General features: G+C 50.5%; 34 protein-coding genes and 2 tRNA genes. 13 read left to right on the plus strand and 23 right to left on the minus strand.

Annotated elements, in window-relative coordinates; all coding sequences use genetic code 11:
• The first annotated feature begins 629 nt into the window (after window positions 1-629).
• A complete protein-coding gene (cpdA, locus tag H6F86_RS02745; RefSeq protein WP_242033333.1) occupies window positions 630-1,421 on the plus strand; it encodes a 3',5'-cyclic-AMP phosphodiesterase in 792 nt (263 codons plus the stop codon).
• Between the two features lie 79 nt (window positions 1,422-1,500).
• Here cpdA and H6F86_RS02750 read toward each other — a convergent pair whose 3' ends face one another.
• Window positions 1,501-6,189: a CHAT domain-containing protein gene (locus tag H6F86_RS02750; protein WP_190446585.1), complete on the minus strand. Its 4,689-nt coding sequence runs from the start codon at window positions 6,187-6,189 to the stop codon at window positions 1,501-1,503.
• 263 nt (window positions 6,190-6,452) lie between these two features.
• Window positions 6,453-6,953 (minus strand): N-acetyltransferase family protein, encoded by a 501-nt coding sequence (locus tag H6F86_RS02755; RefSeq protein ID WP_347240072.1) that lies wholly within the window; start codon window positions 6,951-6,953, stop codon window positions 6,453-6,455.
• A gap of 141 nt (window positions 6,954-7,094) precedes the next feature.
• On the opposite strand from H6F86_RS02755, the gene H6F86_RS02760 reads away from it, so the two are divergent.
• The 3 genes from H6F86_RS02760 (at window position 7,095) to H6F86_RS02770 (ending at window position 7,996) form a co-directional block, all read left to right on the plus strand.
• Window positions 7,095-7,168 (plus strand) — tRNA-Asp (locus H6F86_RS02760).
• Window positions 7,169-7,486: 318 nt separating this feature from the next.
• Window positions 7,487-7,560, plus strand: a tRNA-Asp gene (locus tag H6F86_RS02765).
• Window positions 7,561-7,777: 217 nt separating this feature from the next.
• On the plus strand, window positions 7,778-7,996 hold the full coding sequence (locus tag H6F86_RS02770) for a hypothetical protein (RefSeq protein ID WP_190446586.1): 219 nt from the start codon (window positions 7,778-7,780) through the stop codon (window positions 7,994-7,996).
• A gap of 169 nt (window positions 7,997-8,165) precedes the next feature.
• Here the strand turns inward: H6F86_RS02770 and H6F86_RS02775 are convergent, their stop codons facing one another.
• Window positions 8,166-8,468 carry a hypothetical protein gene (locus tag H6F86_RS02775; protein WP_190446587.1) on the minus strand — a complete coding sequence of 101 codons (303 nt, stop codon included), beginning with the start codon at window positions 8,466-8,468 and terminating at the stop codon, window positions 8,166-8,168.
• Window positions 8,469-8,504: 36 nt separating this feature from the next.
• Window positions 8,505-9,443: a DMT family transporter gene (locus H6F86_RS02780; RefSeq protein WP_190446588.1), complete on the minus strand. Its 939-nt coding sequence runs from the start codon at window positions 9,441-9,443 to the stop codon at window positions 8,505-8,507.
• A 192-nt stretch (window positions 9,444-9,635) separates the two neighbouring features.
• Here H6F86_RS02780 and H6F86_RS02785 point away from each other — a divergent pair, with 192 nt between their 5' ends.
• The gene (locus H6F86_RS02785; RefSeq protein ID WP_190446589.1) at window positions 9,636-10,553 is read left to right on the plus strand and encodes a LysR family transcriptional regulator; all 918 of its coding nucleotides are present in this window, start codon (window positions 9,636-9,638) and stop codon (window positions 10,551-10,553) included.
• Window positions 10,554-10,636: 83 nt separating this feature from the next.
• Here H6F86_RS02785 and H6F86_RS02790 read toward each other — a convergent pair whose 3' ends face one another.
• Window positions 10,637-10,996: a hypothetical protein gene (locus tag H6F86_RS02790; protein ID WP_190446590.1), complete on the minus strand. Its 360-nt coding sequence runs from the start codon at window positions 10,994-10,996 to the stop codon at window positions 10,637-10,639.
• Window positions 10,997-11,160: 164 nt separating this feature from the next.
• Here H6F86_RS02790 and H6F86_RS02795 point away from each other — a divergent pair, with 164 nt between their 5' ends.
• Both H6F86_RS02795 and H6F86_RS02800 read left to right on the plus strand, forming a co-directional pair.
• The gene (locus H6F86_RS02795; RefSeq protein WP_190446591.1) at window positions 11,161-12,162 is read left to right on the plus strand and encodes a zinc-binding dehydrogenase; all 1,002 of its coding nucleotides are present in this window, start codon (window positions 11,161-11,163) and stop codon (window positions 12,160-12,162) included.
• A 181-nt stretch (window positions 12,163-12,343) separates the two neighbouring features.
• Window positions 12,344-13,483: an S-layer homology domain-containing protein gene (locus tag H6F86_RS02800; RefSeq protein ID WP_190446592.1), complete on the plus strand. Its 1,140-nt coding sequence runs from the start codon at window positions 12,344-12,346 to the stop codon at window positions 13,481-13,483.
• Between the two features lie 174 nt (window positions 13,484-13,657).
• On the opposite strand, the gene H6F86_RS02805 is transcribed toward H6F86_RS02800, so the two are convergent.
• Window positions 13,658-14,548 (minus strand): EI24 domain-containing protein, encoded by an 891-nt coding sequence (locus H6F86_RS02805; protein WP_242033334.1) that lies wholly within the window; start codon window positions 14,546-14,548, stop codon window positions 13,658-13,660.
• A gap of 137 nt (window positions 14,549-14,685) precedes the next feature.
• On the opposite strand from H6F86_RS02805, the gene H6F86_RS02810 reads away from it, so the two are divergent.
• On the plus strand, window positions 14,686-14,940 hold the full coding sequence (locus H6F86_RS02810; protein ID WP_199304973.1) for a hypothetical protein: 255 nt from the start codon (window positions 14,686-14,688) through the stop codon (window positions 14,938-14,940).
• A 77-nt stretch (window positions 14,941-15,017) separates the two neighbouring features.
• Here H6F86_RS02810 and H6F86_RS02815 read toward each other — a convergent pair whose 3' ends face one another.
• From H6F86_RS02815 to H6F86_RS02870, 12 genes are all read right to left on the minus strand, one after another.
• The gene (locus H6F86_RS02815) at window positions 15,018-16,010 is read right to left on the minus strand and encodes an ABC transporter permease (protein ID WP_190446594.1); all 993 of its coding nucleotides are present in this window, start codon (window positions 16,008-16,010) and stop codon (window positions 15,018-15,020) included.
• Between the two features lie 113 nt (window positions 16,011-16,123).
• A complete protein-coding gene (locus H6F86_RS02820; protein WP_199304975.1) occupies window positions 16,124-17,647 on the minus strand; it encodes a GAF domain-containing protein in 1,524 nt (507 codons plus the stop codon).
• A gap of 150 nt (window positions 17,648-17,797) precedes the next feature.
• Window positions 17,798-18,469: an ABC transporter ATP-binding protein gene (locus tag H6F86_RS02825; RefSeq protein ID WP_277881634.1), complete on the minus strand. Its 672-nt coding sequence runs from the start codon at window positions 18,467-18,469 to the stop codon at window positions 17,798-17,800.
• A gap of 136 nt (window positions 18,470-18,605) precedes the next feature.
• Window positions 18,606-19,871 (minus strand): ABC transporter permease, encoded by a 1,266-nt coding sequence (locus H6F86_RS02830; RefSeq protein WP_190446596.1) that lies wholly within the window; start codon window positions 19,869-19,871, stop codon window positions 18,606-18,608.
• Between the two features lie 9 nt (window positions 19,872-19,880).
• Entirely contained in the window at window positions 19,881-21,233 is a 1,353-nt protein-coding gene (locus tag H6F86_RS02835) for an efflux RND transporter periplasmic adaptor subunit (protein ID WP_347240073.1), read from the minus strand.
• A gap of 482 nt (window positions 21,234-21,715) precedes the next feature.
• Complete coding sequence (locus H6F86_RS02840; protein WP_190446597.1) at window positions 21,716-23,956, minus strand: adenylate/guanylate cyclase domain-containing protein; 2,241 nt, start codon at window positions 23,954-23,956, stop codon at window positions 21,716-21,718.
• A gap of 95 nt (window positions 23,957-24,051) precedes the next feature.
• A complete protein-coding gene (locus H6F86_RS02845; protein ID WP_190446598.1) occupies window positions 24,052-24,837 on the minus strand; it encodes a DUF928 domain-containing protein in 786 nt (261 codons plus the stop codon).
• A gap of 189 nt (window positions 24,838-25,026) precedes the next feature.
• Window positions 25,027-26,787, minus strand: coding sequence for an ABC transporter ATP-binding protein (locus H6F86_RS02850; RefSeq protein ID WP_190446599.1), 1,761 nt, complete (start codon window positions 26,785-26,787; stop codon window positions 25,027-25,029).
• A 51-nt stretch (window positions 26,788-26,838) separates the two neighbouring features.
• Window positions 26,839-28,116 (minus strand): YdcF family protein, encoded by a 1,278-nt coding sequence (locus H6F86_RS02855; RefSeq protein WP_190446600.1) that lies wholly within the window; start codon window positions 28,114-28,116, stop codon window positions 26,839-26,841.
• A 595-nt stretch (window positions 28,117-28,711) separates the two neighbouring features.
• On the minus strand, window positions 28,712-29,386 hold the full coding sequence (locus H6F86_RS02860; RefSeq protein WP_190446601.1) for a sugar transferase: 675 nt from the start codon (window positions 29,384-29,386) through the stop codon (window positions 28,712-28,714).
• Window positions 29,387-29,748: 362 nt separating this feature from the next.
• Entirely contained in the window at window positions 29,749-30,318 is a 570-nt protein-coding gene (gene rdgB / locus H6F86_RS02865) for an RdgB/HAM1 family non-canonical purine NTP pyrophosphatase (RefSeq protein ID WP_190446602.1), read from the minus strand.
• A gap of 86 nt (window positions 30,319-30,404) precedes the next feature.
• Window positions 30,405-31,115: a GDSL-type esterase/lipase family protein gene (locus H6F86_RS02870; RefSeq protein WP_190446616.1), complete on the minus strand. Its 711-nt coding sequence runs from the start codon at window positions 31,113-31,115 to the stop codon at window positions 30,405-30,407.
• 340 nt (window positions 31,116-31,455) lie between these two features.
• Between H6F86_RS02870 and H6F86_RS02875 the strand changes: the two genes are divergently transcribed.
• On the plus strand, window positions 31,456-31,683 hold the full coding sequence (locus H6F86_RS02875; protein ID WP_190446603.1) for a DNA-directed RNA polymerase subunit omega: 228 nt from the start codon (window positions 31,456-31,458) through the stop codon (window positions 31,681-31,683).
• 44 nt (window positions 31,684-31,727) lie between these two features.
• Window positions 31,728-32,279, plus strand: a complete 552-nt coding sequence (locus H6F86_RS02880) for a hypothetical protein (protein ID WP_199304977.1) — start codon at window positions 31,728-31,730, stop codon at window positions 32,277-32,279.
• A 164-nt stretch (window positions 32,280-32,443) separates the two neighbouring features.
• Here the strand turns inward: H6F86_RS02880 and H6F86_RS02885 are convergent, their stop codons facing one another.
• The 3 genes from H6F86_RS02885 to H6F86_RS02895 all read right to left on the minus strand — a co-directional run bounded on the left by H6F86_RS02885 (window position 32,444) and on the right by H6F86_RS02895 (window position 37,457).
• On the minus strand, window positions 32,444-33,244 hold the full coding sequence (locus H6F86_RS02885) for an MlaE family lipid ABC transporter permease subunit (protein ID WP_190446604.1): 801 nt from the start codon (window positions 33,242-33,244) through the stop codon (window positions 32,444-32,446).
• A gap of 215 nt (window positions 33,245-33,459) precedes the next feature.
• Window positions 33,460-35,301, minus strand: coding sequence for a hypothetical protein (locus H6F86_RS02890; protein ID WP_190446605.1), 1,842 nt, complete (start codon window positions 35,299-35,301; stop codon window positions 33,460-33,462).
• A gap of 350 nt (window positions 35,302-35,651) precedes the next feature.
• Window positions 35,652-37,457, minus strand: a complete 1,806-nt coding sequence (locus H6F86_RS02895; RefSeq protein ID WP_190446606.1) for an iron uptake porin — start codon at window positions 37,455-37,457, stop codon at window positions 35,652-35,654.
• Between the two features lie 48 nt (window positions 37,458-37,505).
• Between H6F86_RS02895 and H6F86_RS02900 the strand changes: the two genes are divergently transcribed.
• Window positions 37,506-37,655 (plus strand): hypothetical protein, encoded by a 150-nt coding sequence (locus H6F86_RS02900; RefSeq protein WP_190446607.1) that lies wholly within the window; start codon window positions 37,506-37,508, stop codon window positions 37,653-37,655.
• 318 nt (window positions 37,656-37,973) lie between these two features.
• Entirely contained in the window at window positions 37,974-38,261 is a 288-nt protein-coding gene (locus H6F86_RS02905; protein ID WP_347240074.1) for a hypothetical protein, read from the plus strand.
• Between the two features lie 167 nt (window positions 38,262-38,428).
• Here the strand turns inward: H6F86_RS02905 and leuC are convergent, their stop codons facing one another.
• Together leuC and H6F86_RS02915 are read right to left on the minus strand one after the other, a co-directional pair.
• Window positions 38,429-39,832, minus strand: coding sequence for a 3-isopropylmalate dehydratase large subunit (leuC, locus tag H6F86_RS02910; RefSeq protein ID WP_190446608.1), 1,404 nt, complete (start codon window positions 39,830-39,832; stop codon window positions 38,429-38,431).
• Window positions 39,833-39,958: 126 nt separating this feature from the next.
• Window positions 39,959-40,435 carry a CRR6 family NdhI maturation factor gene (locus H6F86_RS02915; RefSeq protein ID WP_190446609.1) on the minus strand — a complete coding sequence of 159 codons (477 nt, stop codon included), beginning with the start codon at window positions 40,433-40,435 and terminating at the stop codon, window positions 39,959-39,961.
• A gap of 214 nt (window positions 40,436-40,649) precedes the next feature.
• Here H6F86_RS02915 and H6F86_RS02920 point away from each other — a divergent pair, with 214 nt between their 5' ends.
• On the plus strand, window positions 40,650-42,833 hold the full coding sequence (locus tag H6F86_RS02920; protein WP_190446610.1) for a transglycosylase SLT domain-containing protein: 2,184 nt from the start codon (window positions 40,650-40,652) through the stop codon (window positions 42,831-42,833).
• Window positions 42,834-43,132 lie beyond the last annotated feature (299 nt).

Here is a 43,132-nt window from a genome sequence, read left to right on the forward strand (position 1 = left end):
CTCATCGGTCAGGTCACTGTCGTAGTAAGGCTGACTCATATCCTCAAGCCATGTAGATGTCACTCTTCTGGTATCGCGCCTTTGTGACCGTAGTTGTCTTCTACTTCACATACATTTACAAACAGTTTCTGAGGAGGATCGATCGAGAAAAGCTGTAGCTAATACTTTGTTGAATTGGTGTAACAGAGTAAACGTAAACACAGCTCAAGGGGTATTAGCTTCTTTAACAGGTTTATCTCTGCGCCATCAAAGGGTTCTGGGAAAGCGGACGGAATGCCAAATTTAGGGCGCTAGAATTGGGCGATGCTTTTAAAGCTAATTCAAAGACCTCAGTAGGCGATCGATGGTCTGCTTCGCATCATCTGGGTGACACTTCTTTTTAGTGATGGTAGAGCGTCTAAGGATGGTTGTAGGCAAGGCATCCTAGTACAAGGCGATCGCCAGAGGTGACAAAGATCACTGAACGTACTGCGACTGATCGCATGACAGAGCGTTGATCCTAGTTATTCTAAATACTACCAGTGCAGAATATCTAGCTTTCTTGTTGCCTTAGCTCCCTTTCAAATCAAGATGCATAGGGTTTAGCCCCAGTCGTGTCTGATTCTCCGTAGATTTGCCTTACATAACTTATGATGTCTCCTCTCCATGTTGTTCAGCTTACTGATATGCATCTGTTTGCAGACGAGCGTCGTCAACTGTTAGGGCTGCCAACGCAAGAGTCATTTCAGACCATTGTGCGGCAAGTAGCGCAGCTGCAACCACAGCCCGATCTACTTTTGCTAACAGGGGATTTGTCGCAAGATGGCAAGCCAGAGTCGTATGCCTTGCTACAGTCGATGTTGGCTCCGTTGGGGATTCCAACCTACTGGCTACCGGGCAATCACGATCGCCTACCAGAGATGGAGCAGGTTTTGACCAAGGGCTTGATGTCTGCCCAAAAGTCGTTTCGAGCTGGTGGTTGGCATTTCTTGCTGCTAAATTCTCAGGTAACAGGCTGTGTTCATGGTCATCTGTCAGCCACCAGCTTAGAGTGGTTAGATGAGCAGCTAGAGACTGTTGGAGCTGTGCCAACGCTCATTGGGTTACACCATCCACCGTTTGTGGTCGGGTCTGATTGGCTAGATAGCAGCACGCTGCGAAACCCTGAGGCGTTGTTTGCGGTGCTCGACCGCCATCCGCAGGTAAAGCTAGTGCTCTTTGGGCACATTCATCAAGACTATAGCCAGGCCCGGCATGGTGTGCAATATCTTGGTACGCCCTCAACTTGCATTCAATTTGAGCCAGGTAGCGCCGACTTTGCTCTGGATGAAGAAAAACCAGGCTTTAGAATTTTGCATCTGTATGACGATGCAGACTGGTGGACGACTGTAAAGCGATCGAGTTATGTACCGCAGCTTGATCTGGCAGCAACGGGATACTAAGTAGAAAGGATAAGGGCTAAAGAAAGGATAAGGGCTAAAGGCTAAAAAGTAGTAGCGCTCTTTAGCCTTTAGCCTTTCTCTACCATGGACTACCAATCATGGTAAAGGCTGCCCAGTAGTAGGGATGAGAGAGCTGACGATCGCGGATAGCAAGGCTAGCAGGTGGGAGTGCAATGCCTTCGCCTGTTTCGATGCCCTGCAAGCGCCCGTTTTGCAGAAAGACTTTGCCAGTCGCCATTGCTAGCTGTGCCTGTCGGAGTGCGTCCGCTTTGATGCGAGCCGTGCGTAAGTCTTTGTAAAAGCCAGCCATGAGAGCAGTAGTAGCGGCATCACTGACGTACCATAGGCTGGCAACAGCCGTTTTAACACCTGTTTGCACAGCTAACCCGCCAAAGCCAAGTTCGGCTTCGCGATCGCCCAAGGCGGTAGCACAGGCACTCAGCACGAGTAGTTCGATTTGCGGATCGTTCCAGCCCAGTTCACGGACTTGATCGAGCCGTAGTTTGGCATTCCAAAGCTGGATATAAGAGTTGTCGATCGTGCCAGGGTAAAAGTCTGCATGGGTTGCCAGGTGAAGGATGCCAAAGGGTTGCTCTTGGCGAAAGGCTTTGAGATTTTCGAGGGTAACATTCTTGTTAAAAGCCAGTCGCCCTGACCAGAGTTGATTCACCAGAATAGAGACCTCGACAGGAACGGCTGGCAACGGGGTTTGCTCTTGAGTGCTTTCTGAAATGCCTAGCCCTAGAACCTTCACGTCTCGAATGTTACGGTAGCGAGTGTCAGTGAGGCTCACGCTAGGCATGACGCCGATGCTGTATTTTTCGATGAGAAAGCCCTTCCCGTCGTGGAGGGCTGCTATAGGGAGCGATCGCAGCCCGGTATCCATCAAAAACACCAGGTTGTTGATCCCTCTGACTTCTAAATCGGCGGCGATCGGTGCAATCAGCCACTGGTAAAGCTGTCGGCTGGTGCTGAGGTATGTCGTAGCGCGTGTCTTGCGCGGATCTGAGATTTCATTACGGAACTGCTGTGCCAGAGGCAGTACGTTAGCGCGGGTTGCATCTGGGAGCCGTTTACGAATGGCATCGCCCTTTGCTGTAATGAGGACTAGTTCCAGTTGGTCGGTACTGCGTTGAGCTGTCTCGGGGTTGGTTTCACCCACTCCAGGTTTGGGCTGGGTCACATCAGCCGTCTGAAGCGAGGTCGGTACAAAGCTGACATAAATAAAAGCCGGTTTAGCACCTGTATCTTTCTCAATGCGCTGGACGATCTCTCTTGGCTCTTCGCGAGACCTAGCAGTGGTTTCGCCAAGACCGAGATACGATTCAAATGTACGGGTGAAGCGATCGTCTGGGGTATCTGGAGCCAGCCTGAATTCGGGAAGAGGATTAGCAACTTCTGGTTTAATACTTGTTTGCCCACAGGCTGCCAGCGTGCAGAGATCGGGTGTTGGCAGTGGTGGATCAAGTGGTGGTTCGGGTGGTGGATCAAGTGGCGGTTCGGGTGGTGGATCAACCACAACCTCCTGAACATTTACCTGTACAGGTACAGGGTTAGAAGTTGATACACCATCGCTGGCTTCAAGGGTAAAGGCATTGAGTAGCCCTGTTGCGTCGGTTGGCGGCGTGTAGACTAGCACATCACCCGGAGCAAGGGTAACGCTGCCAGGAGTAACTGGATTGCCATTGAGGGTCAGTGTGGCTCCGGGGGCGATCGATGCGATCGTGAGCGTTGTCACATCCTGGTTAACATCTGCCACACCAGGAGCAAGGTCAGCGTAACTGATCGAAAAAGGGACATTTTTTGTTGCCCCAGACAGCGATGAGGTGGCGCTTAGAACTGGCGGTGTATTAAGAGCGGTGATAGTTATGCCTGTCGCTGGGGCGACCGAAGTGGTGTTTGCCTGTACTGGGAAGCTATCGGCAGCGACGACATTAGGACCACCCCGGTCAATTGTACCTGCAGTGCCATTGGGGCTGGCACTACCGACGATAAACGGGATATTGGTAGGTCCACCATCATGCTGTATGGCAATTGAACCACCAGCCGTTGAACCCCGGGTGTCGATCGTGGTGCCTGCTAACGTTCCTTGAACTAGCCCGTTAGCAATTACCTGTACGTTGCCTCCGGTACCCGTAGCATTAACAAGATTCTCGTTACCACGTGTATCAATGCTGGTAAACGTAATGTTGCTACCCGGTGTTGTGCCGGAAGTGAGGCTAACAGTTCCGCCTTGATACGTGCCTGCGCCAAAGGTTGTGGTAGCAATGGCAGAGGTGGCAATGGCACCAGTGACAATGCTGCCCCCGGCTAGCAGCGTGACAGTGCCGCCTTGAGCGCCATAACCATTACCACCGATGTAAGACGAATTGATGCTATTTGTGGTGATAGTACTGCCAGCTGTAAGGTCGATCGCTCCTCCATTGAGACTTCCGAAGCTGAAGCCTGTAGAGGATGAGTCGATCGTGCCTGTCGTGATTCTTCCAGGGGCTGAAAGAATGACGGGACCACCATCGCCACCCTCACCACTAGTAGTGATGTCGCCAGTCGTGATGTTGCCTGCGCTCGTACGCAAAATGAGGGCGTTGCTAGTCGTCAACAAGCCAGAATCTGGATCACCAGTTGCAGTAGTATCCGGTCCCGTAATGACGATCGGTCCTGTGAAGGTAATATCTCCACCAGCCTGAACCTTGAGCGCCACACCTTCGTAAGCACCGAACGTAAAGGCACCCGCAACAGTAAAAATCGGGTCGTAAAAGCTGACAAAAGTACCTGCACCACCAGAGAGGTTTTGCACAAAAAGATTGCCGCCGCTAGTGAAATGCGAATCGCCAGAAATCACACCATCACTAATCAGGCTCAAATCACCACCACTTTGGAAGGGTGCCGTTTGAAGATGATTGAGTGCCAGGATATCAATACCCCGATCGCCCTGAATAGTTAGTTTCCCGCCCGCTTTTGCTGCAAACGGAGTGGCAACACTATCACGAATAAACACCGTATCTCGTGCCAGCAGGCTCAAATCACCTGTTGTTTGCAGTTGGCTTTCGACTAACGTCAGGTTGCGATTTGCAGAGAAGGTTGCTGTTTGAGCGGTGGCTGTACGAACGACGACATCACCTGTAGCGATCAGCGTTGCTGATCCACTTAATACCACTGCGCCATTCGGGTTGACGCTGACTTCAGTGGCATTGCCAAAATTTCCTCCAGTCAGCAATTGAGGCAGGGAGGCGATCGGCAAACTCCAGCTCTGCGGCAAAGTGGTTGATTGTACTGGAACGATCGACTGAATCTCTAGACTCAGCAGGCTTCCCGGTTGGTTGAGTTTGACCAGGCTTTGACCCGGAACAGCCGCGGCGATGATCTGCCCGCCTGGAGCCGTAAGGGTGCCTGTACTGACGATCGTTCCGCCCAATAGTCCTAGTGTTTGACCAAACGTAACGGCAAGATTGCCAAAATTGACGATACTGCCTGGTTGGGTAGTCGTAAAGGCGAAGGCTCCCGGTGCTCCTATCAGCACCCCATAGTCATTCGTACCAGAGGCGCTAAACCAACCGTTGCCAAAGCTAATGCCATTTGCCGTTGTGGCTGTAAAGGAACCGGGGACATTCAGGCTAGCGTTAGCACCAAAGATAATGCCCGCTGGGTTCAGTAAAAACAGGTTAGCGTTACTGCCTGTCACCTGAATTTGTCCATTAATGACCGATGCCTCGCCGCCCACCACTCGTCCTAGAATGTTTTGAATCTGAGGATTAGCGAGGAAATTAGCGGTTTCGCTGGCGCTGAGTCCAAACCGTTGGAAGCTCTGAAACAGGTTACTGCCTGCCTGTGTGCCGCCACTAATGTCATAACGATCGCCGTTGAGAATAACGTTGGTGTTGGTGTTGTCGGGTGCAGCAGTAATCGACTGAGCATAGGCAGGCACTCCTGTAATTGCTCCTAGTAAGGGCAAGGATGCCAGCAGTGAACTCATTTTTGCCACAAAAGATGGCGTGGCTGGAGTCGGTGCAGCCTTGCGACGTAGAAAAAAGTGTCCTTCAGGAAGCTGAACCTCAATGGCAAGCTGATCAGCCAGTCCTCGGCGTTTGAGTGCTTGAGCGATCGCCGCCTTTGATCGCAACACCTGCTCAAGCCGGTACTGCTGAGAGGCACTACCCGCATGGTTGCGGTAGTAGTAGAGCGGTTCTCTGACCCGATGAATCTCCGTGACTTCTGACAGCCGCAGGCACAGGTCATAGTCTTCCGCATAGTCTGAAGCACCATTGATACCGCCCACCTGATCAAAGATCGATCGCCGCATCAAGCGAAACTGGAAGGTCATAAAATCCAGCAGCAGCCGATTTTTGGAGTAAGGAATGCCGCAGCGCTGCCCATACCGGAACACTACGCCCTGCTCGTCCATATCCAGATAATCGGTGTAAACGACCCCCGCTTGCGGCTGCTCGTTCAGTATTCGTACCGTCTGCTCAAGCGCCGTTGGAGCTAGCAGATCATCGCTATCAACCCAACCAAGATATCCGCCGGTGGTATGGGCAATCGCCGCCTGTAGGGCTGCCACTCGTCCGCGATGCGATGCGGCAACGACACGCACTCGTCGATCGCGTTGAGCAAAACTATCGGCAATAGCGGCTGAGCGATCGTCAGAACCGTCATCCCACAGCAGCAGCTCAAAATCGGTAAACGTCTGTTGCAGTACACTCTCGATCGCGGCACCCACATACCGTTCCCGGTTATATGTTGTCATCACAAGCGAAATCAGAGGTGCCATATGTGTGCCTTAACGCCTAAAGATTGGTTGCTTACCGTAGTGCTTTCTTGCCTAATCCCTCGAAATTTAGCGTGGAATTAAGTCCTCAAAGATTAAATCTAAGCGGCAAGACGCTCATCCTGAAGGACAGAATAAATCTTGACAAAAGTATTTTGCTTTAACGATTGTAGCGATCGCGAGTGCAGTACTCGATCGTGCGCTTAAAGCAGCAGGGCTACCGCTGAAAGCATTGCTATAGTACACTCCCACCAGCGAAGCTCATTTTAAGGCAACTGCAAACCCACGATGACTAAATCGTGAGGAATCTTGTTAAACTCTGCGACTCCCGGCAAATAGCCCCAGCGTTGAAAGCCAAACCGTTCAAATAAGTATAGGCTCGGCTGATTATGAGCAAAGATAAAGCCCAGCAACGTTTTGATGCCAAAGGACGGGCTTTGGGCGATAGATCGCTTGAGTAACGCCTGCCCAATACCTTGCTGACGATAAGCCAGCGAAACATAGATGCTTAACTCTGCGGCACTGGCATACGCTGCCCGTCCGTAATAAAACGATTGAAACCCTAGCCAACCAGCCACCGTTCCTTCCACATCCATTACCCATAACGGTCGTTTGTCGGGGTGATGCTCTCGAAACCAATTCAGGCGGCTCTCAACCGTAACAGGCTGTAGATCTGCTGTCACTAGATGGGATTCGATCGTTGTATTGTAAATCGCTACGATCGCAGCCAAATCCCCTTCTACTGCATCCCGAATGTACATTGCCATTCCCCACCCTCCACGTTGGCTGGAACTTATCACAAAGTTAGTTTTGCAACCGCTCCTCAAAATCGTTTGAGAAAAGCTTAAAAACGTTTGACAAAAGTGTGCTCAATCATCACAATAGAGATTGCCTCTTAAAGGGCATAAGGGACTGTAGTTCAATTGGTTAGAGCACCGCCCTGTCACGGCGGAAGTTGCGGGTTCGAGCCCCGTCAGTCCCGTAGAGAGTTTTAATATCTAGTGCAGTGCTTGTTGTTAGACACAAGCTGCATCATTATGACCACTTTCAACTGGTTCGAGCAAATTGAATGTTCGTCTAAGTTCCGTGAGAATGCTGAGTTGCTTGTACGTAAATGTGCTTTCGGTAGAAGAGCAATTGTGAAAACGATGGCGTGATTGGTCGCACTAACGCTTGAATTTAAAAGATTGTGAGTAGCAGCCGCGAAGAATCGCTACTAAGTAATGTAAGATTCTAAAGGTTATGTTTCAGCCCTACCAGCATTACGTCTGGCTGAATGGGGTTGGTTTTTGGGCAATAGGGGACTGTAGTTCAATTGGTTAGAGCACCGCCCTGTCACGGCGGAAGTTGCGGGTTCGAGCCCCGTCAGTCCCGTAAATCATCGAACGCTTATAGTTGATGCTTCCAGGTAGGTGCTGTTTTACATCACACCTGCCTTTTCTAGACACAAAAGCAGCACCAGCAGGCTTACTTACGATCGTTCAGTTCGCAAGCTAATGCATCATTTCACCCTTAAATAAGCTAGTGTATTTACCTCAAGCCCTTTCTCGCTAGCACTTGGGCTCATCCATTACCAAAAAAAACAACCAATATGGCGTTTATCTACTTCCCGTTTGCCCAAGCAACATTGAATACAGAGCACATTACCCGAATCGTGTGGTCACCCGCTGACACGCTCAAAGGGTTTGTCCATCTAGCAGCAACAGATGCATCGAATAAAAACAGCGTTGTGACTTTATCAGACGAGGACGCTGAGAAACTTTGGAATGCCATGCACCCTGACGAGCCACAGCCAGCAAACAGTTTGTAGACTTTAGTTTCAGTTTGCCAACCGTTTGTAGTGTGAGCATCTCACGCTTTTGACAGTTCTCTACCGTAAGCATCCAGGTTGCATTAGGGCGATCGCTTCTTGAGCGATCGCTCTAAAAAATTGGCACTCTTAGACTAACGCTGGGAGTGCCAGAGATTGGTTACAAGCTTTAAGCCCTTGAAGCATTAGCCTTAACAGGATAGTAACGTTGCTCAAGCCAGGCACGCATTTCAGCTTCAGGTACGTTGTAGAGCGATCGACTAGTTGCAGGATCATGAGCATTCCACCAGCGCTTACCATTTGCATCAGTGGTCTGCCAAACTTGCGGTTCTGCATCTGCCATCAAGCGCTGCACGAACCTTTGTGCCGCTTGCTCTAACCAAGTTAAAATTGACTGCTTTAAGTGAGCCGCTGCGCCTTGTGTAGGTTTTATTTCCCACTGTTCTTCAAACCAACGTAATGTCAGTCTCATTTCGATACCTCTGCTGTTAAATAAATTTTTTGCTGGTTAGAGCGGTGCTTCGCTATGTTGCTTTGCGTCTTCCGTTACTTCTTCCAGAGCTTCAGAGCGTGCTGCTCCACCCAGCCATTGGGTAATAAACGGTTGACTTTGGCTTAGCACCATTGCCGCTAAGATCAGTCCGGCTCCTGCCAGTCCGCGTCCACTTAATTGTTCTCCTAAGAGCCAGAACGAAAAGACAGCGGCAAAAACGGGTTCAAGCGTGTAGATCAGAGCCGTTTCGTGAGCTGAAACCCAGCGTTGAGCAATCGCCTGGGCAATTGTTGTCGTCGCAGTAACAACAAGACCCAAGTACATAAGTTGCCCCCAGTGAGCCGCGATTGCAGGCAATTGCGCCATGATTTCGGGAGCTGCCCACAGAACGCTAGCTTCAGCCACAACAGCAAGCTGTATGGCAGTCAAGGCAAGTGGGGGATGCTTCGGCGTGGCTGTTTCTAACAGCAGAATGTAAACGGCATAGCTCACTGCACTGCCCAACACCCACAGATCGCCAAGGCTTAACCCACCGCCTTCCCAAGACATAATGCCAATGCCTGCGATCGCCACTACTGCTGCCACTACTGCGATCGCCTGCAAGCGTTGTCCCAGAAACAGCCCAAACAGTGGCACTAAAATAATGTTGAGGCTCAGGACAAAGGCTGCCCGATCCGCTGAAATCGTCCCCATGCCAACGGTGAGAGTAACAAAGGATGCCAAGTAGGCTATGCCTAGCAGCACCCCATCACGCAACAGTGGCAGATTGACCTGGCGCAACCAGGGCGTAAAGACAAGCGCTGCTAGCAAAAAGCGAACTGCAACCAGCGCCATCGGCGAAACGCTGACCATGATTTGCTTGATCACTGGAAACGTAGTGCCCCAAATCAATGTGATGACAAGGAGCAGTAAGATGCCTCTAGTATGAAGATTCTTGGTATTTGTTAGAGACATAGCAGAAAGCAAACTTTTGTTAGAGACATAGCAGAAAGCAAACTCGGACTGTGTTCACTTTAGTCAATCGCCTTTACATAAATCAAAAGACAGCTCTCATCACATCTATGAATAGAATTGATGGAACGAGCAGTGAGAAGTAAGAGGTAAAGAGTTGACCTTGACTTAGATCGAAAAAGTAATGCATCGACCATGAATTCTACTCGTCAGGGTCAGATTAAACTTTCGCAGCTGCGTGCTTTGATTGCGGTGGCGGAACGGGGCAATTTTGGTGAAGCGGCGTTGCAGTTGGGGCTTTCGCAGTCGGCAGTTAGCCACGCGATCGCCACTTTAGAAGCAATGCTGGGTGTGGTGCTCATCTCACGCGGTCGTCATGGGGCGTACCTGACTCCTGTTGGCGATCGGGTCTTGACCTATGCTCGTCAGATGATGCAGTCGCTTGATGGCATGCTTAAAGAAGCAAACTTAGCCAAAGGTTTGCAGGGTGGGCAGGTGCGAATTGCATCGTTTCGTAGTGTAGCAACGCATATTTTGCCAGAGGCGATCGCGCAGTTTCGGCAACGGTTTCCTGACATTACTGTACAATTGACCGATCACGAAGACCTCCCAGAAGTGGAACAAACGCTGCGAGAAGGGCGAGCGGATATTGGCTTTACCTATCTACCAACCAGCGAAGACTTCGAGGTGTGGGAATTGCTGCAAGATGAGTTTGTTGCACTTTTTCCACCTACATTCAAGCCCAAAGGTGTGCGCTTAAGCTGGGATGACTTGGCACACCATCCAATTATTATGCCACCCGAAACAGATGCAACCATGCTGCAATTTTACGAGCACTGTCTTGCCTTTCATTGCACCTTAAATGTTGCTTATCGGGTGAATACGGATTCGACGATCGTCAGCATGGTTGCGCGTGGGCTAGGGGCAGCAGTGCTGCCTCGACTGGCGGCTGAACCTATCCCCGCAGGTGTTCAAGTCCTTAGCTTGCCAGTGCCAATCTATCGAGTAATTGGTATTGCTGTACTGGCAGATGCTCTACAGGTGCCAGCCGTTTTTGCGTTTCTAGATATCTTAAAGTGTAAGGATTTGTTGATGCCAAAACTGCTTACGTAAGTCGCACTAATTGATTGAATTTTCACTTTTCTCACATCTCTCACCATTAGAGAATGGCGATATGCACCCTTAATTAACCCGAATTAACCAATCCCAATTTGCTTGAGTGCAGTTACACGCGCTCGTTCAGAAAGCTTATCCAAGATGATGTATTCTGAGTCATCAATCAGTGACTCTTTTTGCATCAGCTCGATCATTGTTTGGTGGAGCAACATTTCTGCTTGCTCTGCACGCTCTGCTAGCCAAAGGTGAGTTTCAGCGTCTTCAGGAAACTGTTCAATACAGTTAGTGGTGTAGTTACGAAAAGTCCTGACTTGGCGCAAAATTCGAGCCAGATAGCCGGGGCATTCACACGCAACAACTTCTGCGGCTCGACAAATTTCGATCAGCGCTTCGTCAGATATATCGGAGACTTTAATCGTGTGCTTCGTGTCTGACATCATTGAGCTTTGTACTTCGTAAAGGGTTATTGTTTATTCAACCTGTAGCAGTGTTTTAATTACGACTACCGTGCGGAGGATCTTTAATACAGATACAACGTAAGAAGGGCGACAACAGGATGATTGCTCAACATGCAGAAGACGATCGGTAAAAGGAGAGAGAACCTGTGAAAGCTGTCCTGATGACTACCCCTGGAGCACCAGATGTTTTGCAGCTTCGTGACGTGCCAGCGCCAACCCTACAGCAAGATACGGAATTGTTAGTGCGTCTGAAAGCAGCGGGCGTGAATCCAATTGACACCAAGCTACGCAAACGTGGCACCTTTTTTCCTGATCGCCTGCCTGCCATTTTGGGGTGCGATGGTGCTGGGATCGTAGAAGCAGTGGGTGCAGGGGTGCAGCAGTTTCAACCTGGCGACGAGGTATATTTCTGTAATGGTGGGCTGGGCGGACATCCCGGCAACTATGCAGAGTGGGCGATCGTCGATGCCCGGTTTGCAGCCCGCAAGCCCACTACCATCAGTTTTGCTGAGGCTGCCGCTGCGCCGTTGGTCTTGATTACCGCCTGGGAAGCACTCTATGACCGCGCGAGGCTTCAGGCAGGGCAGCGCGTTTTGATTCATGCTGGCACGGGTGGCGTTGGGCACATTGCCATCCAGCTAGCGAACTTACGCGGTGCCGAGGTTTGCACTACAGTCAGCACGGAAGCCAAAGCGGTTTTTGCTAGAGATTTAGGTGCGAGTCAAGTCCTGTTTTACAAGGATGTAGACGTGGCGCAGGCGGTAGTGAATTGGACGCACGGACAGGGTGTCGATGTTACCTTTGATACGGTGGGTGGTGCTGTGCTGGGTCAATCGTTTGCTGCTACAAAATTCTATGGCGATGTTGTGACGATTCTAGAAGCTGACCCAACAACCGATTGGAAGACAGCCCGGACTCGCAACCAGCGCGTGAGCTTTGAACTCATGTTGCTGCCCATGTTGAAAGGCTTAGTGGTACAGCAGCAGGCACAGGCAAACATTTTGCAGCAATGTGCACAGTTGATTGATGCAGGACAACTTCGGCTTCACATTAGTCAAACCTTTGCGCTGGCTGAAGCGGCGGCGGCACACCGATCGCTCGAAGCAGGCTCTACAATAGGCAAGCTTGTGTTGCTTATTGACCCGTAGTGATCGTTAAAACAGAATGCGTTAGGGCGATCGTCAAAACAGAACGTGTCAGGCTCAATGCAACCGTTCGTCCTGATAGGTGGGCAAAGTGCTGTATTCGGTAGTAGCGCGTCTAGATTCAACTTCTTGGTGAAAAAAGACGGAACATCAGCGCTTCCCGACCCATTCGCGATCGAACTTTATGCGTATCACTGTGCCGAAAGTGCTTATTTACAGCACCTTGACGACATTAGCGTGCTATCAGGGCTACGTTACCTTTTTTACTAATGCTGATAAACCGGATGATGAGTCAGCTTCTAAGGCAGCAAAAGATGGGGCAAAGTCAGAACAGCCCAATACGAACATACCTGACACGATCGCCGCTCCTGAAACTATTACGGCAGACGGGTTGAAGCTTCGCCTTAACGTGCCTGCTACATCACCGCGACAACTAGCAGCTAACCGCAGCGCTGCCGCTAGAGGTGGCTTACCCACAGTGAATGTGCCACCGAAGATGCGATCACTGCCGACTCGATCAGCGGCTCGTCCAGTAGTTGACAGCACCGCGATGCAAAATGTTCCTGAGATGGCGTTACCAGAGACGATCGCCACTGAGCAAAGTAAACCAGACGCCATTGATCAAAGTAGACCGAACGCTGGTGTCACTCAGTCTCTACCGTTCACCTCTGTAAACACATTGCTCTCGGATGTCCAAGGGCATTGGGCAGAAAGTTATATTGAGTCACTAGCGGCAAAGGGCATTGTACGGGGCTTTCGCGATGGCAGCTTTCGTCCAAATGAGCGTGTCACAGCACGTCAGTTTGACTTGATGGCGCAGAAGGCATTCACAGCATCGCCTGTTTCCTATGGTGATTTACAGCAACTTCACTCCGATCGTCTGCCCACTCGCGCCGACGCTGCCGCCTTGATTTATCAAACGCTGGCTAAGGAAACCTCAGCACCCCTTACAATGGCAGTGCAAGTGAAAGGTGCAGTGCCTCGTCCTGGCATTTATGCCATTGCTAACGGCAGCAGAATTGATGCGCCTTCTGATGCTGGATTACCCACTGTGTCACGGGCAATCCAACGCGCAGGCGGTGCATTAGACGGTGCTGATCTACGTCAAGTCGAGATCCATCGCATTGATGAGTCATCGGCAAGACAGGTCATCAATGTCGATGTGCAGCAATTGCTTCAGTCGGGCGATCGCAGCCGCGATATTGTTCTGCAACAAGGCGACAAGCTCGTTATTCCAACTGCGGCTACCGCTGCTAGCAATCAAGCTCCTAGTCTGTTAGCGCCTCCAGAGCGTTCAGCCAGGATCATGGAAAGCACAAAGTAACAGGTTTAGCGATCAGCATTCGGCTGACAGCTGATCGCTAAGAGCTGACCGCTTAGAAGATTTCTGAGAAAGAATGTACTGCTTGTAGGGGTCAGGTTTTGCCAGAAGCTTTGAGAATAGCCAATCACGTTGGTAGCAAACCTGCCCCTACGGGTCTTTTGCTTGCTAAAAATCTCATGATTGTATCGAACTTTCAGGATCTTGACTTTCAGGTAAGTACGGCAAGACGCGATCGCAGCAAAACAGCGTTCCGGCGGCAACACAGATGGGTACTGCCAGCAAACTCACAAACGGAATGCTGACTAGCACCAGGCAACTCCAGCTAAAGGTGGCACTGGCAGGCAGCGATCGCCCAAACACCCCCAACTTACGACGAAAACTTAAGCGACGACGTTCTAACGGCGCATCTAGAAAATCCAAACCCACTAACAACGCTGCCAGTGCTACACCACCAACGCTAGCGATCGCCGTTCCTACAGGAGGCAGAAAGTTGAGCACCAGTAGCGGTAGCCCCAGCACGAGCGTCAGCAGCAGCTTTTTAAGCTGAAACGTAATGGCACGCCAAATATCTTGCACAGCACGGCTTAGACTGGGCGACCCGATCGGCAACTGTCCCATACGTAACCGTTCTGTTTGTTCTGCTAGGTTGCCATACCAGGGAGCACCCAGAATGGCTCCGAACTGTACGAGCAGTAGCCCCGTGAGCACGAAGAGCGCGATCGCAAGTAAAAAGCGCAGCACATCATCTAGAAACGTAGCCCCTGTTGGCACCCAGGTTAAAAGCCGGGATGCCCAGGACGGCAATCCAGCGACCCATTGCGCCAGCCAAAGTGGAATACCAGAAGCCCATTGACCAATCCCTCGCCAGGCGGGAAGCAGTAACCCAGCATAAAGCGCTGCCCCGATCGCAACATTCACCATAATCGGGATTGCCACACAACCCCATAGCTGAGGCGTTTTCTGAAGCAGCAACAGCGCTTGTAACGGGTAGGTTGGTCCCGCAACGAAGCCAACAGGCAACGACCCGACACGATGAAGGAGCTTAAAATCGGACTCTTCAGTCATGGTGTTTTTTGCAAAAGGCATGAAAAGGTTACCAGAATATGGCAATAAAAAAGAAATGTTTCTACTATATCTATAAGACCTGCACAAGTAGGTTGACTCGTCAATAACTTTTAACCGTTGTTTATATTCTTGGGTAGATGAAAACTAAACCGATCGACGATCAGCAAGCGACGCAACCTTACCCTCTGGGAGGAGATCTCAAGCAGAGAATTTGGCTGCTTGGTGTTTCTTTCTGGGTATTTGGCATTATCGATCGCAGCATCGCTATCTTCTCTGATGGCTACTTGTCTACCCTCGACCTGACCCAATTGCTTACAGCCTCCTTCTTTTTCGTTTGCTGGCTCTTTCTCAAACCGGCTCGCAAATTGGAACCCAGCGAAAGCAACGAGTAATCGGTGTCTTCTCCCATGCGGTTTCAGGTGTAGAACGTCTCTCGTGCGTCCCTACTATCTCAATCCTGCTCAAAGACTTAATCTTGCTCAAAGACTCGACCCAGTGCGGCGGGTGGCGTACTGTGAATCGTTTGAGCCGCTGCACGTCCTAAGGTTGGGGGCAACAGCTTTAAGGCGCGTTCTAACCACTCGCTGGATGTCAGTACTAGAAACAAGATCATCAATACAAAGGGCGCAACGGTAAAGACCTGCGTAGGAATAGCGGGGATCACGCTCTGGGCTACGCTTGCCATTGATTGCAAAATGCCAAAAAAGTAGCAACTCAACGCGACTCGAAGCGGATTCCAGCCGCCAAAGATGACGATCGCCAGCGCAATCCAACCATAGCCGCCCGTATGACGATGGCTCCAGCCTGCCTTGAAATCTAGCGCAAACGCAGCGCCCGCAATGCCCATCAAAGCGCCACCAAACAGGGTGTAAACGTAGCGCATCAGAATAACATTTGTACCTCTAGCAAACGCGGCAGCGGGTTGTTCGCCGATCGCTCGCAGCATGAGTCCAGCGCGAGTGCGGTAGAAGTAAACCCAAACCAGCGCAATGAGTCCGTAACTGGCGTATACCAGCAGATCACTTTGAAACAGCAACTTGCCGACCAGCGGTAGATCTTGCAAAAACGGCACATTGAAGCTGGGAACCGTTGGTCCAGGGATACGGACGAAAGCATTGCCCAAAAAGGATGATAGATCGGCACATAGCAACGCCAGCACAAAACCGATCGCCACCTGAGACTGTTTTAAGGTCAGCGCACCAAAGGCAACGATGAGGGCGATCGCGGCTCCTACCAGTGCTGCACTGCCAAAGCCTAACAGCAGACTCGGCGTGTTGCCCAAGCCCTCTGTCGTTTTTGCCACTGCAAACCCAGCCATTGCCGCTAGCATAATCGTCCCCTCAGCAGAAAGGTTAATGACACCGGCTCGTTCTGTAATGGTTTCGCCAATGCAGGCAAAAACAAGGGGTGTAGCCGTGGCGATCGCGGTAGCGAGAATGGCAATAATCTGATCCGTATCCATAAGAGTGGAGAAAGGGAAAGTAATGAGGTTTGAGTTTTGAATGCTAAGTGCTAGGTGTCGCTGCTAGAACGCTTCACTGGCTTTAGTCTGAATACATGCAGCAGGCGTTGTCACTATGATCCCTCTAACGGCTCTGGAATGCGTGATCGCTCCAAAATTTCTCGGTCAAGCCAACCATTGCAAGTCACCTGATACAGTGCCTGAAAGCGGGTCTTGGCTTTGAGCTTTGCCAGAATATTGTTGATGTGGAATTTGACCGTGCGATCGCTGATATAGAGAGAGTTGGCAATGTCGCGATCGCGCAAACCTTGAGCCAACAGTGCCATAATTTCCTGTTCGCGTTCAGAAAGGCGCTGTGCGTCTAGCTTTGGTTTAGATACCAAGCCCCAGCTATAGCCATTGGCTAACGTTTCTACAGCCGCCCGTAGTTGAATCGGGGTAATTGTCAAATCCAACCTGCCTTTTGCTTGTTTTGGCGTTGCTTGCTCGCGCGTTGCTACCCACAGTAGCGGATTCAGTGCATCCACCTGAGCTGGATCGTCGGTAAGCAGGGGGACTGTGCGATCGTCTGCTGTCGTGCAGACAGTCAAACCAGCCAGATACGCCAGATGCGTAAATGCCATTTGTAAGACAGGTAACCGACATTGAATGCACACACGCGAACCCAACACACAGCCAGGATAGGGCACAGCCAGCAGCACCTGCACTGCATGCTGATTAGCACCCGTGTAGCTTTGTAAACTACCGCCCAGACAGGAGACGGCAAATAAAAGTTCATCAAACGGTGACGTTCTCTCTTGGGTTTTGACTGGTTGCGTTTTGGCTGGTTGTGTTTTGACGGGCAGAGACGAAGCCATGACTTCTAGAGAAATTTGGGTCGTGCCGTAGGTCAGGCGGCAGTACAAGCATTGCATTGCACTCAGGATTTCTGCCGTTCGTAAAAATAGGTACGTCAGTGGTGCCGAAAGGGGTACTTCGGTGCCGACTAGCGTTGGACGCACGCTAGCTAAAATATTTGCCAGTTGCTCAGAGAGAGGGCTGTGATTTGTAGCGTCAAGTTTAGGCGCGTTCCAGGCTTGTTTTTCCTGCTGCCAGGTTTGTTTCTCTTGCTGATGGTGCAGTGCCAGTTCAAGAGCGATCGCCACCGTTGCACAGAGACTCTGCAAAACTTCCAGAAATTCGGGTGCCATTGCCTGTTGGCTAAAGACTGCCAGCACCCCAACCACATCACCACCAGCCGTTAAGGGATAGCCTGCAAAACCACGAATACCCTTAGCGATCGCCCATTCGCGATCGCGTACCCAAGTCTCATCCGCTAACGCATTGCTTAAAAAGGGGATGCCGTTCTGAGCAATTTTGCCAACCTTAAAAGCACCCATCGGCACTCTGGCAAAGGAGCCATCCCTTTGTGTATACATCCCAGAGGATGCTACCAGCTTTAGTTCTGTACGGTCTGGCTCCACCAACCAAATGCGGGCAAAGGCACAACCAAAGCCTGCCACCATACCCTCTGTGACACGGTGTGCAATTGTCTCTGGGTCGAGGCAACCGCTCAGGCTACGCGCAATTTCATTGCCTCGCTGTAGGTCAAAGAGCAGTTGCGTTGAATCGAGGAATCTAGGAGTTGGCTCAGACACAAGCGCCATCCACCAACGGTAGCCCTCTTATTGAGCCGCAATTAGGCAATTGGCTCTGTATCTGTAAATACCGTTCATACCGCTGTCGCCACAAAGACGCTACAAAGAGCGGCTATCGAGAACCGCCCTGCAATCGTTCTGCATAGGTTGTTAGGCAACAATCAACCCATCCTTCACATGAATGATGCGGTTTGTTTGTGCGGCAATATCTGGTTCATGCGTCACGATGACGATCGTAATGCCCTGCCGGTTTAAATCCGTCATTAAATCCATCACTTCCTGGGAAGTTGTGCTGTCGAGCGCTCCCGTTGGTTCGTCTGCCAGTACCAACGCGGGACGGTTCACTAGAGCACGGGCGATCGCTACACGCTGCTGTTGTCCACCCGATAGCTGGTTTGGACGATTTGACAACCGTTCTGCCAACCCCACTCTAGTCAGCGCTTCCCTGGCTCGTTTTTGACGCTGCGGCTTTGAGACGCTGGCATAGATCATCGGTAACATCACATTATCAAGCGCCGTCGATCGCGCTAGCAAATTGAATTGCTGAAACACAAAGCCAATCCGCTGGTTGCGAATAAACGCCAGTTCATCATTATTTAGCGTCGTCAGGTTTCTACCTTCCAGGATGTAATCGCCTCCGCTAGGGCGATCGAGGCACCCGATGATATTCATCAGCGTTGATTTACCCGAACCAGAAACTCCCATGATGGCGACATATTCCCCCTCTTCGATCGCCAAATCAATGCCTTTTAGCACAGGTACATCCACTTCACCTAAACGGTAAGTCTTGGTGATATTTTCCATCCAAATCATGTTTGCCATAGGGGAGAAGCGGGGCGAGGGTAAGAGTAATGAGTCGGTAAAAGGCAAAGCGAATCACACAGATTCCCAACTTCTTTGTTTCGCCTTGATTGTTAGCTGAAACTGATACAGAAGTTGGGGATCTAGTAGATGTTGCTTACTCGCTTCTCAACGCCGCGATCGGGTCAAGCTGTGCTGCATTCCGAGCAGGGATTACGCCTGCGATCAGTCCAATGACGAACGATAGACCGAAGCCTGCGACGATCGACCAGATAGAGAGGACGAAGGGAAATTTGAAAAGGGTTGCGGCACCAAACGCAATGCCAACACCCAAGCCGATTCCCAATGCGCCGCCTGCGATCGAGACTATGACAGCTTCAGTCAAAAATTGGCTTAAGACAGCGCTGTTGGTAGCTCCGACTGCCTTGCGAACACCGATTTCCCGTGTGCGCTCCACCACAGAAACCAGCATGATATTAGCAATGCCGATGCCACCGACAACGAGAGAAATGCCCGCGATCGCGCTTACCATTACGGTAAACAGCCCCACAATATTGCTGAACGCATTAATGATATCTGCCTGATTGGTAATCCGAAAATCATCGGGTTGCGGCGGGTAAATGTTGTGCCGAATCCGCAGTAGGTTTGTCACCTGAAACTGTGCCGCATCAAGCTCTGCCGCATCTTTTGCCTGCACCCAAAAGCCACTGACGGCAATACCATTAATGGCATTGTTGCCGACAATACGAGCAGACATATTGGTCAGGGGAACGTAAATGCGATCGTCTTGGTCTTGTCCTCCAACGGAACCTTTCGTCTCCATGACCCCAATCACGCTATAAAGCTCGCTCTGAACACGAATCTGAGCACCGATCGCGGTTCCATTGGTGCCAAAAAGTTCATCGCGGATGCTACTGCCCAGCACCGCCACAGGTCTAGCAGCATCCAGATCTTCCTGGCTAAAGAATTGTCCTTCTTGAGGATGGATATTCTTGACATCGGGATAGCTTAAATCGGTGCCTAGCAGTAATGTCGAAGCGTTTTCGCCTTCATAAACAACCTGTACACCACGTTGCAAGTAAGCAGTGACACCTTGAGCGGCTGGAGCTTGTCTAGCGATCGCCTGAGCATCTTCCCAAGTGACGGTCGAAGCAGTTCCAGATCCCTGGCTGATTCCACCCGTGCGGGCAGCCCCTGTTAACACCAAAATGACGTTCGTTCCCAGCGCCTGAATTTGCTGCTCGGTTGCTTTTTGCACGCCTTGTCCCACCGACGTAACGGTAATCACCGAAGCAATGCCAATAATCACGCCCAGCATCGTCAGCCCAGTGCGGAGTCGGTTGCTCCACAGCGCCTCGATCGACATAGAGAGGACTTCTAGCAGCGAAACACGGGTTGGACGAATGCGAGTAAACTGTCCCATAAGATGATCCTAACGCTGCCGTGAGCCACCGCCATCACGACCGCCACCACCCATACCTGGTAGAAGGGAAGGTGTTCTTCCAGCAGGACGACCGCCTTGTGGGAAGCTAATTAGTACCCGGTCTTTTTCTTGAAGCCCAGAAAGCACAACTGTTTTACCGTCATCGGTTGATACGCCTGTAGTAATAGGACGAAACGTCGGACGACGACCCTCGCCTCTTTGTCCACCCATAACTTGTACGCCGCTGACCCCATCCTGACGAACGATCGCCACCGTAGGCACCACCAGCACATTGTTCAACGTACCCACGTTGAATTCCACATTGGCACTCATGCCAGACCGCAGCAGATTGCCGGGATCGGAAACAGACGTTTTCACTTCAAAGCTAGTGACGTTTTGCGTCAGGGTTGACTGTGCAGCGACCTGGATCACCCGTCCCTCAAACGTTTTGCCTGGAAACGCGTCCACTGTAATCTTGACCGACTGCCCCACTTTGATTTGAGCGATGTTTGCTTCAGCCACATTTGCCGAAATTTGATTGGTGGAAGCTAGCGCCAATATCGAAGCCGATGCCGAAGAAGCCGAGCTACCCGCTGTTGATGGTGTGACGAACGCGCCCGGATCAGCAAACTTTTTGGTGACGATGCCGCTAAACGGAGCGCGAATCACCGTATCGTCCAGATCGGCTTGAATCGTTTCCAAAGCTCCTTGCGCTGTCACAACTTGAGCACGGGCGGTTGCGATATCTTCTGGACGAGAACCCATCTGCTGCAAACTTAAAGCCTGCTGCGATTTCCGTACCTGAGCGGCGGCTTGATCGCGGGTTGCACGAGCAGTGATGAGGTCTCGTTGGGCAAGTGCTCCAGCACTAAACAGTTGTTGGTTTTGCTGAAACGTGGACTCGGCAGAACCTAATGCTGCTCTATCATTCGCTAGCTGGGCAGCTGCTTGAGAAATCTCTTGAGGGCGGTTACCAGCAACGACCTTAGCCAGATTTGCTTGTGCCTGGGCTAACTGTCCTTTTGCCTGGGTGTACTGCCCCTGAAGGTTAGACGCATCCATATACGCCAGAATCTGTCCTTCCTTAACCCGATCGCCCTCCTTCACCAGCAGTTGTTTGAGAATGCCCGACGATTTTGGACTCACATTAGCCGATCGCTCAGGTAGCACAGAGCCATTGGCTGAAATCTTCACTGGCAAGCTTTGACGTTCCACTGTGGCACTTTGAATCTGCCGTCGCGCTTCTTGCCGTCGTGCTGTCATTACCTGACTGTAGGCAACGTACCCCGCGCCTAAGACCAGCGCTAGAACCAGCAGCCCTATCGCCCATTTTGGTATCCCACGTTTAACAAGGTCTTTCACTTTGCTCTCCGCCTAGCCATTGTGCGTATGGCTCAAATTGATTACACCAGTCTCTCGTCAGCCAAAAGATTAAAAAACCTTGCTGGAAAAGCGATCCTTATGTTTGCGTTTTCCATGTTTAAGCAATTGGGCGATCGTCTTACTAAGAGGCTATAGCAACGAAGCGACGTTCTGGCTTTCAAACAATCAACTGTTCTCTTAGACTCTACGATTGAACTCAAGGTTCAAACGGTAACTTCATCCCGAATTGTAATTCTCGCTAACGTACTCTAAATCTGGGACGCGATCCCGACTTAAGGGGACTGTTCAAAAAGAAAGCTAGGAGCCTGAGTTCTCCAACGTTTAACCTGCCGCTGTGGGAAGGTCGAGCGCAGCCACAAACAGGTTGCCTGATGCATTCTTGAGCCGCAGCGTTAACCGTAGATGCTTAAAAACTGCTCTAAAAGCGTTCTGGGACGGTTAGTTTTAATGGCTGTAACGCTCTAGGAATGACGCGGAGCATCGATCGTCGCAGAGCCATCAGGCAATAACTCAGCCAAGCGAATGGGCATACCTGTAAATCTCACTCTTACACAGTTCGGATGGGTTGCCGGTCTGTCTAAAACCTTGGCGTAGAGATCATCTACTGCAACAGCATCCTGAGAGGGCTCAAGCAAATTGAGTTTGAGGTTACTAAGGGGGGTGAGAAAGTGATCCGATCGTAGTTCGGCGCTCTTCTCTGACAGGCTGACTAACGTGCCCTCAAAGATTGTGCCAACTGCATGTTTGCCTTCCAGAACGGTGTATTGCACGGGTATTTCGGGCGTGAGCGCGATGAATAACTCTTTGTCTGCGGGCAAAGAGAGATTATGCTTGCCGCCAATGCCATTCACGTTGTAGAGGGTAATTGGCTCTTTGATACCTTTAGGCTCTACCCGGATCTGTCTATCAACTTTGATGATGTCTCCAACATCGCGAAATGTGTCGTCCGATATCAGAATTTGCCCACCGACTGTATAAGATTCGATCCGTGCTGCCAGGTTGACGTGGTTGCCAATAACGGTATATTTAGCGCGACGCTGGGAGCCAATATTACCAACTACCACTTCGCCCGTATGGATGCCGATGCCCATTTCGATCGTCGGTAGCCCAAGCTGTTGATTTTGCCGATTCACGTCTACCATTGCCGTTTGCATGGCGATCGCGCAGGCAACTGCTCGCTCCGAATCATCCTCTTGATAAATCGGTGCACCAAACATAACAAAAACGCCATCGCCAATGAAATCATTAATAGTGCCGCTATAACGGGTCACAGTGTCAGACATCACGCCTAGATAGAGGTTGAGAATCATAACGACCTGTTCGGGCGGCAAGCGTTCCGAAATTGCCGAAAAGCCGCGCAAGTCAGAAATTAAGATTGTCACCTTACGGCGTTCGCCCCCTAGCGTCAAGCCTCCGGGTGTTTCGAGCAAACTCGCAACCACTTCGTCAGTGAGATAACGCCCAAACGTACGGCGCATCTCCGCAGCCGATTGCGCGAGGTAACCCGTAATGACGATCGAGGCACCAAATAACGACAGGATCGGTGGCACGACCGGAATCCACCAGCCCTGCAAAAACGTGATGTAGCTGCCGCCAACTAGACAACTAGCTGCAAATATAATGCTGACTATATTCCAGGGACGAAACCCCGGTTTGCCGCTATAGCGCTGCCGCCAGCTTAAGATAGCTCCGGTCGTTGCCCAGGCAAGAATCCACAGCCCTTCCAGTGGTTCATTCCATGTCTTCAGCGTTGGCATTCGTCCATCCAACGTCGCGCTAAGAATCTGGCTGATAAAGTTGGCATGGATAGTGACACCTGCCATACGTGTAGGAGCCGTTAAACTACTGCTATACGGCACATAAAACAGATCTTTTAAGCTTTCAGCCGTGGTACCAATGAGGACAATGCGATCGCGCATCACATCTGACGGCAGCCTGCGTTCCAGCACATCCGTGAGCGTTACTGTTTGAAAGCGTTGCAGGGTGCCACGATAGGTCAGCATCACCTGATAGCCACCAGCTTGAGCGCCCACATAGCTGCCCGCATGAGCGTCCAGCGCTGGAAAGACTGCCGTGCCTAGCTTGATGGTTTGGTCAGCAGTTAACTCTGGCTCAATGCCTTGGTTTTTCAAATAATGGGCTGCCAGCAGAAACCCAAAGTTGAAGACGTTCTCGCCTTTACTGTCTTCTAGATAGAACAAGCCACGACGCACTTTGCCATCAGCATCCAGCACGAAGTCGTTTGCGCCGACCTGATCGCGCTGCTTCAGAATGGGGGGTGGATTGACTGGAGAACTATCGCTGCTGCTGCCAACCTTCTGAACACCAATAAGGTTCGGAGTTGTTTCAAAGAGCTTCGTCAAGGTCTGATTACCCGGCTCTACAGGCAAGTCGCGGTACAAGTCAAGCCCGATCGCAGTTGGTTTCTGTTGCTTGATTGTTTGCAGTACATTAGCAAGTTCGGCATCCGTCAATGGCCAATGCCCTACCTTTTGTAAATCGGCTTCGTTGGCTTCAACAATGACAATGCGAGGGTCAATCGCTTCCTGTGGGCGCATGAGAAAAAACTGATCCAGCACCGGAAACTCTAGTGCTTGCAGCAAGCCCAACGATCGCAGACCCAAAACGGCGATCGTCACGCTCGGCACAGCGATGATGACACCGCGCCATTGCCAGACCTTTTGTTTGAGCGCTTTCCACATAGGGCAGTTCCGGGGCATTTGTGAATCTTGCGTTATTAGCTTTTAGCCTTTAGCCAATCCTATAGGTAGCAAGCTACAGACCCCACTGACCGCTACTATGGCTTCATAGTGTTAGCAGTAATCAACGGTGCTGCTGCCACAGCATCTAACCCGACTGATTGCAGTACCTCGCGCCAGTCTTGAAGAAGCCTGGTGTTTTGTGGGTATTGCTGCTGAAGATCTGCCAGGGTCGTCAGGGTTTCGTGCCAGATGCCCGCTTCTGCGTAAAGATTGGGGCGATTGCCTGGTAGCGTTTTCTGAAGCGCTTTTGTTAGTGTCACATCGGGAACTATGCGCTCGACCCACCCTTCAACAGTAGGGCTGCCACTCAAGCCAGCCGTCGTATTGCAGACGGTTGTGATGTACCAGTGGTATTGCTTACCCACTTGCAGGCTTGGAGCATTGTTTGGTAGGTCAAAGCGCACGACACCTGCTGTTGAGGGCAGTGCGAAAGTAGCTTCGTACACAACTTCAGTATCATCATCACTTAAGAGCAAAAAGACTGCTGTCCGTGCGGGCGACTGAGGCACGTAAACAAAAAAGCTGGGACGCTCGGCAACCGTCAAGCCTAACCGAGTACTGGGCTTGAGTGCCGTTAGTGCTGGCTTACTAGGCGGCTTGTTTGCTGTCACACAAGAGCCACGGCTTGCTCCACCGGCTGTAGAAGTCGGTGCGCCACGCTTTGGTACTTTAAATTTAAGGCTAATTTTAGAGGGAGGCGCGATCGTCGCCTGGTTGGCTGCTGGTGTTGCTTGAGCAGATAGCCCAAACAGCGTCAGGCATGGCATGAGCAGCGTCAGGGAAAGGATGGTTTGATAGCGCGAACTCTTTTTGCAGGTCATTGTGACCGTTCCTCAATACTTTCGGTAAGTGATTAATAAAACTAGCTGTGTTTGAATTCACCGTTCAGCGCAGGACTTTGAGACGTTTTCCGATAAAACGTTCTGACAGCAGACTTTTGCATTTAAGAAAGTGGCACTGCTGACCAATACTCTAAAATTACCATTGCGCTGTAGAAAATCTCGCTAGATCTATTGCAAGACTTCTTCGAGCTTGTGTTGGTTCCACAAGGTTTGATATAGCCCTGGTTGTCCGATCAAACCACTATGAGTACCAGACTGGACGATCGTGCCCTGCTCCATCACAAAGATGCGATCGGCACTCGCTGCCGCCGACAACTGGTGTGAGATAAAGAGGACGGTTTTGCGATGGGTGCCTTCCGAGAGGTTTCGCAAAATCTGGGTAGCGGTCTGGTTATCCACACTAGAAAGGGCATCGTCCAGAATAAGAATCGGTGCATCGACTAGAAGTGCCCGTGCAAGGGCTGTTCGTTGGCGTTGACCACCAGACAGGGTAATGCCGCGTTCGCCAACGATCGTCTCATACTGATGTGGAAAATTGAGAATTTCACTGTGAATTTGTGCCTGTTTCGCAGCATCAATCACCCTGGCTTCGTCTGCGCCCGGCTCACCATAGCGAATGTTGTTTTTAATTGTTGTGCTGAACAGAAAGCTGTCTTGAGGAACGTAGGCGATCGCGCCACGGAGATCTGCAAGGCGCACCTGGGTAATGTCGAAGCCGTCTAAAAACAGTTGACCGGGAGCAATATCTAGTAGCCGGGGCAGTGCATTCGCCAGCGTCGATTTGCCAGAGCCGATCGATCCCACAATGGCAACGGTTTCCTGCGGTTGAATGGTAAAACTTACGGCTTGCAAAGCAGGTTTGCTGTTGCTACCACTTGCTGTTGGAAACGCAAACGTGAGATGGTCGGCAGTCAACTCGCCCCGAACCTGCGATCGTGACAGGGCGATCGCGTTGGGCTGATCGCGAATGCGGGGTTGCACCGTAAGAATGGCTTCGATGCGATCGACACTCACCTCGCCTCTCTGGTATGCCGTAATGGTAAAACCCAGTAAGGCTGCCGGAAACGCTAGTTGCCCCACGTACAGCAAGAGTGCCACAAAGTCTCCGACGGTAATGGCACCTTCGTTGATGGCGCTGACTCCAAACCGCAACACGACCAGCAGCCCAACGCTTGCTAAACCGGGCAGCAGCGGCAGTAGCGTACTCCGCGTTAATGCAAGCGACAGATTTGCCTCCAAAAGCTCCTGGTTGCGACGCTGAAACGCCTCTCGCTCGTTTTCTTCCTGGGCGTAGATCTTCACCAGGGAAATGCCGCTCATGTCTTCTTGGATCAACTCGCTGAGGTCAGACAACTGCTCCTGCACGACAATCTGCTCGCTTCGAAGCCGTGTGCTAAAGACCTGCACCAAGATCAGCATGACGGGATAGACTGCCAGCGACAGCAACGTCACCTTGACGTTGATCCTTAGCATGGCAGGTAAGGTTAGCCCATAGGCAAACAGCGTGTTTGCCAGACTCAGCACCGCAAACCCCAGCAGACGGCGGATATTATCCACGTCACTCGTCGATCGATTGATGAGATCACCTACGGTATTCGCTGCAAAGTAAGACGGCTCCAGCGTCAGCAAATGAGCAAACACTTTCTGTTTCAGGTCAAACTCGACCTGGCGACCAACCCCAAAGAGCAGCGTGCGCGATGCCATGCGCACAATCCACATTACCGATGCCATACCAAGCACCAGGACGACATAGTAGAAAACTTGACTGAAGCTAAACGTAATCTGAAGTCGATCGATCGCATCCCGAATCAGTAATGGAATGCGAACGCCCAAAAGATTGACCACTAAAAGCGCTAAAACGCCTGAGCCTGCTGCTTTCCAATGGGGAAGAAGGTACTGCCCCAGTTTACGCAGTCGAGATTGAGCCATGATTTGGTGTAGTACGAGATATCAATGCGTTGGATCGACGCAGAAGCTTTCTCATCCTAAACGAATCAGAGTGGCGATCGGGGTCAGAGCAGGACGACTCGGTGACGGAAGCATAGCCGCAGGTGGCGCTAGCACTCGTGGCGATGCACCGCCAAACCTGATCCAGCCACGCAGAAAATAGTAAATAGCATTGAGGTACTCTTCGATCGCCTGGCTGCTTAACCAGAGTGCATCCACATTAGGCAGCACATCAGTTGCGAGAAGCTGACGCTCAATCAAGTCACGCCCCTGTACACGCCGCGCAAGGTGAGTACCAGGCGGTATCGTAAAAAAGTCAGTTGGGCGGATGACAATAGTACTCTCGTTAAACACACGGACAAAGGTGAGTGCCGCCCGATTCATATTGAGTGCAGTGCCAACCAACGTCAGTTGATTGCCAAAATTAACCCGTTGAGCCTCTGTAAGCAGCCTGTATACGTTTTCAGCACTGCGACGTACACTGGTACCCTCGTGATCCAGACGAATATCTGCTTCCGGCACACCTAATGTCCGGGTTAGCAAAATCTGGACATCGCGTGCTTCCGAAATTTGCTCTCTCGATTCGCCTTCCTTTTGTGCGCGATCCGGGCGTGATCCAGCACTGACGACGATCAAGGGGCGTGTCCCTGCACGAGCTTCTTCCTGATACAGTTGAGCGGCATAAATGATGCGATCGCCATGCTCAGTCATTTGAATCGGTTGCGTAGAAATGGCTTGAAACGCTTCAGGGCTGACAGGGCGTTCCACTCGGGGCGCGTTTGCAGGTGTAGTGGCTGGCGGCGTGGGTACATTCCCTAGTCGTGGTTTAAGCTGTAGGCGCGTCGTATTCTGACCCAGCAACACAATAACTCGACGGGCATCGCCTGCAAGCGGTGGTTGTGCACCAATTAGCTCGATCGCCTCCATCTCTAGTTCTTGCGCTAGGTAATAAGCCACAAGCGGGAAACAGCCCAGCGCCAGCAAGATCAGTGCGGCAGTAATCACATTTTTAATGACCTTGCCGAGTTTAACGCCAGACAGCAGGATCAAAACCAGTATTAGTCCCAGCCCTAACGGACTAAACGGAAACGAAATAATCCGCCACAGCACTTCCAGGACGCCTGTATTTGGGGCAGGGGGTCCTCCAAAAAAAGATACCGCCAGGATAAGCAAAATCAGCAGCAGCACCAACATTCCTAAAAAGGCTTTGGGCAATGCTTTGAGCAGCACAAACCAGGTGACTAGCCCAATCACAATCCACAGCAAAACCTGGGTAAGCAACAGAAAGACATCTGTAAGCAGTAAAACCATGCCGAGCGTTCCTACCTGCTTGCTACAACTGAATTTGCTTGATAACCATGCCAACGCGATCGCATACTCATATTGACTGCTGCCCAGACCCTTTTACAGACATCCTTTTACAGACACCATGATGCAACCAAATTGTGAATTGGCAACAATTCATCGGCGATCGACTGTAAGGGTTGAATCGATCGCCAGCGTCAAGTAGCAAGCACAGCAACAATCTACCTGAATCATACGCCGTTTTAGTACAAACGTTTTTTAGAAACAGCCGTTTATTCAGTACGTTTGCGTTAAGCCAATTTAGGCGATCGCACGTTGCGCCCGAACGATTTAAGCATGGCAAACTCAGCTGATGTTGCTTGCTCAATCAGTGTTTTCGATTGGAGTCTGTTCAAGAGGTTCTAGCAGTGCCAGTAAGGCTTCAGTGATGCTTGCCTTGATTGTCTTTAACTCACCCTTTTTTGCTTTTGCTAACGGGATAGTGAGATAGTCGTTAGTCTAGTCTTAGCACTGATGCAACAAAGCAAAAAGGGCGCATCCAGCGCCCTTCAGTTATTTAACATATAGTTTTCGTGCAAACGCTTACAGCCAGCAAAGCGGCTTAAAAAGCACCAACCTTAGCCACAATGACATAGACAGTCCGCGCAATCAATGTCAAATCATAAAGCGGATGCCATTGCTCTTGATAGCGTAGATCAAGCTTAACAATGTCCTCGAAATCTTTGACCATCGATCGACCGTTGACCTGCCATTCTCCAGTCATACCGGGCTTGACATTTAGCCGCTGCCAGTGGTGGCTGTCGTACCGCGAAACTTCATCAGCCGTAGGTGGGCGCGTTCCAACCAGGCTCATTTCCCCCAGCAACACATTCCAAAACTGGGGAAACTCATCTAGGCTGCTACGACGCAGAAACCGACCAATTCTTGTCACGCGAGGATCATCCTGATTTTTAAAGATCAGCCCACTCGCTTCATTCTTTACCTGCGACTTTAGAGCATCCGCATTTTGCACCATCGAGCGAAACTTGTAGATGCGAAATGTCTGCCCTAGTAGACCGTAACGTTCTTGAGCATAAAAAATTGGACCAGGGCTGTCTAGTTTGATGGCAAGCGCTAGCGGAATAAAGAGTATTGCTAGTAGGAGCAAGCCCACTAGACTACCCACTATATCGATAGCGCGCTTGAAGAGGGAGCGAGCCGATCGATGGGGTGTTTGGCTCTCTGTAAGAGTCGATAGCGATGGGTCAACCATTGCAGTAAAAAATATGGATTGCATAGTCGCTCCAGCTTTCAAGAATAAAACCGTATAAATACGTATAAAGCCTAGCTAAACTATAAGCCCTACTTCATAGCACCTGATTGTCTACGCTGATCTACTGACCTAATCTTTTCGGCAACTTCACAAACAAACTTTTTTATAAAGTTATTGTAAATTTTGGTTAGAATCTCCGTTTAGAAAAGGCGTGCCTAGACCTGCTAAACCATTTTGGGTAGTGGTGCTTCTAACACAATGCGGCACCACCACTTGCCTGAGACATGAGAATTCAAGCACAGGAAATTGGGAAGCATAGCGTTGTCTTCCCGCTACGGCTGCACACTCGTTCAAGTACTTTAACCGACAGTCTTAAAACAATAGCCTTACAACGATCGCAGTTGTGGCAGTAAGGCTTGGAGCGCTTTACCACGATGGCTCAGTGATTGCTTTTGTTCGCGCGACATTTCGGCAAATGTGAGCCGTTGTTCGGCAACGTAAAAGATCGGATCATAGCCAAAGCCACCGCTACCACGTGGGGCGTGAAGAATACTGCCAGCGCAGATACCCTCCGCTTGCCGAACGATCGTGCCATCGGGTTGGGCGATTGCAATCACGCATACAAAGCGGGCTTCACGATTCAGCTCATTGCCTAGCTCACTCAGCAGTCGCTCAATGCGTTCTGCATCTGTCTTGCCATAACGGGCGGAATAAACACCTGGCGCACCATCCAGCGCATCCACCTCCAAGCCAGAATCATCCGCGATCGCCCATTCTCCCGTCGTTAGCGCTACCTGAGAGGCTTTAAGGCAAGCATTCTCGGCAAATGTTTCTCCTGTCTCCTCAATCTCTATGGCTTCAGGCTTGAGCAGCAGCTCCCAATCTAATCCCGTTAGAAAAGCCTGCATTTCTTTTAGCTTACCTGGGTTTCCCGTAGCCACTACCAGCGCTGTCATGTGCGTCTAAATCCCACGATCTCAATGCTCAACTTTATACCAGGCATCCGACAACAGTCACAAATGCTAACGGACATCGGTCTGCTCTAGACCAAGCACTCCAGGTTCGTTGTCGTTCCCCAGACATAATCAGTAAAGGGCTGCCAGTGCAGCACATCTTCTAATAAGGACTGATAGCCAGAGACATTTGGGTGTAGCCCGTCGTCACTTAGCTGCGATCGATACCAGTCTGTACCCCGTTCTAACCACTGAGAAAAAACATCAAGGTAGGGAATCTGGTAATGCTGACAGGCTAAGCGTGTGACCTCTTTATAGCGAAACTGATCTGCATGGTTGTAATAGAAGCATTTCTGAAAGGGCATCTTGGCTTCATCAACAGGCACCATCCCGACAAAGAGAGTCGGGCATAACCGCTGTGCTTGCTCCAACAAGGCAATCATTTCAGCCTCGAACATTGCAAGATCTGTGAAATTCCGTCCTTGCGATCGCCCTAAACGAGCCGAATCATTCACACCAACCGACAGAATCATCAAATCTGGTACACGATTGCGTAGCTCACCACGCTGGCGAAATTCGCTCTCTAAGCGCTGAGCAACTTGCTTCACCCCATCACCCCGAATGCCCAGGTTATAAAGCGCATAATCGGGACCACTCGACTGCATCCAATTCCGGCGCAGACGCTCAATCCACCCACCCCCAACCGGGTCGCCAAAGCCATAAATCAGGCTATCTCCCAGTGCGACCACTTTTAGAGAGGTCACTGCTACAGCAGAGCGGGCATAGGTTGGCTGGTACATTGAAGTGAGCGTCACTGGTTCCATGAGATCCTGCTTTTGGTAAGCAACACGTTGAAAGGGGGTTTCTACCATTCTGTTAAATGCTTTGCAAAGCTTAATACTGTCTAATCAGGCTTAATCATTACTTTATATAGCGTTACCAATATAAACTGCCGTGTGACCAAGTACGAGCGATCGAGTGCAGTAGGCAGTATTACTGGTTGTTCAGTGCGTCTTTTCCGGAGCATCAGGGCATTGTCAAGGTCTAAGCAATTTAGGAAAACTGCAACAGAAGTCTGTAACTCTTGATAGACTGGGGGCTACAGTTCTCCTTTGTTATTCGCAATTACAGGCAACCTTTATGCAGAAGCGTACCGCGTTCGATAGCACTCAGTTGATGCGTCGAGCTGATGAATTGATTTCAGCCGCATCCAATCGTTATCGGATTACGGTTCAGGTCGCAAATCGGGCGAAGCGTCGTCGGTTTGAAGATTTTGACAGTGTGGATGATCCAACCATGAAGCCGGTCATGCGGGCAATCATTGAAATGTCAGATGAGCTAACTCAGCCAGAAATCATTGGTGAGTAGGTTGCTCAACTAGCTGACTCTCTGCAATTGGATGGGCGATCGTAATGCCAAAGAAAAAGACAGCACTTCGACTGACTGTAAAAACCCTGATCACTTTTATGAGCGGGTGGTTTTTTCTAACGACTCTGGCAATCGTTTGCCCTGAGCCGTTCGGTCCGTTGCCTGCGATCGCCCAACGAGTGCGCCCAGAAACAGCATGGCAATCTGTCTACGAACGGTTGCCTGACTTTCCCAAAGAAAACCAGTATGTAAATAAAGAAACTGGTAAAGTTGAGACAGACAATACCCTGGTCGGTCGCTTCATCCGCTATCACCTCTACGTTGCAGGGCGATCGCCGTCCTATCGTTTTGACTGGAAGCTGACACTGGCAGATTACTTGGGCTTGGGCTTGGATGGAGGGTTTGATGAAACTAGCTATCCTAGCCGCGCCACGTTGCGAACCAGTCCAGCCGAAGGTGACCGAGCAGCAATTAATCGTCTGAATCGCTCACAGCGCGAAGCATTGGTACAAGCGTTGGTAGATACCTTTGTACCCCAGTCCACCCGTTCCTCCAAGCCAAAACCTGCGCCCGCTTCACCACAACTTCCGAAGTAGGAACTTTCGCAGTAGAACCCTAGGTAAGACCGCTAGAACCAACGTCAGCAGCACGTTTTTTTGTTGATTGACTGCTGTAGACCCGATTGCCCATGGCATTACTGGCGATCGTATGTTTATCGCTGTCACTAGTCCCTAAAGACTTACAACGCCTCTTGCTGCGTTCAGCTTAAACCTTTCCCTAAGCTACTTCCCAAGCCCTGGAACATAAACCACGAAAGAAAGAAATTAGAAATAAAAATGGCAAGCAGGGAGGTGACAACAGCAGTCGTTGTCGATTGCCCTACACCTTTCGCGCCCCCAGTTGTCGTCAGCCCCCAACTTGTTCCAATAATGGCAATCACGGCACCAAAGAAACTGCCTTTAATTGGCGCACTACATAAATCCCATAGGCTAACAAAGTTGCGGGCAGAATCGAAAAAAACGCTCTGTGGAATGCCGTAAAGAGTCTTGGCGATCACCATGCCGCCGATCATGCCAGTTAGCAGCGAGAGAATAGTCAGAATCGGTAGCATTAGGCAGCAGGCAATCACTCTGGGAATGACCAGGTAGTCGATCGGGTCAGTTTTGAGCATATAAAGCGCGTCAATTTGCTCTGTTACACGCATCGTCCCAAGCTCGGCTGCAAACGCTGAACCGACACGACCTGCCAAAACCACCGCCGTTAAGACAGGAGCCATTTCGCGCGTGAGAGAGACTGCCAGCACACCCCCCACAGCATTACTCGCCCCAAAGTTGATAAATTCGCGCGATACCTGAATCGTAAACACCATACCAATAAAGGTAGATGTCAGCAGGGCAATCATTAGCGATGCTGGACCCACGATCGCCATTTGATCAAGGGTGTTGCGGCGGTGAATTTTGCCTGCTAGCAGATGCACCATCACCTGTCCCCCTAAAAGGACGGCTGCCAGCAAACGCTGGCTCCATAAACTCAAGCCAGTAGAAAGCGGCTGTTCACTCACAATCACACAACTCAAACGCTAACTTAGCCACAATAGCGGATACGCTTAAAAATTGGAAACCGCTGCCCTTCCTTGTTGTCGATCGCATAATGGGTCGAGCGATGATTTGCGCATCATTCACCCTTCCATTCCTTTACTGATTAATGAAAAGAAAGAGGCAATGGAACACATCTGCTCCATTGCCTCTTTGTGTCCTTTAAAGGTGGCTCCTGTCTCTACGGAGTGGTAGTTGTTCCACTGGGAGTCGTCGATTCGATCGGAGTTGTGGTGCCTGCGGGAGCACTACTGGGGGTAGTCGTAGTTGCCGGGGCTGTAGTTGCCGGAGCCGTTGTTGCTGGAGTAGTAGTTGCTGGAGCTGTCGGAGTGGTAGTTGCCGGAGCTGTTGTTGTCGGAGTAGCTGCCGGAGTGGTAGTTGCTGGAGTTGTTGTTGTCGGAGTGGGAGTAGATTGCGCTTGTGTGGCTGAAATTTGCCGCAATCCAACTAACCCTGGGAAGACACGGCTGGATAACCCAATGACCTGGTAAGCGGAAACAACTCGCCCACGTTTTGCTTGACCGGGGGGCAGTTGACGGTCAGAACGATCGCGCTCCACCAGCAAAATACGATCTTCCGAATCACGTTCTACAACCACTTCAACGGAACCACGCTGCCGATAAATGGTGTAGGTCGTATTGCTATTGTCATCGTTGTCATCGTCATCGTTATCACTACGTCTATCATCATCATCACGGCTGTCATCATCGTCATCGCCGTCAGTGCTATTTACTACAAAGAGCGATGGGTTAAACAGTCTGATGTAGGTGGTATTTGCGACAAAGTTGGTGAAGACGATCGTATTTGTACTAGTCGTGCTGGTATTCGTACTGGTGTCCGTGCTGGTGTTTGTGCTGGTATTCGTGCTGGTGTTTGTGCTGGTATTCGTGCTGCTGTTGAACGCCGTACCGTTGTTGTTTACACCCACTGCTGGAGAAAAGCTTGTGAAATTACCACTGCCAGTCTTCAACGCAAACGAAACATCACCGTTACTTCTACCGTCTAGCTTGCCACTGGATTGCTCAAACTTGAACTGGGTATCGTTACGAGCAGAACCCGCAAACGTCGCAGTACTATTACCAAAAGCAACATAGCCTGGGCCTTCGCCCTTGACTTCATAGTTTGTTCTGGCGGCTGAAGACAGTGTACCGTTCAGCGTTCCACTGAATGGAGCCGTGAGTTTCAGATCCAAGTTGGCAACAGTGCCTTCGAGCTTAAACTCACTGGTGCCCGGAGTTTCGACACTTTGAACCTGAAACTTGGTTGTCGGTCCATTAAAAGTGATGACACCGTCGCTCGGATTAAGATCGGTTCCCGCTGCCGGTAAAACATCCTTGCCTTCAAACTCAAACTTGATGCGTCGTCCTAATACCGTTGACACATCATTGCTGACGTTGGTAGACCGTAATTGCAAATCAGACGGCAGTTTGATCGAATCACCAGTCAGAGCAGCATTAAAGGCACCTACGCTTAACAAACCCTCTTTCGAGGTAAATGAGGTGCTGGAATCGCCTGACAGAGTAACATTTTGCACAGGCAAGAAGACAAGCGGAGCAGTACCAACCTGCTGGGGACTAATCAGTGTGCCACCTTGAATGAAGCTAGGTGAAAAAGCACTGAGTGTAAAGTTGATTGCAGTCGGTACGCCTTGAAAGAAGACTGGATTACCGCTAGCCGAAAAAGCTACACCTGACAGAGTGCCTTCTAGCCTGCCTTTGTCTCCACTATCGGGTACGTTATTGCCGTTGGTGTCTGTAAATTGACTGGCATTGGGAAGAAAGCGTGATGTCGTTGTCGTGCCATTTGGCGTGACGAGCCTCAAGGTTTGAATTGCCGTGTCAAAGAGAACCGGAGTGCCCGCAGGAGTAGTGGCAGTCGGTGCGGTACCTGGCAAGAAGAAGGCAGCATCACCAGTTGCTTGACCGCTAGTAATGGGAATATCAGCATGGGCGGCGGTAGCGATCGCCAAACTGCCTGCTAATAGTCCTAGACAAACGGCGAAACGAGTGGATTGATCAATCACAGTAATAATCCTCTAAATGTTTGGTGAATGAAAAGTCAACCAAGTGTTAAGTAAATGACACGCAACTAACGGGGCTTGTTAGTAGTAGAGACAACGAGATTACTGAAACCAATTGCTACTAGTAACTTGCCAGAACTTTAGTTTGGACGGAAAGTTCCTGATTACAGCCAGGTTCTTGAAAACCTCATAAAACCCTTTGAAATTAGGAGTTTTCACGATCGACTTCGGTCATTGAGGTACTTAGGCAAGGGCGATAGCTTGTCGTTCTCAATATGTCTTGTCTGGGTTTATACCGAGACAAGACAAAACAACAAGCAACTCACTTTCTGTTTTATGTTGTCTCCAAGCGCTTAAAACGTGAACGTTGTCCGAAGTACGCCGATCGTGATGGTGTCGTTCGCTGAATTTTGCCGAGGGTTGAAAACAAAGATGACACCGGGCGTAATACTGATGTTGTCAGAGACTCTGAAGCGGTAGAACGCTTCAACATGAGTCGTTGTCCCTGGTTGGTCACCCTCACCAGCAAGTAAATTTCCTTCACTAATAAAGCTGGGGACATTGCGACCAGCAGGCAGATCGCTACTGATAATGCGTGGTGGCTGACCTACGTAAATTGCACCCAGATTACCGCGTGCACCTAAATCAGGGAAGTTGAGAAACGCCATCCAGTTAATCGTTTCTACATTGCCAGAGAAACCTTTCAGGTCAGAGGTTGTAAAGCCAGCCCAACCGCCGAGTGTAATCCTGGGTGTAATGCGCCAAGCCGCAGTACCACCGATCGCGTTAGTCTTGATAGGGGCACGAAAGGAGAACGGGTTAGGCAGGGCAAGTTGGTCATCGCCTACGCTCGTACCCAAAAAGCCACTAGGCGAATAGGCATTTACATAATGAAGAGCAATATCAATGTTGCGAGTTGGTGCAAAAGTTAACTGTGCGCCCGCTGTCGTTGCGCCGTTACTGCCGCCAAAAAGCCCACCATTGATTGGGTCTTCCGGTCGGTTGGACGAGTAAACCCCTTGCAACGAGAGGCTAGGCGTAATTTGCCAGTCGAAGCCTGCACCACCACCATCACCACCAATGTTAAGAATCGGGTTGCGCTGTGCAAAACGAGAGAGCGGTCCTTGTCCGGCGCTTTCAATCCTATTAGCACCCCGAAAGACGTTCACCATGTTGACACCAACAGGTCCCGCAATGACAGCAAAGTTGTTGCCAAACAGTTGACGGAAGGTTAGGTCGCTAAGTCTTACAGAGTTACGAGAATCGCCTTCATAGCCCAACAGCACATCATTTGTCAGCAGTTGGTTGCCGAAGGATCTGCCTGCGCCTGCCTGGAGACCAACCAGCAAGATGCTGCGTTCGCTAAACTGAGTAAAAAGACTTAGTTGAGCGTTTGAGATAACATTTACCTGGTCATCATTGCCATTAAAGTTAAAGCCTGCTAACGAAATATCGGGGCTGTTGCGCCCTTGCACTCCGAAAATGACCTGACCAAACAGCTTGGTGGTGGTGGAGAACTGCTGTTTTTCTAGCGTTGCTGTGCGGGCTTCTAATGTGCCTAACCGTCCCCGCAGAGTTGCAAGTTCAGCCGCAAACTCTTCCTGAAGCTTTTGCACGGCTAACAAATCTTCTTTTTTAACCAGATCACCTGTGCCCGCTGCAATCAGTTCATTGACACGATCGAGGCAGGCGTTCAAGCCAGCGGCAAATTCATAGCGGGTAAGCGCACGGTTGCCACGAAAGGTTTGATCAGGATAGCCAACAATGCAGCCATAGCGCTCTACAAGTGACTGTAGGGACTGAAACGCCCAATCAGTAGGTTTAACATCAGTTAGCTGAGAAACCGATGTCACCTGAGCCATGCCGTCGGTTGGCTGGGTCGCAGCGTCTAAATTAACGACATCATTACTCTGATCTACCGCTTCAGGTAGCGCTTGTTCAGATGGCAACGCTTGAGCAAGCGTGGGAGCAGTCGAAAGTGCTGGGGAAACATCTGGCGAGGGCACGATCGCAGGCTGCTGACTTACTGCTGCTGCTGTGCCTGTACCCTCTTCTTCTAAAACGGCTCCCAAGGCGGGACTAACCATAAAAAGCCCCAGTACCGCCGAAGCTAGCACTGGGGATAACAACGTCTCCGACATAAATAAACGGTCTCTCATAACCTACAACTCCTCTAATTAGCGACAGTATTCCCCAGGAGATGCTTTATGACACACCCTGCACCTCCAACGTCACATAAAGTAACGGTCGATACAGCTTTCAAGAATTTAACTCTTGCGTTGCACGATCGCACTGGTGCTGTGATTCAAATTAACCAAACCTTCATAGATGCAGAAGCTTCCAAGGAAGAAAAATAGTAGCGTTAAACCTTCATTACATTAACGTTTTAGCTAGCTGATCAGTCCCGATCAGAAGCAATTAGTGAACTGGCACAGAGACCGCAACTACGTTTTCGGGCGACGTTAGAGCGAGGCACTGCGGCCAAACCTTGAGGCAACACAAAACTTATGTCTAGATTTTCTCGAAATTGTTCACAGAGCTTCAACAAGATATTTAAGCTTGATTTAAGATTTCTCACACACACGCTAATTGCGGGCGATCGCTCCTACTGTAGAGAGAACACATTGCCTCAGTACCTATTTAACTCTGACCAGCATGTTATTGGCTTTATGCTCATGTCACCAGCTTTCGTCCGTTCACTGCTGCTAACGAGCACGTTTAGCTTTGCTGCCCCTATAGCGCTCATTGGCATAATCTTGGCGCTATTATCGACGCTCGAACAGGTTCCTTTTGCAGAGGCGATCAGTCGAGCCGGAGCCGAAAAACTCCTGCAATTTCTAGCCGTCTTTGGCAGCGGCGACCCGTTTCAGGGCGCTTTAGTCATTGGTTTAACCTGTAGTTTAGTAGGCGTGCTGTTTGATGCGTACGCTTTTTACCGTCACCAAAATTTGCACGACGGTTAGTGCCAACTCAGTTAAGATACAACTCAAATTAAAGTCAGCTTCTTCATGTAGGGGCACACCACTGCTTGAGCGTAGCCATATTGAAGGGCTTTTGCCCCTACGACAAATTGCGAGGTCTACAGGTTATTTAAGTCACGATCCAGAGCAAGTGGTAAGAGCGGTACTGCCTAAATTAACTCACGGACATCAGTAACTTGACCTGTAATCGCTGCGGCGACTACCATTGCTGGGCTCATAAGCAGCGTACGACCAGACGATGAGCCTTGCCGACCTTTGAAGTTGCGGTTCGAGGACGACGCACTGAGTTGCCGACCCTGGAGCTTGTCGGGGTTCATCGCGAGGCACATAGAGCAGCCCGGTTCGCGCCATTCAAAGCCCGCTTCTACAAAGATGTTGTGTAGTCCTTCGGCTTCAGCTTGTTTTTTCACCCGCTCGGAACCAGGGACAACAAAAGCTTTGATACCGTTTGCGACGTGCCGTCCCTGAGCAAATTTGGCGGCTTCACGCAGGTCACTAATTCTGCCGTTGGTGCAACTACCAATGAAGCAAACATCTACTTTAATGCCCTCCATCGGTTTTCCTGGTTGCAAGTCCATATATTGATAAGCTTCTTCCGCGATCGCCCGCTCATCCGCTGGCATCTCGTCGGGCGTGGGAACAGTTTCATTGACTGCAATACCCTGACCGGGCGTAATGCCCCAGGTGACAGTAGGAGCGATCGTTGCGGCATCAAAGATAACGACATCGTCATAGACGGCATCGGCATCGCTGCGAATATTGTTCCACCACTCAACTGCCTTCTCCCAATCAGCGCCTTTAGGTGCAAAATCGCGTCCTTTGAGATAGTCAAAGGTAACTTGATCAGGGTTTACGTAGCCGCAACGAGCACCACCTTCGATCGCCATGTTGCAGACAGTCATCCGTTCTTCCATGCTCATCTGCTCAAACGTGCTGCCTGCGAACTCGTAAGCGTAGCCTACACCGCCCTTCACGCCCAGCTTGCGGATGATGTGCAGAATGACATCTTTAGCGTAGACACCTGGTTTCAAGTTGCCGTTAACTTCAATCTTACGCACCTTAAGCTTTGCCAGCGCCAACGTTTGTGATGCCAGCACATCACGTACCTGGCTGGTGCCAATGCCAAAAGCGATCGCGCCAAAGGCTCCATGTGTAGCGGTATGACTGTCACCGCAGGCGATCGTCATGCCGGGTTGGGTCAAACCTTGCTCAGGTGCAATGACATGAACAATACCTTGATTACCCGAACCAACCTTATGAAAGGTGATGCCGTTTTCTTGACAGTTTTGCTCCAGCGCCTGCATCATTTCCTCAGCGATCGAGTCGGCAAGGGGACGCGCTAGATTGTCTGTGGGCACGATGTGATCAACTGTAGCGACGGTGCGATCGGGAAACAACACCTTTAGTTTGCGTTCGCGCAGCATCGCAAAGGCTTGAGGACTAGTGACTTCGTGAATCAGGTGCAACCCAATAAAAAGCTGCGTCTGTCCAGAGGGCAAAACGCTAACGGTGTGTGCATCCCAAACTTTATCAAACAGCGTCCCTGTGCTCATATTTCTTGCGTTGCTCGCCTGCAATCATTGGTGGGTCTCTATTCTATCAAGTGACGCAGCCCTTCATGTACTCGACTTTTTTCGAGCCATCAGAACTTGCTGTCAAAATACTGTCAAAATAGCTACCTACAGCAAGTCAAAAAAAGCATCATCCAGCTCGTAACCAAACATTTGAGTCATGGCTTTCAGCCTTGCTTTGCCCTCTAAACCCTGCGACTGCATCCAGCCCGCCAGCACAAAAATCTTGTGCATTACAAAAATTTCTAACGCTTCTGGATTGTATTGAATGCCGTCTTTAGGGTGGAATTGATGGGGCACCAGCATGGCAGTGTAGCGCGTCAATTCACCAGCTTTCCAGTCCAGCAGAAAGGGCAGCCATGGGTAACGCGCATCGAGCCGAATGAACCAGAGCCGTATCTCCGGAATCTCGGGTAATTCCCTGGGGTCAGTTGGCTCTTGGGGGTAGTCGATCGTAAATTGAAGCTGCTGCTCGTAAGTCATAAGTTTACCCTCTTGCAACAGTGGGTCAATGACAGTCTGAAGCGGAGACAGATCTAGCGCATTGATAAGGTCTGCATTGAGAGCGATCGTCGTTGTTGCCATGAAGTCCAGAAACCAAAGCAGTTGCTTCTTTATCTTCCTCTAAATTTGCGGCAGCAGTTCTCAAGTCTTTGTGAAAGAACGGTTAGGTTCAGATCCCTGGCTTCTCAAAGCATTTAGGGATCTGGCGCTCCTGTAATTTCCCTCAAATCAAACAGTCACTTTCGTTTAAAAGTGCTAAATTCACAAGGAGATTTCACCCAGATTGGGAGGCTTCATGCTGAAGCGACGAAAGATCCAGATATTGTTGGGTACTGCGGGGCTGGTTGCTTTGATTGTAGGAGCAACGGTTCCCGTTCTCAAGTGGCGTGGACAGCAAGAGCAGCCTTGGTCGATCGCAGGTTCGCCAGGGGGAGGCAACACTTCCAAAAAGCAAGTGACTGCATTCAAAGCGTTGCCACCCGCCCAACGAACGAAAGCGCTAGAGGCGATCGTTAAAGACAAAGAATCGCCCGAACGCAGTCGTGCCCGCTATCTGTTGGCAGCGGAACTCATTGAGCAAGGGCAGGGCAAGAAAGCGCTGGAGTCTTTAAAGGACTTAGAGGACAGCTATCCGCTTCTGGGAGCCTACGTGCTGAGGCAGCGTGCACAGGCGTATGAGGCGATCGGCGATCAAGCTAACGTTCAGGCAACGCAACAGCAACTGGTTAAGGATTATCCCAAAAGTCCCGTTACGGCAGAAGCGCTAGTAGCACTGGAGCGCAATAATCCACGCTATGGGGATCAGGCGATCGCTCAGTTCCCGTCTCACCCCAGCACGATCGCGCTGGTACAGCAACGGCTCAAGGAAAACCCAAAACAGCCACAACTGTTGCTGTTGATTGCAAAACATGCGCTCTATGCCCAAAACTATCTGACCGTCTTGGATACTTTAACCAAGCAATATGCTACGCAGCTTAAGCCTGAGGACTGGGAGGCGATCGCCTTTGGCTATTGGGAAAAACAGCTCTACGGCAAAGCTGGAGCCGCCTATACGCAGGCACCCTATACCCCACTCAATGCTTACCGCATTGGGCGCGGTTTTCAACTGGGCGAAAAAGGTGGTGCGATTCAGGCTTACCAGCGCGTAGTGCAGGACTTTCCCACTGCTGACGAGTCTGCTCTAGCCTTGCTCCGGCTTGCCAAACTATCGGACTCAGGGCGGGCGATCGCCTACCTGGATCAAGTCGTGCAGCGGTTTCCAGCAAAGGCAGGCGAGGCACTGCTTGAAAAAGCCAAACTGTTGGAGCAGCAAAATAGCCTCAAGTACGCCGTGCAGGTACGGCAGATTCTACTGACGCGTTATGCCAAATCAGATGCAGCGGCAGAACTGCGATGGAGCTTGGCTCAAGAGCGTGGGGCTGCCAATGATGCCCAATCGGCTTATGTCTGGGCATCATCAGTCCTTTTACACAACCCTACCAGCGAACAAGCGCCCGAAGCTGCTTATTGGAGCGGCAAATGGGCAGAACAGCTTGGTAAACAGCAAGAAGCCAAAGCGGCGTATCAACAGGCGTTGTCAAAGTATCCGCATTCATACTATGCATGGCGATCGGCATCCCGTTTAGGCTGGGAGGTTGGTGATTTTAACAGCGTGCGCCAAATCAACCCAGAAGTCGTTCGCCCTGCGGCTCGTCCAGATTTGCCAGTCGGCTCAGCCACCCTCAAAGAACTGTTTCAGCTTGGGCAAGACCACGATGCCTGGAAGCTATGGCAGGTTGAGTTTAGCAACCCCAAACAGCCAACGGTCGCTGAGCAGTTTACCGATGGCGTGATGCGGCTGGGAGTGGGCGACTATCTAGACGGCATTTTTATGGTTTCGTTCTTGAGCGAACGGGATAAGCCAGAAGAAAAATCCCAGTATCAGGCACTTAAACAGCAAGCATCTTACTGGCAGGCGCTCTACCCATTCCCTTTCTTAGAGCCGATCGAAACCTGGTCGCAGGAGCGGCAGCTTAACCCGCTACTAGTCACGGCACTGATCCGGCAAGAATCGCGCTTTATGCCCGGAATCCGCTCTGGTGTAGGCGCAACTGGGCTAATGCAAGTCATGCCCGATACGGGAGCCTGGATTGCCAAGCAAATCAAGCTGAAGGAGTACAAGCTAAACGATCCTGACGACAACATTAAGCTAGGCACCTGGTATCTTGATTACACGCACCAGGAATACAGCGGCAATTCAATGCTGGCGATCGCCAGCTACAACGCTGGTCCCGGAGCTGTTGGTGGCTGGGTCGCAAAAGCAGGACAACAAGATCCTGATGTGTTTGTCGAGAACATTCCTTATAACGAGACCAAAGGCTACGTCAAATCGGTTTTTGAAAACTACTGGAATTATCTACGGCTGTACAACCCAGATGTCGCTCAAAAGGTTGCTCAAGTCTCAAAAGAGCAACCTGATGGCATTACACCTGAGTCGTAGGGTGATCGACTTGAGTCTTAAGTGCATCAAGTCGTCCGTAATGTTGATCCCTGGCATTACTTGTTTAGCAACGCTGCCCAAGTGAGGCTTGTTTAGCCCTTTAATTTTGGCAATTCTATGCTTCAGAACCTACCAGAGCAATTTGAGCGTCTAGCTGAACGATCGCCTGGTTATATCGCCGTTTTGATACCAACTTAAATGAGATACAGGGCAGATGAACTAGACTGAGAGAGCTGTTTCAAGCCTTCTACTGATGGCGGGTGTGACCTCAATTGACGTGAAAGAAAGTTTAGCTGATC

Source organism: Phormidium sp. FACHB-592 (genome assembly GCF_014695795.1).
Taxonomy (GTDB): Bacteria; Cyanobacteriota; Cyanobacteriia; order Leptolyngbyales; family Leptolyngbyaceae; genus Stenomitos.

Coding starts and splice junctions, on each gene's coding strand:
- H6F86_RS02750 (WP_190446585.1), bottom strand. CDS start 6,189: ATGGCACCTCTGATTTCGCTTGTGATGACAACATATAACCGGGAACGG.
- H6F86_RS02840 (WP_190446597.1), bottom strand. CDS start 23,956: ATGTGGAAAGCGCTCAAACAAAAGGTCTGGCAATGGCGCGGTGTCATC.
- H6F86_RS02905 (WP_347240074.1), top strand. CDS start 37,974: ATGTCACCAGCTTTCGTCCGTTCACTGCTGCTAACGAGCACGTTTAGC.
- H6F86_RS02785 (WP_190446589.1), top strand. CDS start 9,636: ATGAATTCTACTCGTCAGGGTCAGATTAAACTTTCGCAGCTGCGTGCT.
- H6F86_RS02920 (WP_190446610.1), top strand. CDS start 40,650: ATGCTGAAGCGACGAAAGATCCAGATATTGTTGGGTACTGCGGGGCTG.
- H6F86_RS02805 (WP_242033334.1), bottom strand. CDS start 14,548: ATGACTGAAGAGTCCGATTTTAAGCTCCTTCATCGTGTCGGGTCGTTG.
- H6F86_RS02845 (WP_190446598.1), bottom strand. CDS start 24,837: ATGACCTGCAAAAAGAGTTCGCGCTATCAAACCATCCTTTCCCTGACG.
- H6F86_RS02755 (WP_347240072.1), bottom strand. CDS start 6,953: ATGGCAATGTACATTCGGGATGCAGTAGAAGGGGATTTGGCTGCGATC.
- H6F86_RS02870 (WP_190446616.1), bottom strand. CDS start 31,115: ATGTACCAGCCAACCTATGCCCGCTCTGCTGTAGCAGTGACCTCTCTA.
- rdgB (WP_190446602.1), bottom strand. CDS start 30,318: ATGACAGCGCTGGTAGTGGCTACGGGAAACCCAGGTAAGCTAAAAGAA.
- leuC (WP_190446608.1), bottom strand. CDS start 39,832: ATGAGCACAGGGACGCTGTTTGATAAAGTTTGGGATGCACACACCGTT.
- cpdA (WP_242033333.1), top strand. CDS start 630: ATGATGTCTCCTCTCCATGTTGTTCAGCTTACTGATATGCATCTGTTT.
- H6F86_RS02770 (WP_190446586.1), top strand. CDS start 7,778: ATGGCGTTTATCTACTTCCCGTTTGCCCAAGCAACATTGAATACAGAG.
- H6F86_RS02780 (WP_190446588.1), bottom strand. CDS start 9,443: ATGTCTCTAACAAATACCAAGAATCTTCATACTAGAGGCATCTTACTG.
- H6F86_RS02895 (WP_190446606.1), bottom strand. CDS start 37,457: ATGAGAGACCGTTTATTTATGTCGGAGACGTTGTTATCCCCAGTGCTA.
- H6F86_RS02790 (WP_190446590.1), bottom strand. CDS start 10,996: ATGATGTCAGACACGAAGCACACGATTAAAGTCTCCGATATATCTGAC.
- H6F86_RS02815 (WP_190446594.1), bottom strand. CDS start 16,010: ATGGATACGGATCAGATTATTGCCATTCTCGCTACCGCGATCGCCACG.
- H6F86_RS02810 (WP_199304973.1), top strand. CDS start 14,686: ATGAAAACTAAACCGATCGACGATCAGCAAGCGACGCAACCTTACCCT.
- H6F86_RS02900 (WP_190446607.1), top strand. CDS start 37,506: ATGACACACCCTGCACCTCCAACGTCACATAAAGTAACGGTCGATACA.
- H6F86_RS02850 (WP_190446599.1), bottom strand. CDS start 26,787: ATGGCTCAATCTCGACTGCGTAAACTGGGGCAGTACCTTCTTCCCCAT.
- H6F86_RS02830 (WP_190446596.1), bottom strand. CDS start 19,871: ATGGGACAGTTTACTCGCATTCGTCCAACCCGTGTTTCGCTGCTAGAA.
- H6F86_RS02825 (WP_277881634.1), bottom strand. CDS start 18,469: ATGGCAAACATGATTTGGATGGAAAATATCACCAAGACTTACCGTTTA.
- H6F86_RS02775 (WP_190446587.1), bottom strand. CDS start 8,468: ATGAGACTGACATTACGTTGGTTTGAAGAACAGTGGGAAATAAAACCT.
- H6F86_RS02880 (WP_199304977.1), top strand. CDS start 31,728: ATGCCAAAGAAAAAGACAGCACTTCGACTGACTGTAAAAACCCTGATC.
- H6F86_RS02855 (WP_190446600.1), bottom strand. CDS start 28,116: ATGGTTTTACTGCTTACAGATGTCTTTCTGTTGCTTACCCAGGTTTTG.
- H6F86_RS02915 (WP_190446609.1), bottom strand. CDS start 40,435: ATGGCAACAACGACGATCGCTCTCAATGCAGACCTTATCAATGCGCTA.
- H6F86_RS02875 (WP_190446603.1), top strand. CDS start 31,456: ATGCAGAAGCGTACCGCGTTCGATAGCACTCAGTTGATGCGTCGAGCT.
- H6F86_RS02860 (WP_190446601.1), bottom strand. CDS start 29,386: ATGCAATCCATATTTTTTACTGCAATGGTTGACCCATCGCTATCGACT.
- H6F86_RS02800 (WP_190446592.1), top strand. CDS start 12,344: ATGCGTATCACTGTGCCGAAAGTGCTTATTTACAGCACCTTGACGACA.